Source organism: Methylobacterium sp. JK268, from assembly GCF_054052225.1.
On the sequence record NZ_JBSVZN010000039.1, the window covers coordinates 1 to 52,063 of the forward strand.

A 52,063-nucleotide genomic window follows, 5' to 3' on the forward strand; every position below is an offset into this window, starting at 1 on the left:
CGCGCCTCGATCTCCGCGAGGAGCCGCCCGGCGAGGCCGGCCGGCTGGCCGTTCTCAAGGCGGGTGACGGCGTCGCGGAACGCGGCGAGCGGCACGCCGTGCTGGAGCGCGATCGACAGGATCACCGCGATGTCCCGGGCGTCGTCGGTCATCGCGGACGCCAGCTTGTGGCAGTCCAAGAAGATCTCGACGATCGGCGTGCCCGGACGGGTCCGGCCGAGGCCGGCGGTGTAGCGGGTGCCGACCGGGTCGTGAGGGCCGCGCGAGAACACGAAGTCGAAGACGTCGTGGCCGCGCCGCTGGGGAAGCTGCTCGCGCGCCATCAGTGCAGCCCTCCCGCCACCGGCCGCTCATCCGCGCCGCGCCCGTCCTGCGCGCCCTCCAGCGCCTCCGACAGGCCATCGCGCAGGGCCCGGGCGCCGTCCGGCGTCAGCGGCAGGATGGCGATCGGCCGGCCGTCCGCGGACCAGAGCTGCAGGGTGAGGATCCCACAGCCGCAGGTGCAGCCGCGCAGGCGGTAGGCGGAGGCGATGGGGACGAGGTGGGACATCAGGCGGTCCTTCTCCGGGCGGCCGGCGCCGCGTGCGCCTTGTTGATCGCCGCGGCCGCGGCCTTGAGGCGGACGTCCGCCTGCGTCGGCCCGAACACGGTGGTGGCGGTGGTCCCGCGCTCGATCCGAGGGAGCCAGAGGCGGTCCGGCGGGCAGGCCTCGTCGACGCAGACGAAGACGCGAATGGTCATGGCCGCATCTCCATCGTCGCGGGCGGCGTCGGCATCGCCTGCATGAAGTCCAGTCGCGGAAACCAGCCTGTCGCGATCCAGATCTGATGCGGATGCGTGCCGCGCCTCACCATGCGGCGGATGCGGGTGTAGGCCTCATGCGCCGGTCGGTTGCGGCGGTACTCGTTGCACCACCGGCAGGCCGCGATCAGGTTCTCCGCGTCATCGGCGCCGCCCTGGCACCGGGGCGCGATGTGATCGCGCGTGGCCCGCCGGTACTGGATCGCCCTGCGCCGCTGCCGGACGTGCTTGGCCCCAAGGTCGACCATCGCCTCGGCGACCGAGCAGCCCGGCCGGAGCATCCGAAAGGTGCAGTAGGCGCAGCGCCAGTTCTGGGCCTCGGCGAGGGCGGTTGTCTGGAGCCGGATGAGAGCGAGGACCGACATGTCACCGCACCTCTGCCGGCCGCCCGGCGCCCTCGCCCGCCACCCGCAGCCCGATCGCCCGCAGGTGATGCAGCACCGTGGTGTGATCCCGCCCGATGGCGGCCCCGAGCTGATGCAGGCTCATGTCGGGGTGCGCCTCCACGAGCGCGGCGAGGACGGCGCGCCGCGCCTCGACGAGATCCGCCCCGCGTCCGCGGCCCCTGATGTCCTCGACGCTGACGCCGTGCTCGATCGCGACCCGCGACACGATCCGGCGCGGTGTCCGGGCGACCTGGTCGGGATCGAGCACCTGGTAGACGACGGCGTCGTCCTGCAGGCGGATGCCGGCCGGGCTCGCGTCGAACGCGGCTCTCGCCGTGCGGCGCTGGTGGGCATGGGCCGCCTCGATCTGGCGGCGGCAGGCCGCGCGGTAGCGCTCGGCCATCTCCTGGCGGGTGCGGGGTTCGGGCTGCATCGCGGCGCTCCTTAGAAGGGCATGCCGTCGTCCTCGTCCTCATCGGGACGAGGCAGGCTCAGGCGGGCGGGCGGCTCGTAGGGCTTGTTCGCCGCGAGCGCCGCGTCGCGCTCGCACGGGGAGAAGCTGAAGAGCGCGCTGGCGGCGTAGAAGTGCGTCTTCCAGCCGTGCCGCTCGGGATCGCCCTTAAGCGGGACGTCGACGCGCAGAAGCTTGGCGCCGAAGCGCTCCTCCTCGCGGACGCGCCCGGCGTGGCGGCGATGGCCCATCACCTCGACGACCATCCACTCCCAGCCGTCGGCGGTCTCCTCGGCCCGGGAGGCCGCCTCCATGGCGGCCAGCGCCTCACGGGCGGCGAGGTCGGATGGGCTTAACGCCCGGTCGGCCTCGGAAAGCTTGGCGCGCTCCTCGGGATCGGTCGCGCGGAAGATCGCGACGGACACGGCGTGCTGGCGGGGATCGGTCATCGCGCGCTCCCGTTGAAGAAGGTCTCGGCGGTCGCTTCGCGCACGGCGCGGCGCTGCGCGGTGCTCATGGCGCCGACTTGCTCGGGCGAGAGGTCTTTCGCGCCGACGAGCGCACCGGGCGGGCGCGGGATCTCGGCATCGTGCGGGCGCCAGAGATGCAGGCAGTGGGGATGGTTGTTGATGTGATCCGCCGCGGGCACGTGCAGCTGCATCGCCACCTCGTCGTCGCGGAAGAACAGATCCTTGATCCGGCTCATCTCCGGCCAGTTCGGGCACCGGTTCGGGAGCGAGACGCTGACGTGATCCCAGCCTTCGGCCGCGCTCGCGATCACGAGGAGGCTCGCGCCCGTCGGGCGATGCGGGACGCGGAACGTCCCGACGATGGCCAGCGCCTCGGGCGGGATCGCACCGAAGCCGGGGATCACGATGCGGTAGGCGTCGAGGAGGCGGAGATCGCGCATGTCAGGCGGCCTCCCGCCGACAGAGGCTCATCAGCTGCGCGATCTGTCCGTCGACCTCCTGCAGGAAGGTGCGGACGTCCGCCTCGAGGCCCGCGATCATGGCGTCATCGCGGGTGACCCGGGTCCGGAACAGCTGAAGGTCGGTCGGGACGCGTGGGTCGAACGAGACGAAGTCGCACCATGCCCGACCGGTGGTGGCCATCTGCCACTGTACCTGCGGCACGTACTCTTCGGGCACCGTGCCCGAGAGCCAGGTCGCGAGGTGCGTCTCGGTCTTCGGGCACTTGAACTCGACAAGGCCATCGTCATCGATCAGCCCGTCGGGGCTCGCGCCTGACATCGGGATCGTCGGGTGGTCGATGAACCCGACCTGCGCGACCGCGAGATCGAACAGGAATTCGAAGGCGGCGCGGGCGGCGGGCTCGTGATCCCGCCCCCACAGCATCTCGGCACTCACGTAGTGGTTGGCGATCTGCCCCGTGAGGCGCTCGGCGACGAGCTGGGCGAGATAGCGCCCCCGCTCGGCCTTCCACGCCCCCTTGGCCGTGCGGCCGACCACGTCCGCGACGCGCGAGGCCGTGACCCGCCCGAGGCGCGCCTCGAACCACTCCGGGCTGCCCTGAACCATCCCAGCCATCACCGACCCCCGCGTTTGGCTTCGAGGGCGCGCTTGGCCTCCTCGAAGCGGGTGGCCGGGATGTCGGCGAGGCTCGGCACACCGATGTGCTTGAGGAAGCGCGGGAGGTCCGCTCCGACCTCCTGGGCGAGGCCCTGCAGTGCGGCGTGCTGCTCCTCGGTGATGCGGGGCCCGAGTCCGGCGCTCTTCCCGTCGTCGTCCTCGCCGCGGCTCGTGAGGTTGAGCAGGGCCGCCGCGGTGTACCGCTTCCCGTAGGAGGTCGAGGAGCCGACCGCCTGGACTGCGTTCTTCGACCCCGAGGTGTCGACCGGCAGTTCGAGGGTCGTTTCCTCGCTGTGCCCATCCCGGTGCATCAGGATCGCGGTGACGGTGACGCGATCGGGGGTGCGGCCCGTCTTGAAGCTGATGCCGAAGCCGTGGCGCGCGAGCACCGGCTTGATCGCGTCGTTCACGTCCTCCCACAGGGCGTACTTCATGCCCTTGTCGCCCCGGCCGCGCTCGGGGATGACGGGAAGGTCCTGCTGCATGCCGGCGAAGGCGGACGCGAAGGCGGCACGCGCATTGCGGGCGATGACGCGCTCCTGCATGTCGAGGAGCTGCTGCATCTTCGCGACATCGAAGTTCGGATCGCGGGCGGCTCGCTCGATCAGGGAGAGAACGGCCGTTGTCTCGCCGGCGACGGCCGGCGCTTGGCTCTCGTCGCGCATAGCGACGGCGTTCGGGCTGCTGCTCACGTGGATCTCCGGACGGTGGGGCTACTCGGCGGCCGCGGGCAGCGGGTCGGCTGCGGCGGCCTCGGCGGTGCGGGGGCTCTCTCCGGGTCGCGGCTCGAACGCCTCGACCTGCTCCCGGGTGCGGATGCGCTGCAGCGTCGCGACGGGCTCGGTGCTCTCGCCAAGGGGCCATTCGACCCAGGCGCGGCCCTTCGAGAGGCCGAGCACGACGCCATAGGGCCGGATGGCCGGGCTGTCGGACGGGCGCGCCTCGATCGCCCGGACCTCGTCGCCGACCGCGATGACGGTCTCGACGAGGTCCGCCACGGCGCGCGTCAAGTGGACCGCCGCATCAGAGCCGACGATGCTCCCGAAGATCGCGTCGGGGTCGCGAGCGTCGACGAAGTCGAACTTTACGCGCACGAGGAGCACGTCCCCAGGCACCAGCGTCTGGTCGACAGGAATCGGCATCGATCAGTCCTCCTTGGATGGCGTGGGCTCGCCCCGCGTCTGCAGGCGGGCGATGCGGGTTTCGGTGACGAGGACGAGTTGCTGGGCGCTCGCGCTCTCGGCAGCCGCCGCATCGGTGGCGGCCTCCAAGCGCTCGGCGAGGTCGCGCAGCACGCGCTCGGCGGGGGTCTCGGGGGTGTCGGTCACGCGCGCCTCCGCAGCAGCGCCGCGAGGCGGTCGAGCAGGTGCCAGCCGAGCGTCGCGTCGGCGCCGGCTTCGGTGAGGCGGCGGGATTCGACCGCGAAGGCTGCGATCGGTAGGCCGAACAGCAGGATCGCCAGCAGGTAGAGGGCGAGATCGCCATCGAGGCGCATCATGCCCTCCCAGCGCGGCGGTCGCGCTCGGCGGCGAGCTCGACGACCCCGGGCGGGGTTCGGCGCGCCGGCGTGGGCCGCTCGATGCTCTTGAGGAGAGCGCGGTGTGCCGTGGCGAGTTCGAGCGAGAGGCCGTCGATGAGCGCGGCGGCGTCATCGGGCAGCGCGTAGGCGCGCAGGATCGCGAGCGTCGCGACGGCGCGGGCGAAGTCGGCGCCGTAGCCCTCGATCGCCATGCGCTGGATGTCGAGCGCGGCTTCGAGCTGGCCGACCCGGCAGGCGAGAGCCTCGGCCTCCTGAGCGAGCGTCGTCATCAGAGCACCCGCAGGATGGTGAGGAGCGAGCCGCCGAGGACGACGAGGAGCCCGGCCGTTCCGATGTGGCGGGCGGCGGTGGCGATGCGGCGATCGATGGCCGCGAGGGCGAGGGCGAGGCGCACGGGTCCGCTCCTCACCAGGCGGTCGCCACGCCGACGCACGCGGGCGTCAGGCGGGTGAAGGGGATGGCGTCGGCGCGGGCGGCTGCCTCCTCGTTCGCGCGCAGCTTCGCGTGCAGCGCGGTCGCGAGGTCGTCCTCGTCGTTCGGGGTGAGCGCGGGCGCCTCGGGGGCGAGCAGTTCGAGGCGGATCTCGTCGAGGCGGCGGCGGCCGGCGAACGCGCGCTCCCGGGCCTCGCGCAGCACCGCCTCGTCCGCGGCCCCGACATGAGACAGGCGGGTCGCGCCCGCGACGAGGCCGAGGATGACCTCGTCGAGGTGGGCCTCGGCGTCGTCGAGGGCCCGGCGCGCGTCCCGCAGGCGGGACGGGGCGAGGCGGCGGGTGAGGTCGATGCCAGAGGGGGCGGTGGACACGGCGGGCTCCATCGCGGGGAGGCGATGAGCCGAATATTCCCCTTGGTGGGGAACCGGTCAACCCCTTTTAGGGGAATATGCGCAAAAACTTCCCCTTATCGGGGAAATTGGGTGGTTATCCACTCACTACCTGGACGGGAATTAGCAGTCCAATCAACAACTTACATCGGAAGCATCGGGAGTTTTGCACAGGGTTTTCACGACAACGGCGCACGTTGACGACTCACTGAGCGAGAACAAACATAGAACACAGTCCTTGGGAGGCTTCATGCACCGGTTCACGCTTCACCTGCTCTGCGCCAATTGCACCCGCCGGTCGACCCAGGAGCTCGACGCATCAAACGAGCCGGATCCGCCGACCACCGTTGAAGAGTTGATCGAATGTGGCGCGCTGCACCGAGTGCAGTACGTCTGCAAGAAGTGTGATTGTCCGTGCGGCGAGTTAGTCGCTATTGACCCGATCCAAACAGAGGTCAATCAAGTGGCATATTGACAATCACTTGGCGAACAATGGCGAGCACCCTCACGGTGCCGCCATCGTCTGCAAACTGATCTCTCGCCACGCTAAACGGTTTGTGGCGGGCATTCGATGAGCGCGGCAGGAATTCAACCTCATCCGCGTGGATCTTGATCTCCTTGCAAGACCATTCTCGCAGAAGACCATTATCACGGACGCGTTCGACTACGACCTTCATACCAGAGCGGAGCGGCAGAAGACTGTCTACGTCCTCATAATCGATACAGACGAGCGTAGACCCATTCGGCATGGGGAAGGGCTTGGCCGAGTCCATGCTGTCGCCCTCGACGATGAACGCAACCTGTCGAGCATCTGGGAATTCCGGATCAGGCATCGCCGTAACCGGCTTATGCACGAAGTACCCGAAATCTTCAGCTTCGCGATAGACACCGGCCGCTACTAGACCGGCTACGCGAATCGTATGTGAGGGGACGTCCGTCTGTACGACGGTTGACACTTCGGCTTCGAGCTTTGTCTCAAGAATTTCAGACTGCGGAACCTCGAAAGCCTTCGCTGCTAAAGCGATCGTACGAGCTGTGAGGCCGCGCTCGCCCCGCTCCAGCTTGATGAACTGTCCGCGCGAAACGCCCATGCGCTTGGCCGCCTCGTCGTGCGTCCAGCCGCGTTCCAGTCGGAGTTGGCGAAGGCTCGTCCCCATAGCGGGGAAAGATGCGCAATCCAGACGCAGAAATCTTTCCCCTTGGAGGGGTTGACGAGCTTCCCCTTTAAGGGGCATGTTCCCCATCATGAAGCTCCTGGCCTACATGCGCGAGCAGAAGCTCGACGATACGGCGATCGCCGCGCACGTCGGCGGCGTCACCCGCCATGCCGTAAAGAAGTGGATGTACGGGGAGCGAATGCCGCGCCCCGAGCAGATCGCGTCAATTGAGAGACTGACCGACGGCAAAGTCACGCTGGCTGACTGGATCCAGCAAGCTGCCGAGCGCGCCCGGGGCGTTTCGCCCGCCGAGACCGCGCCCGAGGGAGCGGCGGCATGATACTGCGCCGTCCTCACAACTCAGTCTCGCATGACGAGAGCGGGCTTATCGTCGTCGTACCGCTCTCCCCTAATGACCAGTTCCGCGCCACATGTGTGACAGATCATGAATATGCGGCGTCCCGTAGCGCGCAGCTCTTGTTGAAGGAGCGATTTTCTTCCGCGATTGTAGCAATTTGCACAAAGGCTATGCGGAGGCTCGCCATTCTCCATGCCGGACTTAGTAACGTAAGCAAGAACGCCCGAAGCAAGGGCCTTCAGCTCGTAGCGTTGCTTCTCTGCTTCCCAGTTTTCAAGATCTACTATCTTCTTTTCCAGATCGCGTACACGATCAACCAATTCAAATTGCGCCGCCTGGGCCGCGAGTGCGCTCTGCTGGGCGGACATGATCTCAGCCGACAGTTCAATGGCCTTCTCTCGCACGAGCACGGCATCGCGCAAGCCAACCATCGTCTTCGTGAGATCAACCGTGGTCTTCAAAGAGGAGGCCAGGGCTGAAATGGCTGCCATATCAGGCATCAACTGCTCCTTGGATCATATCGCAGTGACCAAGGTAGCGGCCCCAGCCGGATTGCGCACCGTGCGCCGGCTGGGGTTCGCGCTCCTTCTGACGCTGGCTCCGGCCTCGCCTGCGTCGTCGGCTTGCCGGGGCGACCTCGTGCGTATCGCGAACCCCGTGAACGGCCCGGCGCGGGTGCTCCTCCGGGAGGGTCGCTGAGATGGCGCTCGGCTGGACGATCCTCGCGCTGTGGCTGGTGATCAACGCGGCGTTCCTGGTGATCGTCACGGACCGGATCGGCGTCTGCCCCGCGTCGCGCCGCGTCGGCGGCGGGCTCGCGGCCTGTTTCCTGGCGGCGGCCGTGTGTTGCTTCGTGGCGGGGCGGCTCGCATGACCGGCCTCGCCCTCACCGATCGCGCCGGCCCTGGTGGCCGCGCCCCGAAGCGTCGGACCCCGGCGGGTCCCGATGCGCGCTCTCCTGAGCGCTTCCTCCCTGGCCTTGCCCCCTCTCCCGATGCGGAGAGGGGGTCCTTCTGGGGCCGCCATTCCCGACGTGCCGCGAGCCGCGGCGCGTGCGCCGGTGCCCTTCCCCCCTGGCGCGACACAGCCATGGGCACGGGCGCATCTCATAGTGAGGTCGTCGCCATGAAGGCACGCAAGGCGGTCTCCCGCGAAACGGCTGACCTTATTGCCCAGCGATACAATGCCGGCGGAGATTTTCGTTCGATATCTAGAGATTTTAATCTCACTGTCAGTCACGTTTCTCAAATTCTGCATGACAGAGACGATGTAAACATACGCGTTGGCGGTATCATGCGACGCAATCTTCGTCTTCGTGAAGAAGCATCTCAGCGGATCGCAATCATCCAGGGATCGCATGCCGAAATTACCACGTCGTGTGGTCACGTTATCAAGGTTGATATTGAGGATCTGCCGATAGTCCAGAACTACGTTTGGTCGATCATAAAAAGCCCTCATACTGGAGCCCGTCCTTATGCTGCGGCTTATGTGGCTGCTAGCAAGCGGGTGAGAATGCATCGTCTTCTGCTGAGAGCCCTGCCCGGCGAACTCGTTGATCATCGGTCCAGAGACTCCCTCGATAATCGCCGCAACAATCTTCGGAAATGTACCGTCAGGCAAAACAATACAAATATGGTTGGCCCCCTTTCTCAGAGTGGATTTCGTGGCGTAGAGCGTAATGAATGGTCGAAAGCACGCCCATATCGCGCTCGCATAAGAGTGCACGGTAGGACGCTCTATCTTGGTGGATTTGCAAATCCGGATGAAGCAGCGCGTGCCTACGATCGCGCTGCACTTCACTACAACGGCGAATTCGCCGTCCTGAACTTTCCGGAGGCGGCCAAATGATGATCGCTCTCCACACCCAACATGCATCGCTGGCGCGAGTGGTTCGCGACGCGATGCATGGGGCGGCTGCCGGTTCGGATGTCCGGCAGCCGCTTTCCTCTCTGCGTGATCGCCAGCGTTCCCCAACGTCCGATCGCGCCTGCGTAGTCGTGCGTACCTCCGTCCACCTCCTGCACTCCGATCACTCCCACGGTTCGACAGTGTTGAACCACGGGAGCCTGATCGGATGCGGTCAAAGTCGAAGGTCAGTCGCGTGATGATCACGGCTGAACAGGCGCTGGAGCGCGCACGCTCGCCCCTTGCGGCGCTCGTGGCGGCCCGCGCGCAGGCGGTCGGCTCCCGCATGGAAGCCTATCGCCTCGTCGGAGCCCCGCTCGGGCGCTCCGCCACCTGGGTGCGCAAGGTGCTCGGCCGCGCCCCCGATGTGCAGGTCGGGCTCCACGACGCCCTCAACATCGCGAGCCTCTACGACCGGCTCTGCGCGCGCATCGAGGCCGCGGCCGACGCGGTCGAGGCGGACAACCAACGGCTCCGGGAGGAACTCGATGCGGCTCTTTCGAGGCCTGTTCCGGCTCGCGGCCGGGTGGCTGGCGAACCTGCGGCTGCGGCGGGTGCCTCCGCCTCATCCGGAGCCGCTCGACGGGCGACCGCCTGCCCGGTGGTGGTCCCGGCTGTGGGCGCGCGTGCTGACGCGCTGGGCCTGACCGACCTGCCGCTGTTCCGCGGCACCGACCTCCCGCCGCGATAGGCGGCCAACTCGAGGAGACGCTCATGTCCAATTCGGCTGCCTTGGGGCCGTCGACCCTCTCCGACCTCGTGAAGCGCGCAGAGGCGCTCGGGGTCAACGCCATGTCCGCGGCCTCGCGCCTGGAGAAGCTCGCCGAGAGCCTCGGGGGCGCCGTTCCGGCAGAGCAGCCCATTGGCGCGACACCCCCGCCCGATCTGCCCGTGGTCGACCTCCTCCACGGGCACGCGGGCTTCCTCGAAGACCTCCTGGCCCGCGTCACGGCGGCGGTCGCACGCCTCGAAGCGAGGATCGGCTGATGGTGGGGGGCGCGGCACGAGGGCCTGCCGGTTGCGGGTTACCAGGCGCAGAGCGCCGACAAGGTCGCGATCGTGAACGCGAACAAGGTGCTCGAAGAGCGGTGCATTCGCACGGCCGAGAGGATCCGCGACATGCCGGGCATGGACGGGCGCATGGCGGCGCTCGCGATCACGAACCTCCAGCAGGGCTTCATGTGGCTGAACCGTGCCGTGTTCCAGCCGGGGCGCGTGACGCTGGCTGAAGACGAGCTCGATGAAGGGAGCACTTCGTGATGTCGGGATCCGGATCGGGCGGCCGCCAAGCGGCCGTCGAGCAGGACGTGGTCGAGGCGTTCGCCCCGACGCACGTCTCGACGAAGGCGGTGCGCGCGTTGGAGATCGTCTCCACCGACGATCTCGCCCTCGGCTACCTCGACGCGCGGATGCCCGACGGCAGCGTGCGCCAGGTCGACGTGCCGCGGGACCTCGCGCGGCGCGGCACGCCGGTGCCGGGCGACCGGCTCATCCTCTACCGCGACGGCTACGTAAGCTGGTGCCCGCGCGCGGTGTTCGAGCGGGACTATCGGGACATCGCCTCCATGCCGGTCGTCGGCACGGCGATGGGCTTCGGCGAGGCACTCCGCTCGCTGAAGCGGGGCGAGCGGGTCTGCCGGACCGGGTGGAACGGGAAGGGGATGCACTTGGAGCTGCAGGTGCCCGACGCCGGCTCGAAGATGACCCTTCCGTACATCTTCATGTTCACCGTCACGGGCGACCGCGTGCCGTGGCTCGCCTCGCAGACGGACATGCTGGCCGACGACTGGATGCTCGTCCCACGCGCAGCGGCCGAGCCGCCGCGCGTGCCGCGCCTCCCTGCGCCCGAGGACGCCTTCGAACCGTCCGCCGCCTGAGGGAGCGCCCGCCGTGTCCCTCCTCGACTTCCTGCCCTGGCGCCGTCGGCCGCCCGTGCAGCGCTTCCTCCCTGCCGACCTCAGGACCAACCTCATGGCGCTCCAGGAAACCGTCGACACGCTCGCGGCCGACATCAAGCAGCTCGCCACTGTCGCCGTGCAGACCAACACCCTCGCCGTGCAGACCGCGGCCGCCGCGACCGCGCAAGGCAAGCTGCTGGAGGCGCATTCGGCCGTGCTCGCCGACCTCGCCAAGGCGCAGGGCGTCGACACCACGGCGGCCGATGCCGCGCTCAAGGAGGCGAGCAGCACGCTCGCGACGCTGACGCAGACCGCGACCACCACGGCCGCGGCAGTGGCTGCGGCCGCTCCCGCTGTTGCTGCGACGGTCGCCGTCGACCAGGCGCAGCAGACGGCGACGCAGACCGGGCAAGAGCCCGCGGCGGCTGATCCCGCACCTGCGGCCTGAGGGAGGCCTCGGAAACGAACCGCCCGGGCCTGTCGGCGGACAGGGGCCCGGGCGGAGAAATCGTCTCGATTTCCTGGAGGGCTCTATGAGAGCCACATCGCGCCGCTCCCGACAAGCCCCGTCCGGCTTCATCGCGCTCCACGCGCCGTTGCGCCCCGCCCGCGACGAGGTCGTGGTGCGCCTGCCCGTGCCGCCGTCCGTGAACGCTCTGCACGCCCACGGCGGGCGGGGCGGCCCGCGGCGCTCGGACGCGTACCGGCGCTGGATCGCGGCGGCCGGCTGGCGGCTGCAGGCGCAGCGGCCCGGCCGTGTCGAGGGACCCTACGCCATCCACCTCGCCCTGCCCGAGGCCTCGCGGTGCGACCTCGGCAATCTTGAGAAGGCGGTGTCCGACCTCCTCCAGGCGCACGGCGTCGTGACGAATGACCGGAAAGCGCGGGACATCCGCCTGACCTGGCAGGCCCAGGAACCGGAGGTGGTCGTCACCGTACGCGCCGTCGCCCTGCCGCTCCTCGATGTGCCGAGGGCGTCGTGACCGCGATGCGCCTCCATCCGCTCTCCCACGACGAGCAGGTCAGCTACATCGCGCTGTTCTCGCGGCGCGGCCACCTGCTCGTGCCGGCCGAGGGCCGCACGGGCTACCGCTTCGTGTGTGATGACCCGGACGCGGCCCAGCCCGGGCCCTGCAAACATCGGCGCCTCTCGCCGGCGGCGATCGACGAGGCGGCGCGGCGTGGTCTCGTGGAGTCGTGCACGGCGGTGATCGGCGAGGATCTCCTCGGGCCGCAGCCTGTGCCGGCATGGCGCGCGCGAGGGCGGATATGACCTGGCCGTTCGATCCGCTCCCGCCCCTGTCGTTCGACCTGCTGATGGTCGATCCTCCTTGGGCCTTTGCGCTTCGCTCCGCGAAGGGCGAGGCGAAGAGCGCGCAGGCGCAGTACGCCTGTATGTCGCTCGACGCGATCAAGGCGTTGCCGGTCGCGCACCTCGCCCGCCGGGATGCGCTGCTGTGGCTCTGGGCGACGCACCCGATGCTGCCCCAGGCGCTCGACGTCATGGCGGCCTGGGGTTTCTCCTTCACCACCTCCGGCGTGTGGGTGAAGACCACCTCCGGCGGCCGGCTCGCGTTCGGCACGGGCTACGTGCTGCGCTCGGCCTCGGAGCCCTTCCTGATCGGGAAGTTCGGCCGGCCGCGGACGGCGCGCGATGTCCGCACCGTCATTATGGCCCCGGCCCGGGAGCACAGCCGCAAGCCCGACGAGGCCTACGCCGCCGCTGAGGCGCTGGCGACCGGCGCGATGCGGCGCGCGGACCTGTTCTCGCGCGAGACCCGGGACGGCTGGACCAGCTGGGGCCACGAGGCCGGCCGGTTCGACGCGCCCGCTCTCCAGGCCGCGGAGTAGCGCCATGGCTCTCACCCGCGATGAATGGCTGGAGAAGGAGCGCCAGGCCGAGGCCGCGCAGCAGGTGCGCTTCGACGGGCTGACGCGGCTCGCGATCGATCTCAGCGCCGATGCCGACGAGGCGGAGGCCAATGCCGATGCGCTCGCCAAGCTGCCGGCGGGCGACCCGGGCCCGCAACGCGCCAAGGCCGAACGGATCCGCCGCGCCGTCGAGCTCGTGGAGTTCGTCGCCGGCCGCCTCGACCGCGTCCACCTCCTGCAGCAGCCGGTGCCCTACCGGGGTGCGCGGTTCGGACAGAAGCAGCGGGGCACCGCATGACGACCTGGTCGCCTCAGCAGGATCGGGCGCTGAAGGCCATTCGCGAGTGGCATCGGTCGTCCGACGACCCGGTGTTCTACCTCGGCGGCTACGCCGGGACCGGCAAGACGACGATCGCCAAGCAGGCCGCGGCCGACTGCACCTCCGGCGGCGCCGGCTTCGCGCTGTTCGCGGCCTTCACCGGCAAAGCGGCGCTCGTTCTGCGCTCGAAGGGCTGCGCGGGCGCACGGACCATCCACTCGCTCATCTACACGGCCTTCGAGGAGGAGGAGACCGACGCGGAGGGGAACGTCGTGCGGGTGGTCCACCGCTACGGCCTCAACAAGCTCTCAGAGGTCGCGGCGGCGAGCCTCGTCGTCATCGACGAGTGCTCCATGGTCGACGAGAAGATCGGCAAGGACCTGCTCTCGTTCGGCACGAAGCTCCTCGTGCTCGGCGACCCCGCGCAGCTGCCGCCGGTGCGCGGCGAGGGCTTCTTCACCCGCTTCGAGCCGACCTTCATGCTGACGGAGATCCACCGCCAGGCCCGGGACAACCCGATCATCCGCCTGTCCATGGACGTCCGCGAGGGGCGCCGCCTGGAGCGGGGCACCTACGGCGAGAGCCGCGTAGTGCGCGGGCTCGGCCAGCGCGCGGTGATGAGTGCCGACCAGGTGCTCGTTGGGCGCAACGGCACGCGGCGGACCGTCAACGCCAAGATCCGCCACCTCCATGGGCGCGACCCGGGCCGCCCGGAGGTCGGCGACCGGCTCGTCTGCCTGCGCAACGACCGCAAGAAGGCGCTTCTCAACGGCGGGCTCTGGACGGTCGCTGAGGTCCTCGAGGACGACGGCCAGGCGGTCCGCATGACGGTCGCGTCGTGTGACATCGAGGGCTTGATGGTCGATGTCCGGGTGGCGCACCCGTTCTTCACCGAGCGCGTCGAGGACATCCCCTGGGAGGTCCGCAAGGGCTCCGACGAGTTCACCTTCGGCTACGCGCTCACCGTCCACAAGGCGCAGGGCTCGCAGTGGGATGACGTGCTGCTGATCGACGAATCGGGCGCGTTCCGGCGCGACAGCGCGCGGCACCTCTACACCGGGATCACGCGGGCGGCCGAGCGCGTGACGGTGGTGCTGCCATGACGCTATACCCCTTCCAGATCCTGGAGGAGCAGCGGCGCGGCAGCTTCCCTCCGCAGGCCCACGTCGACTGGTTCGCGAGCCAGGGCGTCGCGGCCCTGGACCTGTTCATGACCTGGGACGGCTACGCGCACCCGGTGCGCATTGACCGGGTCGCGTTCCTGGGCAACGACCGCTTCGAGTTCGAGCGGCACCTCAGGCGCGAGCGCGACGGCGTGGTGACTGCCTACACGGTCACGGTGCGGGACGTGCGCGGCTACGTCGCCGACATCGCCGCCTTCCACCCTCGCTCGGGCCGGGTGGCGGTCTGGCGGGGCGCCTGCGCGATGCTGGGCGAGGAGGAGCTGTTCTGCGCGCGGATGCGCGACGCGCTGCGCGTCCACCTCGATCCCCTGGGCTGGCTGAAGGCGCAGCGCCAGGGCGTGGTGGTGGTGAATGACCGCCGCGCGCGGCCACTGCTCCTCGAGGCGGGACCGCTCCAATGCGCGAGCGTCGAGCACGGGCGCGCGCTCCTCGGGATGCTGTCGCGCACCCGTCTGCCGACCGTCCTCGCCGACGCGCCCGAGGAGGCGGCATGAACAAGAACGTCGTGCACGTCCTGCCCACCGGCAAGGTGAAGTCAGCCGACGGCGAGCCGCGCCCGCTCGGGTTCGACATCGACCGGATGAACCGGGAGTACGCGCTGATCCTGATCGGATCGACCTCGCTCGTGCTCCACCAGGATCCCGACGCGCCGGTCGAGCACCGCGTGCGCATCCTGACGATCAGCGCCTTCCAGGACTGGTTCTCGAACCGCTTCACCGAGATTCGCACCGCCGACGGCGAGGTGAAGATGGTCACCTGGGCGGTGGCGTGGCTGCGCAGCCCGCACCGGCGCCAGTACGCGGGCATCGAGTTCCACCCGAACCCGGACGGGGTGCCGGGCAACCGCGGCTACTTCAACACGTGGCAGGGCTTCGGGCGGACCCCAGCGCCGAAGCCGAACGCCTATGCCGTGTTCCGCGACCACCTGCTCACCAACGTCTGCGGGGGAGACCCCGCGCTCTTCGCCTGGGTGTTCGGGTTCTTCGCCCACATCTTCCAGCGCCCGCGCGAGCGCATCGGCGTCTCGCTGGTGTTCCGGGGCAAGATGGGGTCGGGCAAGACCAAGGTGGGCGAGGTCATCGGTTCACTGCTGGGCGCCCACTTCCTGCTCATCGACGATCCCCGCTACCTCGTCGGGCAGTTCAACGCGCACATGACCTCGCTCCTGCTGCTGCAGGCGGACGAGGCGGTGTGGGCGGGCGACGTCAAGGCGGCCGGTCGGCTGAAGAGCCTCGTCACCAGCAGCGTGCAGATGATCGAGGCGAAGCGGGTCGACCCAATCCCGATGAAGAACTTCGTGCGGCTGATCATGACCTCGAACGAGGACTGGGTCGTGCCGGCCGGCAAGGAGGAGCGGCGCTTCTGCGTCGTCGACGTCGGCGACCGCTGCATGCAGAACAGCACCTACTTCGCCGAGATGGACGCCGAGCTCGACGCCGGCGGGCGCGAGGCGCTGCTGCACGACCTCCTGACCTTCGACCTCTCCTCGGTCGAACTGCGCCACATCCCGAAGACGGGCGCGCTCCTCGAGCAGAAGATCCACTCGCTCGACCCGATCGACGGGTGGTGGCTCGACCGGCTCACGTCCGGATGCCTGCTCGACGACGATGGGGAGTGGCTGCCCGAGGTCGGCTGCACCGCCCTCTACCGCAGCTACGTGGCCGCGGCCGACCGGATTGGGGTGAAGCGCAAGAGCGATCCGAATGCGTTCGGGGTGCGGCTGCACAAGCTGGTGCCGGGCCTCGCGAAGAAGCGTCCCCGTGCTGTGCCGGCACGGTGGAGTGAGGACGACGGGGCGAAGCGGCCCTGGCTCTACGTGATGCCGCCGCTGTCGGAGTGTCGTGAGGCCTTCGAGACATCGGTCGGGCAGGTCGTCGCGTGGCCGGAGGAGGACGGATTCGGGTGAGTGGTCCAAACGAGCTTGGACCACGGCGCCTTGCTTGGACCGCGTAAGTCATTGAAAGTAAAGGGTGGTCCAAACGGTCCAAACGGTCCAAACGAAATCGGGCCTCGTGCGCGCGGGCGCGAGCGCGGAACGGTCGCCCAGGCCGCGCGATTTTCCAGCAATTCGAAAAACCGTTTGGACCGTTTGGACCGTTTGGACCACCCTTTATTTTCAAAGAGTTAGATGGTCCAAACAAAACAAATCAGTTTGGACCACTTGGACCACTGCCCCAAGGAGAGCACCATGAGCGATGACCCCAGCACCCCCGCCGCCGACCTTGTGGGCCTGACCGCCGACATCGTCTCGGCCTTCGTGGCGAAGAATGCGGTCCAGCCCGCGCAGCTGCCGGAGTTGATCGCGAGCACGCACGCCGCGCTCCAGGAGCTCAGCAGGCCCGCCGTACTGGAGCCCGAGAAGCCCGTGCCACCGGTGCCGATCAAGAAGACCGTGACCCCGGACGCGATCATCAGCCTGGAGGATGGCCGCCCCTACAAGTCGCTGAGACGGCACCTGAGCTCGCGCGGCCTCACCCCCGAGCAGTACCGGGCGAAGTGGGGTCTGCCGCCGGACTACCCGATGGTCGCGGAAACCTACGCCGCCCAGCGCAGCGAGCTCGCCAAGAACCTGGGGCTGGGCCGCAACTCCGCCGGGCGGCCTCGTGGCAAGCGTTCCGGCGCGACGGCGCACTGAAGGAGGGCATGAGCGCGCGTGAGCCTGCTGGAGGGTGAGGGAGCGGGGGGTGGGGGTGGTGAACCCCCGTCGCCCCAGGCGGTTGCGGCGGGCCCGGATCCGCCGCGCTGGACCGCGAGGGACATCGAGCGATGGGTCATCATCCCGTTCCGGCTCCTGCGCGAGACAGCCATCATGGCCGGGCCCGGGAACGCGCTTCACTCGGTCGATCGGAATCGGCCGAGCGCCTCCTTCGACATCCTCGCATTCGCGCGGACGGTGTTGAGCGATCGAGACGAGCTGCTCGCACTCCTCACTTACGCGCGGATCCGGGCGGCCGGAGGCGACGCGGAGACGTCGATCGCGGAGTGGTGCCGCGAGAAGGACTGGCAGCGGCGCACCTTCGACCGTCGATGGAAACGGGCTTGTGAGCGGATCGCGAAAGCGAAGGACGAGGCGGATCGCCGGTCACGCGACCGAACGGCCTAAGCCCTTCTGGCACGGTTGACAGTGTCCAAACCGGCACGTGATCGGATCGAGCACAACATAAGCACAAGGGACTAAGACCGTGGCCGTTTCGACCACCGCTGGGATCCGCAAGACACCGCCCCTGGTCCCCTACCGCGGTCGCTCCCGCCGCGACCCGAACGACGCTCGTGGCGATCGCTACGACCGCCGTGGCGCCTACCAGCACGGCGCCGGCGTCGGGCGCCCGGCACGGCTCGCCGCGGTCGCAACAGCCGTCGTCGCGATCGACGATCCCCTGGAGCCCGGCAAGCGGCTCCTCGCTACCGTCAACCGCCGGGTCGACATCCTGGAGGACGAGCGCTCCCACGACCGGATCACGGTGAGCCAGTACGAGACCGCCCGCCAGGTGCAGGCCGTGCTCGAGCGCGCGTCCGGCGCGCGGCTCGGCTCGGGCGGCTGGGACGTCGGCGGCTCCCGCGACCAGACCATCGCGCACGAGCTCGCGGTCATCTACGCGATCGAGGACGCCCGCCTCGTGCAGAAGCTGCTCGCCCGCGTCGAGCGGGCGGTCGGCACGGTCGGCGCGCGATTCCTGCGGGCGGTGCTCGCGGACCGGATGAGCTTCGGGGCCTACGCGCAGGCCCGGGGTAAGGGCGGCGAGCGGGGCACCGCGCAGGTCGCAGCGCATTTCCGGCTGCTGCTCGAAGGCCTCGACGAGGCGTTCGTGGCCCGCGGGGTCGCCTCGGACATCGAGCGCTGGTTCCGGACCCCCGACACCGGCGAGGAGACCGACGCCCGCGGCAGGGTGGTGCCGGCGGGCCATGGCGAGGCCTGGGGCGCGGATCAGGCCCGGTTCGCGGAGCAGATGAACGAGGAGGCGGCCGGCCTCGCTCTCCCCGCTCGGCGGGGCTGGGACCGGGTCGCGGCCACGCGGCGGCGCCTCGCCTCCGACCGTTGACCCGACGGGCGAAAGGCGCCACAAGACCACCGTCCCGAGACGCACGCCCGCAGCCTCCCCGGCTTCGCGGGCGTTTTGCTGTCCGGAGGGACCGTGCCATGATCCATCCCCGATGAGCGCCCACGCGATCGCCAGGCAGATCCGCGACGAGGTCCGGAGTTTCCGGAGCCGCGAGCGGTTCCGCGATCAGGCCGATTACCTGGATCGCAAGGACGCGCACTGCCGGCGCGTCGAGGTCCTCGTCGCCGACCTCGTCCGCGCGATCGGCACGCCCGCCGCGCTGTCGATGGTGCCGGGCGCGCGCACCTTCGGGCGCCGGTCGGTGCAGGTCGTGATGCGGGATCGGCCGCTCGCCAAACGGGCCTGACGAGAGAACTCGGAACAGCCATTCGGCCTTCTCGCTCCTGCTGCCTCCGCAAGAGCGCGGAGGTTGGATTTTTCCGAATTCTTGGACTTCGCTGTGTTCTTGGAAATACGAATTCGGTATGCTTCCAAAATCTTGGCCGAGTTCGGATGGATCCGACATGCAGGGCTCGAAGCGCGTCACCAAGATGATGCACCGTCGCCGGAAGGCGACTCCGAGTGGTCTTGTTGAGGATCGTCCCCGCGTTGTCGGGTATGTGCGTGTCTCGACAGAAGGTCAGTTCGCGGATGGCTTTGGCCTCGACGTTCAAGAGCGGGCTATCAGAGCTTTTGCTCTGAGCCAGGGCTACGACCTTGTGGAGATCGTCTCCGACTGCGTGTCCGGAGCGACGCCCCCAGGTGATCGGAAGGGGTTCTCGCGCATTCTCGAACTTGCGGCCGAGCGGGCGTTCGGCATCCTGCTGCTCTACAAGTTCGACCGCCTCGCGAGGAACGTCCTTCACGCCGTCACGAGCGTGCACGCGATGCGCGACCAGTTTGGTGTCGTGATCCGGAGCGTGACAGAGCCGATCGACACGGCGAGCCCCATGGGCGAGATGATCTTTACTGTCCTCGCCAGCATGGCGGCGCAGGAGCGACAGGTCATCACGGAGCGCACCTTCGGGGGCCGGAAGGAGAAAGCGACAAAGGGCGGTTTCGCGGGTGGCGCGGTGCCCTACGGCTACCAGCGTGACAAGGACGGCGGCCTCGCCGTGAATGAGGAGCAGGCGGAAATCGTGCGCCGCATGTTCCTGGAGCGGATCAGCGGGAAGACACTCGCCGCGGTCACGGATAGCCTCAACGTCGACGGCATTCCTTCCCCGACCGGGAAGCGGTGGAGCATCAGTTCGGTCGCCTACCTGCTCGATAATCCGAAGTATCGTGGCGCGGTCGAGTATCTTTTTACGTGGAATGGCGCGGACACCCACGTGCTGCGCGAAGGCCAGCACGACCCAATCCTGACCAGCGACTTTCTTCAGCAAGCGGCACGACTTAGGCCTTCGGCCGCTGCCAGCAAGCGCAAGCCTCGCGCGGCTTAACCGCTCTCCATCATCGCGGCGCGTTCTCGCTTCCGCCCCATCGGGCCGGGTCCGAGACGCACGTGCTCCAGCCGGGCACTCACGTCGCGATCATCGGCTGACCCGATCCCTCACAATCCGGATTCCTGATGCGGTCGATCCCCTTCGCGGTCGCCTTCGCGACCTCGCTGCTGCGCGCCAAGATGCAGCATCAGCCCCTGCCGCCGCCCGCGAAGAAGAAGCGCCGGCTGAACCTGGAATCGCAGCAGCGCCGCCGCCTCGTCGGCGCCAAGGGCATGCGCCCGTGAGGCGGCCCGGCCTCGCCTGCGCGATCGAGGCGCGCAAGGCCGAGATCGCCGCTCGCGCCCTCGACGTTATCCGCCTCCTGCTTGGCGATCACCCGCCCGGGCCGCCGATCGCGCGCTCGGGCTCCGACTTCCCTCCGATGCGCGTGGTGCGCCCGGCCCGAGAGCTGTCCCGTGGGTGCGTCCGCTGATGGGGTCCGGGCTCCTGCTGGTGGTGCTGGTCTGCGCCAAGGGGCTCGCGCCCGACGCCTGCACCCGCGAGACGGCGCTCGACGTCATGACCCAGCCCGTCCCCACGCCGTTCGCCTGCATGCTCGGCGGCCAGACGATGGCTGCGCGCGAGGGGCTGGACGCGGCCACCTACGCCAAGGTGCTGTGCGAGCGCCGCGACCGGCCGCCCCGCAGCCCTTCGACGGCGCGCTCTGGCTGATGCTCCAGCGCCAGCATTTCCAGGGCTGGCCCTGATGGACGAGCCGACCCTCGCCGAGGTGCTGCAGCTGCAGGCCTGCGCCGTGGAGATCTGGTGGCGAGCGTGGCTCGCGCTGCCGACGGCGCTCCTGCGCACACTCACGCCCGCCTGAGAACAGGGCCCGAACAATGGCGTTCCAACCTGGGCAGTCCGGCAATCCCGGCGGTCGACCGAAGGCGATTGCCCGCGTCCGCGACCTCGCACGCGAGCATACCGAGACGGCGATCGCCGTCCTGGTCGAGATCGCGACGGAGGGCGAGAGCGAGGCCGCGCGCGTGTCGGCCGCCTCCGCGATCCTCGATCGCGGCTACGGCAAGCCGACGCAGCCAGTCGACGGGGATGGCGAGGGCGGCCCCGTGTCGCTGACGGGCCTGCAGGTCGTGTTCGTGCGGCCCGATGGTGAAGGCTGAGTTCCCGGAGCGCCTCGCCTTCCTCTTCGAGCCCGCGCGCTACAAGATCGCCTACGGCGGGCGCGGCGGGGCCAAGAGCTGGGGCTTTGCGCGGGCGCTCCTGATCATCGGCGCGAGCCGGCCGCTCCGGGTGCTCTGCGCCCGCGAATTCCAGAACTCGATCGCCGAATCCGCGCACGCGCTTCTGGCGCAGCAGATCGACATGCTCGGCCTCTCCGGCCTCTACGAGGTCCAGGACAAGCGCATCCTCGGGGCGAACGGCACCGAATTCATCTTCAAGGGCCTCCGCCACAACATCGCATCCGTGAAGTCGACCGAGGGCGTCGATATCTGCTGGGTGGAAGAAGCCCGCACCGTCTCGAAAACCTCCTGGGACGTTCTGATCCCGACCATCCGCAAGCCCGGTTCCGAGATCTGGATCAGCTTCAACCCGGAGCTCGAAGAGGACGAGACCTACAAGCGGTTCGTGAAGGCCCCGCCGACGGGCGCGGTGGTGGTCAAGATCGGCTGGCGGGACAATCCGTGGTTTCCGGGTGTGCTGCGGCAAGAGGCGCTTGACCTCCAGGCCCGGGACCCGGCCGCCTACGCCACGGTCTGGGACGGCCACTGCAAGGTGGTGCTCGACGGCGCGATCTACGCCAACGAGATGCTCGCGGCGACGCGTGAGGGCCGGTTCACCAAGGTCCCGCACGTGCCGGGCGTGCCCGTGCACACGTTCTGGGACCTCGGGCGGGCGGACAAGACCTCCGTGTGGTTCGCGCAGCAGGTCGGCGACGAGTTCCACCTCATCGACTTCTACGAGGCCCGCGGCCACGTCTTCGGCCACTACCTCGCGGTGCTCGACGAGCGGCGCGAGGCGCAGGGCTACGCCTACGGGGAGCACTGGCTCCCGCATGATGCCCAGAACGAGCTGCTCGCGGCCCGCCGCACCATCGAGCAGCAGATGTGGGACGCCGGCCACCGGGTGCGCATCGTGCCACGCTGGTCGGTCGCCGGCGGCATCGAGGCGGCCCGCAAGCTCTTCCCGCGCTGCTGGTTCGACGAGGAGCGGTGCGCGGACGGCATCCAGGCGCTGCGGAACTACCGCTACGACGTCGATCCCGACACCGGGCAGTTCTCGAAGACCCCGCTGCACGACGCCTACAGCCACGCGGCGGACGCCTTCCGCTACTTCGCCATCGGGATCGCCGAGCCGGTGCCGAAGGCCAAGCCCGAGGCCGGGCCGAACGACCGCTACGCCAGGCGCCGCCGCGAGCGGAGCATGCCGACAGGATCAGGATGGGCCGCGTGAGCGACACCGACACCGACGACGCGCCGGACCCGTCCGAGCAGGCCGGCGCCGCCCGCGACGCGCTCTTCCTGCGCCTCAAGGCCTGGTACCGCACCGACCGCGCAGCGTCCGACGGCTGGCGCAAGGAGGCGCGGGTCGATTACGACTTCGCGGCCGGCCGGCAATGGGAGGACAACGACGTCGCGGTGCTGCGGGATCAGCAGCGGGAGCCGATCACCTTCAACCGGGTGCTGCCCGTCATCAAGGCGGTGGCGGGGTCGGAGGTCAACTCGCGCCAGGACATCCAATACCTGCCCCGCCAGGTCGGCGAGGCGGCCCTGAACGAGGCGCTGACGGAGGCGTCGCGCTACCTCGCCGACGAGGCCGAGGCCGAGGATGAGGAATCGGACGCCTTCGTGGATCTCGTGACCTGCGGCATGGGCTGGGTCGAGATGCGCCTCGATTACGAGGTCAACCCGGACGGCGCCTACGTCGAGGACCGGGTCGACCCGCTGGAAATGGTCTGGGATGCCAGCGCCGTGAAGCGCAACGTCGCGGACGCGCGCCGCCTCTTCCGGGCGCGGAGCATGGACATCGCCGAGGCGCAGGCGATGTTTCCCGATGTCGACCCGTCGGAGATCGATGCGGCCTGGGCGGACGACCGCGAGGGCGAGACGCACCATCAGATCCAGCCCGGCGAGCGTCGCGTCGACCGGGCGGAGACGAGCGACGGCGGCACCCGCAGGGTGACGATCGTCGAATGCCAGTGGTGGGAGCGGCAGCGGGTCATGGTGCTGGCCGATCCGGCCACCGGGCAGACGCACGAGGTTGATCCGGCGACCGCCGCCACCATGCAGGCGCGGGCCGAGGCGCTCGGCATGCCGATCGAGGCGTATGGGCGCATGAAGCGGGTCTACCGCCGCGCGTTCCTCGGCGCCGTGGTGCTGGAGGACGGGCCCGCCCCGGCTGGCGACCAATTCTCCTACGCCTGCATGACCGGCGACCGGGCGCCCCGGGATCAAGGCGGCTGGTACGGGGTCGTGCGCCCGATGCGCGATCCCCAGCGCTACGCCAACAAGTGGCTGTCGCAGACCATCGACATGCTCAACCGCCAGGCCAAGGGCGGGCTCCTGATGGAGAAGGGCGCGGTCGAGGACCAAGCCGCGTTCGAGTCGAGCTACGCGAAGCCCGGCGGCATCTCCTGGGTGGCGGACGGCACCCTGACCTCGGGCAAGATGAAGGAGAAGCCGCTCCCGCAGCTGCCGGCCGGGCACTACCAGCTGATGGAGTTCGCGATCATGTCGATTCGCGACTCCTCGGGGGTGAACCTCGAGCTGCTGGGCCAGAAGATGAACGACCAGGCCGGCGTGCTCGAAGCCCAGCGCAAGCAGGCCGCGATGACCATCCTCGCCACCCTGTTCGATGCGCTGCGGCGGGCCCGCAAGCACATCGGCAAGGTGCGGCTGTACTACATTCAGAACTTCCTGAGCGACGGGCGCCTCGTGCGGATCGTCGGCGACGGCGTGCAGCGGGTCATCCCGCTCCTGCGCGACGTCACGGCCGGCGAGTACGACGTCGTGATCGACGAGGCGCCCTCGTCCCCGAACCAGCAGCAGGTGGTGTGGGCGACGTTCGTGCAGGTGCTGCCGATCATCAAGGAGATGATCACGCCGCAGGTGCTGCTGGAAATCCTGCCCTATTCGCCCTTCCCCGACAGCTTCGTGGCCAAGATGCGCGACCTGCTCGCGAACCAGGGCCAGGACCCGCAGGCGCTCGCGCAGCAGCAGATCGCCATGAAGACCGCGCTCGCGAAGATCCAGGACCTGAACGCGGGCGCGAACCTCAAGAACGCCAAGGCCGCGCGCGAAGGCGGGATGGTCCACCACGACGCGACCGCCTCCGCCATGGATGCGCTCTCGACGCTGGTCGGCGCCGCGCGCCAGGCGCAGCCCCAGGCCGCTCCCGCGCCCGCGGCCTGACCCTCTCCGCCCGGCCGGCGCGTCAGTCCGGCCTTCGTCCCTTCACGTCACGAGGACACACCCATGACCGACACCGATCTGGTCTCGGCCGACGACTGGTCGGCCGAGGACGAAGCCGCGTTTGCCGCGATGGCGCAGGGCGAGGCCTCGGCGGCCGAGCCGCCCGCGGCGGAGGCCGGCGGCACGGCGCCCGCGCCCGAGGCCGCGACGACCGCCCCCGCGGCGCCCGCGCTGCCCGACGACCACGTCGTCGACCCGGATGCGGACAACGTCGACGACCAGGAGGTCAACAAGGGCAAGTTCGTCCGGCACGGCGCCTTTCACAAGGAGCGCGAGGCCCGCAAGGCGCTGCAGGCCGAGAACGCGCAGATGCGCGACCACCTCGCCCGGGCCGACGAGCGGCTGCGGCTGCTGACGGCGGCGATGCAAGGTCGGCCGGCCGGTACGGCCCCGGCGGCGCCCGAGGCCGCTCCCGCCGCGACGGTGCCGAACCCCGAGGAGGACATCTTCGGGTACGCCAAGCACCTGGAACAGCAGATCCAGGAACTCCGCAGCGGCCAGCAGAAGACCGCGGAGACCCTCCAGGCCGAGCGCCAGCACGAGACGACGGTCCGGAGCTACCAGGCCGATGCCGCCCGCTTCGCACAGAGCGAGCCGGCCTTCGGCGCCGCCTACCAGTTCCTCGTCGAAAACCGCGCGCAGGAGCTGGCGCTCAACGGCCTATCGCCGGCCGAGATCTCGAAGGCGATCCAGGCGGACGAGTTCGCCCTCGCGCAGTCCTGCCTCGCCGCGGGCGTGTCGCCCTCCGAGCGGCTGTTCCAGATGGCGCGCCTGCGCGGGTTCTCCCCGAAGGCGCCGGAGCCCGCGGCCGCGCCGCCCGCGGCCCCGGCCGAGACCGCCGCCGAGCGCCAGGCGCGCGTCGAGGCCGGCGCCCAGACCGCGGGCCGGAGCCTGTCGGCCGCGGGCGGCGCGCCGGCGGTCGAGATGACGCTCGATCGCCTGCTCGCGATGTCGGATGCCGACTTCGAGGCCTACTGCGCGAAGAACCCCAAGCGGGTCGATGTGCTCCTCGGGAAGGCGGCCTGACCATGCACCACCTCTCGCGCGCGGCCGGGCTCCTGCTCGGCCTCCTCCTCGCGTCGGGCGCGCAGGCCCGGGCGCCGATGGAGACGAACCAGCTGGTCGACGACAGCGGCACGCCGATCGGCACGACCGCGAACCCGCTCTTCACGGCATTCGGCAGCAGCGCCCTCACGGTGAATCAGGGCGCGCCGGGCCCGGCATGGCCGGTCCTCGTCGGGCAGTTCAACACCAGCCTCCCGACGCTCGCGAGCGGCGCGACGGGCTACCTCGCGGTCGACAACGCGGGCCGGCTCCTGCTCGCACCGGCCTCGTCCGTCGCGGTCTCGAACTTCCCGGCGACGCAGGCCGTGACCGGGACCGTGAACCTGGGGGCGGGCAGCGCGGCCATCGGCACCGTCGGGGTCACCTCGCTCCCGAGTCTCCCGGCCGGCGCGAACGCCATCGGGTCGGTCTCGGTCAGCAACCTCCCGGCGACGCAGGCGGTGTCCTGGTCGGGCCAGAGCGTCGGCCTGACCGGCGCCCTGCCGGCCGGCAGCAACACGATCGGATCGGTCAATGTCCTGGGCGGGAATACAACGGCCCTGAAGACGGACGGCAGCGCGACGGTGCAGCCCATCACCGCGACGGCGCTGCCCTTGCCGTCCGGTGCGGCGATCGCGGCCAAGCAGCCCGCGATCGGCACGGCGGGCGCCCCCTCTACGGACGTCCTGACCGTCCAGGGTGCCGCGTCCATGACGGCGCTCAAGGTGGACGGCTCCGGCGTGACGCAGCCCGTCAGCGGCACGGTCGGCGTCTCGAACTTCCCGGCAAGCCAAGCCGTCACCAACGCGGGTACGTTCGCGGTCCAGAACACGGCGGCGGTGGTCGGCGGCAACGCGGTGGCGGTCAAGGTCGACGGCTCGGCGACGACGCAGCCCATCACCGCCGCGTCCCTGCCGCTTCCGAGCGGTGCCGCGACCTCCTCCAATCAGGCGTCGGAGATTGCGGCCCTCGGAGCGACCTCGGACGCGGCCTATGCCGGGTCGGGCACCGCCTCGATCATCGCGGCGCTCAAGGGCGTCTACGCGGCGACGCTCGCGCCGCTCGCGGCCGGCAGCAACACCATCGGCTCGATCGCCAACATCTCGGGCACCGTCAGCCTGCCGACCAATGCGGCCACCCTCACCGCGCAGACGGCGGTGCAGAGCGCGCCCGGCACCTCGGCGTCCACCGCGCAGGGCGTCCAGGGCGTGACGGGCGGCGTGCCGGTGACCGTCGCCGCGGCGTCGGGCGTCACGCGCTCCCGCCTCTCCTGCACGCTCCCGGCCTACGCGTCGGGCGGCAACATCGTGTGCACCAACGAGGCCGGCAGCCAGACCACGACGGCGTGCGCGGCCAACACCGCCTGCCTCGTGAGCGCTGCGAACGCGGCCCGGAAGACGGCGGCGGCGACGGTGCGGACAGCGGGCGTGACCTGCGACCTCGGCTACACCTCGACCGTGGCGCCGGGCAACGCGTCCGGGATCGACGGGCCGGGCGCGACCACGGGCGCGCAGGGCGGATCCGTGACCGAGACGCCGGCCCACACCGGCACCTATTACGCCGCGTGCGGGGCCGCCGCGACGCTCGTCTTCGTGCAGGGGCAGTGACATGCGGCTGATCCGACTTTTCGCGCTCCTCGCCGCGTGGCCGGCCTGCGCGACGGCGCAGGAGCTGCGGTCTCCTCCCGGGCAGCCGTTCGGGCGCGTGCAGTCCTGGAGCCCGGCCGACGGGTCGGGCGCCGGCCTGACGCTGACCGTCCAGGATGCGACCTACGTCCGGCGCGGGCGGACCTGCACCGTCACGTTCGCGATCACCTACCCGGCCACGTCGGCGAGCAACGGCGCCGTTCTCAACAACCTCCCCTGCGCACCGGCCAGCGGAACATCAAGCCGCTTCGGTGGGGCCGCCAGCTATACCGACGCGGGCTTCGTGCCTTTTCTTCTCCTCTCCGGGTCGGCGGTGCAGATCTACAACATGAACGGTGGCGGCGTCTCCGTTTCCACTCTGAGCGGCAAGAGCGTCCGCGCCTCGCTGGTCTTCGAGACCGACTGATCCGGGCCTCGCCGCAGGTCGCACCCGCGGCGAGTTCGCCCTTGACCCGACGGGCGATCCGCGGGACATCACCAGCGTCCCGAGACGCACGCCCGGAGCCCCACGGCTGCCGGGCGTTTGCATGTCCGGCCACGCCGACGGCTTCGGGGTCGGCACCCATTGCACGATAGCTCAGGGCAGAGCGGCCGGCGGCGAGATGCCCTCTGGGGCCGGCCGGCGACATAGCGCGGATCCGGCTGACCACCGGGCGAGCGCAATCCCCCGGTTGGTCACCGGGTGGGTGACGGCGGCTCGAACCCGCCTCGTGCAGCCAGTTTCGACCGGATGCCGCGCAGACCGCGCCCTCATGGGCCGCCCGCGCGCGTCCGCGTCGCTCCGCCCGGTCCCCGTCACGGACCCGCTCGGCCACGTCACCGCCTTCGCCTGAGCCCCGTCAGCGGCTCCCGCCCACACCCGTCCCCACGGTCACCAGGGGGCTTGGGTTCCGTCCGCCGCGCGACGTGACGCCCGGCAAGAGACCCCTCCCCACATCCCCCTGAAGGACATTCCCATGTCTTCCACGACCTATGGGCTGAACGACGCCCTGGCGGTGAAGCTGTGGTCGCGCAAGCTCGCCGTCGAGGCCAACCGGGCGACCGACATCGCCCCGCTCTTCGGCGAGAGCGACGGCAGCGTGATCCAGATCAAGACCGAGACCCAGAAGGGCGCCGGCGACAAGGTCACGTTCGGCCTGCGCATGCAGCTGTCCGGCAACGGCTTCACCTCGTCCGACCGCGCCGAGGGCAACGGCGAGCAGCTGTCGACCAACTCCGACGCGGTCTCCATCGAGGAGCTCGGCAACGTCGTCGGCGTCCGCTCGAAGAACACGATCGACCAGCAGCGCGTGCCCTTCGACCTGCGCGAGCAGGCCAAGAGCGGGCTGTCCGACTGGTTCAAGCTGCGCACCTCGGTGACGTTCTTTAACCACGTCTGCGGCAACACCGCCGCCAACAACCCCGCGGTCGACGGCTCGGGCGGCGTGAAGTTCACGGGCAACAACGTCGTGACCGCCTCCACCCGGGTGATCCGGCCGAACGCCCGCGCCAACGACGGCGCGCTCGTCACCGGCGACATCTTCTCGCTCGACCTCCTCGACGCGGCCGTCGAGGTCGCCAAGACCGGCGGCAACGCCGGCGACGTGATGATGCGCCCGATCGAGATCGACGGGATGAAGGTGTGGCTCTGCTACCTGCATTCGACGCAGGTGACGCAGCTGCGCCGCAACACCGGGACGGGCCAGTGGCTCGATATCCAGAAGGCGGCGATGACCGGTGGTGAGGTCACCAAGAACCCGATCTTCACCGGCGCGCTCGGCATGTACAACAACGTCGTGCTGCGCGAGTCCCAGCAGGTCACCCGCGGCGTCTCGGCCGACGGCACCTCCTCGGTCGCCAACACCCGCCGCGCGGTGCTGATGGGCGCCCAGGCCGCGACCTGCGCCTTCGGGAAGGCCGGCGGCCCGACCACCTACCGGTGGAACGAGGAGATGTACGACCACAAGCGCGAGCTTGAGGTCTCGGCCTGGACGATCTGGGGTCTCAAGAAGACGACCTACAACGGGCGCGACTTCGCCTCGATCGTGATCCCGACCTTCGCGGCCAACGCCGCGTAGGCGATCCCGCTCTCCACCCGCTGAACCCGGCCGCAGCGCCTCCGCGGCGCCGCGGCCGCTCGCCCATGCCCTGATCCTCCGGAGGGTCCACCATGCCCACCAACACCGCTCCGACCAAGCCCCCGGTCCGGAGCCTGCCGACGCAGCAGGTCCACTACCTGCGCAAGACCGTGACCTTCGCCGACGCCAACCTCGGCACCGGCGTGCCCTTCAAGAACGCGATGCCGGTCGGCGCCATCATCACGGGCCTGCTCGTCGTCGTGGAGCAGGCCTTCAACGCCGGCACCACGAACGTGCTCACCGTCGGGTCCGCCCCGGGCGGCAGCGATCTCGCCACCGGCAGCGACACCGGGGCCGGCACGGTCGGCGCGAAGCAGCCGACCACGGCCTCCGCGCTCGGGCGGCTCACGGCCGACACGGTGCCGTACGTGACTTTCACGTCGACGGGCGCGGCGCCGACCGCGGGCGTCGCGGACATCGTCATCAGCTACGTGCCGCAGGGCTCCGAAGTCTGATGCGTCCCTCGCTGTGGCTGCACCTCGCGGCCACGGAACTCGACCTGGCGGCGGAGCCCTGCGCCCCGCCGCCCCCGCCCGCCCCGGAGCCCGTCCCCGATGCCGACCCCCCAGGGAGCCCCGACCCTCGGCGACCTCGTCGCGGAGATCGAGGACGACATCGCGCGGGCCGACCTCAACGCGCAGGTGCGCACCGCGATCGTCCGCGCCATCCGGCATCACCAGAGTGAGCGGTTCGGCTTCAACGAGCGGGTGCTGACCTTCCAGGCGGTCCAGGGCGTCGACACCTACGGCGCCGGCGATCTGCCCGACATCGCGACCCTGCTCGCCATCGACACGCTCGTCGTCGTGCAGAGCGATCAGGTCTGGGCCCTGCAGCGGCGCCCCGAGAGGGCGATCGAGAGCGTGCAGCAGGCCAATTTCCAGGGCTGGCCCTGCTTCTACTCCTACCTCGACCGGTCCATCCGGATCGACCCGGTGCCGGACGCCACCTACACGCTGCGCCTCACCGGCCACGTGCGGATCCCGCCTCCGGGTGCCGATGACGAGACGAGCCCGTGGGTGGACGAGGCCGGCACGCTGATCGCGGCCTGGGCCAAGCGTCACCTGGCGCTCAACGCGCTGCGCGACCCCCAGATGGCGGCGATGCAGCAGACCGCCGCCGCCGAGGCGCTCACCGAACTGCGGGGCCGCGCCAACCGCGCCGCCTCGTCCGGCGTGATCCGCGCCCACGACCTCTAGACCGCCCGGAGACCTGCCGTGTCGCTCCCTTCGATCACCGATTATTCCAGTCTCGTCACCAACCTGTCGGACTACCTGGCCCGCAACGACCTCGAAGACTATTACCCGACGTTCATCGAGCTCGCCGAGAAGCGCCTGAACTCGGCGCTCAAGGCGCTGGGCATGCAGAGCACGAACGCCCTGGCGCCGGGAGCGGACGGCAACTGCGCGCTGCCGACCGATTACGTCGAGTGGGTCTCCGTGGTGTGGACCCCGAGCAGCGGAGGGCGGTCGCTCGGCCTGCGCTACGCGGAGCCGAACGCGCCGGAGGTGACCAACCGATTCCGCCCGAACGGGCCGCCGCAGTTCTACACCATCGCGGGCGGCAAGCTGCAGCCGCAGCCGCCGCGGGCCGGTTCCTACGCCCTCACGTACTACCAGCGCATCCCGCCGCTGACCGCCGCGGCCACCACGAACTGGCTCATCGGCACCGCCCCGCAGGTCTACCTCTACGCGGTGCTGGCGGAGGCCTACGCGTTCCAGAAGGACGAGGAGAAGGCGTCGCTCTGGACCAAGGCCGCGGAGGAGCGCCTTGCGCAGTTCATGGCCGAGTCCTCCTCCGGCAAGGTCGGGCGGCGCGCCGAGCGTGACGCCGAACAGGCGGCCGAAATGGTGGCGGCCAAGGCCATCAGCTGAGGCGGCCCGTGGCGTCGGTCCCTCTGCCGGCCTACGCGCCCGACATCGCGTCGCTCGACGCGGCCTCGGCCGCGATCGCGCTCAACGTGGTGCCGCGCGCGGACGGCTACGGCCCGGTCCTGGGGCCGGCCCCGCTCTCGGCGCCGCTGCCCGACGACTGCCGCGGCTTCGTCGCGGTGGTGTCGCCGCGGTTCGGCACCTGGACGTATTTCGCGGGCACCCGGACGCGGCTCTACCGCTACAACACCACCACCACGGGCTGGGACGACGTCTCCGGCCGTAGCGGCGGCCTGCCCGACGGCGACGTCTGGCAGTTCGCGCTCTACGGCTCGCGGCTGGTGGCGCTGCACCTCGGGATCCCGCCCCAGGTGATGGACATCGACAAGGACCATGGCTTCCGGGACCTCGGGGGCGGCCCGCCGCGGGCGCGCACGGTCGGCATCGTCGGCGAGTTCCTGGTGCTGGCCGGGCTCTACGGCGCCCCGAACGCGATCCAGTGGAGCGACCTCGGAAACCCGGAATTCTGGACGCCGGGCCTGCGCACGGCGGGCCACACCGCGGACGGGCAGCAATTCCCCGACGGGGGCGCCGTGACCGGCTTCTCGGGTGGCGAGTTCGGCGTCGTGTTCCAGGAGCGGGCGATCCGGCGGCTCACCTTCTCGCCGGGGAGCCCGGAGGTCTTCGACACCTCGATCGTCGAGGAGGCCCGCGGCTGCGTCGCACCTTGGGCGCTGGTCAAGGTCGGGCCGCGCACCTTCTTCCTCGACCAGGACGGCTTCTACGAGTTCACGGGCGGCGTCTCGGCCCCGATCGGGGCAGAGCGGGTCAACCGCACCTTCCTGGCGGCGGTCGACCCGAACCGGAAATCCTCGACGCTCGCGGTGCGGGACGTTTATGGGCCACGGGTCTTCTTCCTGTACCGCACCGCTGGCGCGGATCGGGCCCGCAAGTCCCTCCTCGATGCGGCGCTCTGCTACGACTGGCAGCTTGACCGGTGGAGCGCGCTCGCGCTCCCGGTGCTCGCCGGCATGGCGACCGCGACGCCGCCCGCCTCGCTCGACGCGCTCACCGGCTCGATCGACGCCATGACGATCTCCTTCGACGATCCGTCGTATGCCGGCGGCATCCCGGCGCTCGGGTTCATGGGGTCCGACAACCGGCTGTCGCTGCTGACCGGCCCGCCCCTCGAAGCCACCGTCACCACCGCGGACACGATGCTGGCCCGCCCGAATCGCGCCTTCGCGCGCGGTGTCCGGCTTGATAGCGACGCCGAGGACTGGCGGGCCGCGGTGGCGACGCGCGAGACCCTTCAGCGCTCCGCCGCACCGGCCTGGAAGCCCGAGACCGCGCCGACGGTGGAGCGGTTCGCACCCTGCCGCGCGTCCGGGCGCTACCACCGCATCAAGGTGCGGATCCCGGCCGGCACGGACTGGACCTACGCCAAGGCGGTCGAGATCGACGCCACCGCGGAGGGGATGCGGTGATCCTGCCGGGCCTCGGCGAGACGAGCCTGCGCCGGATCGTCCAGGCGATCCGCGACATGGGCACGGGCGGCACCAACGCGCTCGCGAACGGCCCGGTCGACCTCGCGGCCGGCGACCGCACCGTGGTGGGGGACGCCCGCTGCGGCCCCGACAGCGTCCCGGTGGTGGTGCCGCTCGACGCCGCTGCGGCGGCGGCGCAGGTCTACGTCATGGCCACCGCGGCCGGCAGCTTCACGCTCGGCCATCTGCCCGGGGCGGGAGGGCGCCGGGTCACCTACGAGCTGCGGCGCCCCTGATGCGCCTCTCGGCGGTGGCGGCGCCCGACGTGCCGGGCGTGTGGCCGCGCGTCCGGCCCTGGCTCGCGGCGGCCTGTGCGCGGCCGGGCTGCGATCTCGCCCCGGCCGATCTCCTCTCCGCGATCCTGGCGCGGCGCGCACTCCTGGTGCTGATCGGTCCGGCCGAGGGCGAGCCGGTCGCGGCCGGGGTCAGCCAGGTCCGCGAGGCGCCCGACGGCGGGCGCACCGCCTGGGTGCTCGCGGTCGGCGGCGCCGGCGCGCGGGCGTGGCGGCACACGCTCGCCCTCCTCGAGGACGGCGCCCGAGCCAAGGGCTGCGCACGGCTCGAATTCGTCGGCCGCCCGGGCTGGCGGCGGCTCCTGCCGGACTACACCGCCGCGCCCTGCGAGGCGGGCACCCACTACAGCAAGGATCTGCTCTGATGGGCGGCGGCACCAAGACGGTCACCACCAACACGTCGCAGAAGACGGACCCCTGGGCTCCGGCACAGCCGGCGCTTCAGGGCATCCTGAGCGCGGCGACGAACGCCTACACCTCGGGGGCCGGCCAGGGGGTCTACACCGGCCAGCGCGTCGCGGGCCTCGGCGACACGACACAGGCCGGCCTCAGCGCGATGGCGTCGGGGGCGAGCCAGGGCACCGGCGTCGCGAACGGGGCGAACAGCTACGTCACCGGGCTCCTCGGCAGCGGCGGATCGACAGCCGGCACGCAGGGCGCGGCAAGCGCCTACCAGAGCATCGGCCGCGTCGACACCTCGCCGACCGCGGGGCTGCTCGGGCAGATCGCCGACCCCAACGGCACGGGTGCGCAGACCGCCGCGAAGCTCGCCTCGGGGGGCTATAACCTCGACACCGCGGGCGGCTACCAGGGCCTCCTTGGCGGGCTGTCGGGCCAGAGCCAGACGCAGAAGAGCCTCCAGGACGTCGCGGACGGGAAGTACCTCTCGGGCTCGAACCCCTACCTCGCCGACATCGTCCAGCGCTCCGGCGATCTCGCGGCCTCGAAGGTCGCGCAGTCGTTCGCGGCCTCGGGCCGGTACGGCTCGGGGATGTTCTCGAATGCGGCAGCCGACGCGGTCTCGGCGAACGCGAACAACCTCCTGTCCCAGGAATACGACGCGGAGCGCACCCGGCAGGCGCAGGCCGCGCAGGCGATCGACAGCGCGTCCAACACCCGCACGAGCCTCGCGCAGGGGCTGCTGGGCTCGATCGGCAGCACGGAAGCCCAGAACGCGGCGCTCGCCGCGCAGGGAGCGCAGCTGGGCCAGGCGCAGACCGGGCAGGCGCTCACGGCGGCGAGCCAGCTGGCCGGGCAGCAGGCCACGAACGCGGGCCTCGACGCCACCGCGGCCTCGGGCCTCGCCGGAATAGCCTCGGGCGACCGCGCGGCAGCGCTCGCCGGCGTCGGGGCGGGCTCGACCGTGCAGGGCCTCCTCACCAACCCGGGCCAGACGCTCACGCAGGTCGGCGGCATGCAGGACGCGGCGCGCCAGGACCAGATCAACGCCGACATGACGCAGTTCTCGCAGCAGAACAACGCGCCCTGGCAGGGCCTCGGGCTCTACTCCAGCGTCGTCGACCCGATCGCCGGCATGGGCTCGTCCTCGGTCGGCACCAGCGTGCAGCAGGTGCCGCAGCCGAGCCTGTTCCAGCAGGCGCTGGGCGGCCTGACCTCGGGCATCGGCCTGCTCGGCAAGACCGGGGCCTTCCCGAGCGCCGGCTCGGCCGGCGGCGCAGGTTGGCTCTCGGCATTGTTCGCCTGACGCCCGATGTCCTCCTCCCCCTTCGGCTGGCGCGGCCCGGCCCTCGACGAGTTCGGGCGGCCGCTCGATCCCGACGCGCCCGGCAACCCCGTGGCACAGGGGCCGGCGGCCGCCTCCGTGCTCGGCCAGACCTGGCCCGCCCGCCTCGCCCAGAGCGTGGCGTCGGCCGTGACGGCGCCATACCGCGCCTACACGGGCGACCTGCCGGTGTACGACCCGATGACGGGGCACACGACCGATCAGGCGATCGACGCGGCGAACGACATGGCGGGGCTCGCGATGACCGGAGGCCTCGGCGCGGGCGTGCGCAAAGAGGCGGGCGAGGCCGTTCTCGGTGCGGGGCCGATCCTGACGCACGCGGACGATCCGCTGGCGGCCCTCATGGCCGGGCTCGACACGGCGCCTACTCCGGCGATTGCCGCGGCGCCGGTCGGCCGAGGCGCGGCCGGTCGCCTCGATCCGGCGGCGCCGCAGTGGGATCTCTACCACGGCACCAGCGCGCCGGACTTCGCTCGCTTCGATCCGACCGTCCCCGGCGCGCGGGGCGGCGGCATGCCCAGCGAGCGCGGCACCTTGTTCTTCTCGCCTTCGCCCGACGAGGCCGGGGGCTACGCGTTCGGGGATGGCGCCCGCACGATCCGGGCGACGGTCGACCCGGGCCGCTCGGCCGTGTTCGACCTCCCCGCGCTCATGCGGGACGATCCGAGCTTCGTCGCGCAGGCCCGGGAGACCTTCCTGAGGGACAATGGCGGGAAGCGCCCGGCGGCCCTCGGCAAGATGTTCGATGACCACCTCGCCCGGGTGCAGCAGGCCCACGACGAGGCGGACCGGATCAACGCACAGATGGCCGCGCTCGGGGCTTCCCCGACCGCGCAGCCGAGCGTCGCCTTCGGGTATGGCGCGTCTGGCGCCGCGATCCAGCGGGCCCGCGAGCAGGGTCTCGACACGGCCATTCTGCGCGGCCTTGGGGAAAGCGCGGGCGGCGACCAGATCGCCGTCCTGACCCCGGGCCGGGTGCGCTCCTATTACGACCCGTCGCAACTCCTCTACGGGGCTGTCCCGGCGGCGGCCGGCCTCGCCGCGGCGGCAGGTTCGGGCGGTGATGCGAAAGCCGCCCCCGCCGCTCCCCAGCCCTTCGGGCTTCTCCCCTACTTCGCCGCGCGAGGCCGCTGACATGGTCGCAGGATTGGGCTTGCTGTCCCCGAGCTACGGCGGCCTCTCCGCGGAGGATCTGCTGCGGCGCCAGAAGGGCATGCCGCAGGCAATCCCGCTGCAGGACCCGGTGTCCGGGCTGCTCCAGGATCCGACCGCCTCGGGAGTCTCGCCGAGCGTGCTGGCGTTCGGCCAGCTGCCGGCGCCGCAGGCGGACGCGGCCCCCGCGCCGTCACCCGCGCCCGCACCGTCCCTGCCGTCGATGACCCGCGAACCGCCGCCGCTGTCGCTGCGCGTGCCGCCCGGGCCGACGGCGGCCGCGAGCCTGCCGGCACAGCCCGCGGGGGCGAAGCCCGCTCCCGGCGCTGACGATGAGGAGGATCGGGCGCCCGCGAGCGCGCCGCTGCCCCCTGCACGCCCGGCCGAGTTCGGCGGCGCGCCCGGCGCCCAGCCCACCGACATCCGCCCGCCAGTCGCAGGCGGCCCGGCCTCGCCCGCGGCGAGCGGTGGCGGCTGGAACGGCCTCCTCTCCGGCCTCGGGGCCAACAGCGACCTCCTCATCGGCATCGGCGCCGGCCTGATGAGCAAGCACGGGTTCGGTGCCGGGCTCGCGGCGGGTATTCAGAACGGAGTGACCCTGCAGAACACCAGCGCGGCGCAGGGCCTTGCTCGGGCCAAGCAGGCCGTCGAACTGACGAAGCTCGGTCAAGAGCAGAAGAATATCTCCGCCAATGCCAACTTTGTGAAGAACAAGATCCCGGGCGTTCCCGACGACGTTGCGTCCTCTCTCGGCGCGAATACGACGTTCATGAATGAACTGTTCAAGGGGCTGGTGCCGCCGCAGGAACTCTACAAGCAGTTCACGGATAAGGACGGGAACGTCTGGAGCCAGAACCAGCGCACCGGACAGGCGACGGTCGCGCTCAAGGCGGACGAAGACAAAACCCAGACCCCGCTCCTCACTCCGGAGGACCGCGCCGCGGCCGGCATCAGGCCCGACGACAAGCGTGCCGCGTGGAAGGACGCCAACGACAAGGTCACCTTCGAGCCGCAACCCCCTAGCACCACGATCAATATGCCGCCCGTCGAGAGAGCGGAGCAGGCCAAGATCGGAGAGTCCCGTGCCAGCGTCATCAACACCCACATCCAGAAGGGGGACGCCGCCGAGCAGCGCATTCAGACGCTCGACCAGATGCGCGCGGCTCTTGACGCGGCCGGCCCCAACCTGACCACGGGTCCGCTCGGAGAGGGAGTGCTGCGCGCAAAGCAGGCGCTCGGCGGAGCGCTCGGCACGACGCTGCCAGGCACGTCCGCGACCGAGATGTTCAACAACATGGGACCGATCCTGGCCGGCGAGGCGGCGCGCGCCATCACGGCACGACCTGCGCAGATCGAGTTCACGACAAACCTGAACGCCAAGCCCGGCCTGATGAACAGCCCAGAGGGCAACCGGGCGATGATGGATGTGATGCGTCAGCGCGCCGTCATCGACAAGGATCTGTCGGACATCGCGGCCCGGGCACCCGACACAGATACGTTCCTCAAACAGAGGGACACTTACCTTACGGAACACCAGATGATTAACCCCTTCACGGGGCAGCCCTTCGGCAGCGCGTCCGCACCACCTCCGCAGCCGAACGACCCGCTCGCCTCGGCGCGCGACGCCATCGCGCGCGGTGCCGACCGCAAGCAGGTGATCCAGCGACTGCTCCGGAACAAGATCGACCCTCGGGGGCTGTGACGTGGCGGATCTCACCTTCGATGACCTGATCCCGACCCCGAAGAAGGCGCCGGCGGTCTCCTTCGACGACTTGATCCCCGATCAAGCGGCGACCCGGGACGGTGCAACGGTTCAGCCGGCCAGGGTGACCGTGGTGGAGCCCAGCCGCACTTCCCCATCGCCCGGCGTCGAGGCGGCGTCGACTGGAGATGGTTCGGCCGCGGTCGGGCGCGGGATCGTCAACGGCGTGCCCGTCGTCGGCCCCTACCTGCTGGGCGGCCTCAACCGCGTGGCGGCCGGTGTCCGCGCGCTGAAGAATGACACACGGTTCTCCGACGAGCTCGCGAACGTCGAGCGCTTTGGGGAACGGACGGCAGCCGAGCACCCCGTCGCCTCGACCGCCGGCGAGCTCGGCGGCGGAGTGCTCGGCACGCTGCCCGCGGTGGCGGCGGCACCGGCAGCGTTCGGGATCGGAGCTGGTGGTCTCGCGGCCCGCTCGGCGGCGTCAGCGCTGACCGGCGCGGCGATCGGCGGTGCGGACGCGGCAGTGCGAAGCGATGGAGACCCTGGCGCGACAAAGACCAGCGCCGCTATCGGTGGCGCGCTCGGCGCGGTCTCTCCCGGAATCGGCAGCCTCGTCGGTCGAATGGTTGGCGCCCGCGCGGCCAACCGTAGCGGGCAGGCTCTCGTGCACGAGGCGCTCGACGGCGTGTCCGAGGAGGACCTCGCCGCGGCGCAGCGCCTGATGGAGCAGTCCCGCGCACTCCCAGAGAACGGCGTCGGTCTCACCCTCGACGAGGCGCTCGGCCGCGTCACGGACGGCCGCACGGGGCGCCTGTCGCAGGTCGCACGGGTGGTCGCCAACTCCGGCGGCGAGGGCGGCCGGATCATGAACGACTTCTATGCCGCGCGCCCCGGCGAGGTGGAGAGGGCCGGACGCGCAGCGTTCGACGCGATCACGCCACCCATCGAGGCGCCTTCGACGCTCGGGCCGGATGTCCAGGTCGCGGCCCGGTCGGGCGTCGCGGAGACGCCAGAGGGACAGGCGCTCGCGGCCGCGCAGGCGGCGGCCGGGCCCCGCACGACGCCGCTCCAGGCCGGCTCGATCGTGCAGCCCGAGTTGCGGGGCTTGGTCGACCGTCTGGAGCAGGCGCGCGACCGCCAAGCGGCCGTCGACTATTCGGCGGCCCGGGCTGCGCCCGACCGGGTCGGGATCGACCGCACGGTGAGCGTCGAGCGGCCGGGCGAGCCGATCGTCACGCCCTCCCAGGGCCCGCCCTCCTTCACGCCGGAGGCGCCGGCGCCCGCGGAGGCCTTCGCCGCGGCTGCGCCCGCGGCGCAGGGCCCCCAACCGGGCGAGACGCTGGCCCGCTACATCGCCCGCAACGGCGGCATCGCGCCGACCCCGGACCTGATCGCGGCCGGGCTGCACGAGTTCACGGTGCCCGGCGCCGGCCGGGTCGTGCGCGAGGGCGGCAAGCCGCTCGACGGCTTCTGGCGCCAGGATCTCCGGGATGCCGGGTACTACCGGCCGGATGCGGACGGCTACGCCACCTCCGACATCACGAACGACCTCATCCGCTCGCTGCAGAACGAGCAGCGCGGCGGCGCGCAGGTCGGGCGCCGCCCGGTGAACCAGCAGGCCGCTCCCCAGGCGCAGACGGCGGGCGCGGCCCGCGACGAGTTCGAGAACGCGCTGGGCCTCGCGCAGGCGCGGGCGGCGGCGGACCTGCAGTCGGTCGGGGTCGACCCAAACAGCCTGCATCCCGCCGTCCGGGACCGCGTCGTCGGCGCGCTGATGCGGGGCGAGCACCACAACGGCGCCGACGCGCTTGAGGCGGTGGTGCGCGGGATGCGCGAGCCGCCCGCTCCGACGATCACACCGACCACCGTGACGGAACAGGTCTCCGCACCGCGGTTCGGGCAGGTCAACCCGCAGCCCGCGCTCGACGCGCTGGATGCCCAGCTGCGCACCGCGAAGGGCGATGTCCGCTCCGCCCTCCAGGGCACGCGGCGGGACGCCTTCGAGGGCACGCCCGACCCGGCGAGCGGCGAGCGCGGACTCGACCTCACCGTCGAGGGGAACCTGCACTGGCGGGAACGCCTCGATCAGGCCCTCGCTCAGGCGGTGAGGGACGGCGACGGCACGAAGGTGCGCGATCTCCAGATCGTGCGCTCGGCCCTCGACGACCAGCTGAAGGCGGTACCGGAGGTCGCGACCGCGGACGCGAATTTCGCGGCGAACTCGCGCCCGCTCGAACCCTTCCGGGGCAACACCCCGCTCGGCCGAGTCGTCCAGCGCGACGACCTCACCGGGCGCACGGCGACCCCGGCCGAACAGGTGCCGGGCCTGCTGTCGAGCCCGAGCGCGGCCCGCGAGTTCGCGGCGATCGCCCCGCCCGCCGCGCGGGACGCGATGTCCCGGCGGCTCACGACGCAGATCCTCGACGGCGTGACTGACCCGCAGGGCATGGTCGATGCCGGCCGCTTGCGTGGGGCGATGCGCGAGCACGAGGATGTGCTCGGCGCCTTCCCGGATGCCGCACAGCGCCTCGGCGCGGTGGCGGCCGCCCGTGAGGGGCTCTCTCGGGTCGAGGCGACGCCGCTGGGTCGGCTCGCCACGCAGACGCAGACCGGTCGAGACGCGATCCGGGTTCTGTTCCCAACCAATCCCGACCCGCATTCGGCGCAGGAGGTGGCGCAGGCGGTCTCGGCGCTCGCTCGCCAGAACCCTCAGGTCGCGCGGCACCTCGTGCGCCAGCACGTCGAGAGCGTCTTCAACGAGGCAACCCAGAGCCTGAAGGGCGGCCCCGCGCAGTACGGCGGCGCAGGTTTCGCGTCCGCCGTGCGGGGCAACCCGCAGCAGGCTCAGAATCTCGAGGCGGCCGTGCGCGCGCTGCCGAACGGGGATGTGGCCTGGGGTGGTCTCGATAAGCTCCTGACCACCCTCGAAGCGACGGGCTACAGGCCACAGAAGGGCTCGGACACCTATTTCAATCGGGTGATCGGCGAGCGCCTGAAGGAGGGCCATGGCCCGATCGGCAAGGCCGTGACCGATGTTGCGACGGGCGCGGCGGCCGGCGCTAGCGTCGGCGGTCTGACCGGCGCGCTTGGTGGCGCCGTCGTCGGTGCTCGCCGGGCGGCAGGTGACCTGATGACCCGGGCGCGCATGCTCGGCAGCACGGAAGGGATCGCCCGCATCCTCACGGATCCGGCTGCCCTGCCGGATCTTCGAGCCCTCGCTCGCGCACCAGCCGGGAGCAAGAACGCTGAGCTCTTCGCGACGCGGCTCCTCACCCTCGCCAACGAGGGCACGTCAGCCCTGAGAGCGCCCCGCGCGGCGTCGGCGCGCTGAGTCGCGCAGGACGTAGACGAGGCCGGCGACCCACAGGGCGATCATTGCTCCGGTGACGACGGACCCGCCAAAGGTTGCGTCCAGCCAGCCGATCGTTCCCGGGACCGTCCGCCGAAGCACCAATGCGATCGCCTCCATGATCGCGAGGAACAGCACGAGCGCGAGAATGCGGCGTGGCCAGGACATGATTGTACTCTATCCCGTCGCTAGCTGTGGACCAAAATCGCAGAGAAGTGCCACCGACTGATTGCATTCTGATCGACGTTCATTTCTGGCACCTCCGCTCCTCAAATTCTCCAACCGAGTAAGTTTATTAAAATCAGAACTATTATAAGTACTGTCAAACAGTAAATCACCCTGTTTAGGTTTTTAATTCTATTCAGAAGGGAGATCGAGTTGCAGAGTGCATGTGCTGCATCTTGTCTTGCATGCGCCAATAATATGTCCCGGGTGTTTTGATCTAAATTGTATGCGTCTCTTTGTTTCCCAGCGAGTCCGAGATCGCCGTTGAGCGTGTCACGGGCGACAGCATAGTTGTCCCAGCTATCTCCCTTCATACCAAGGGAGCGCTGCGCTTTTATGGCAAACATCAAAGCGTCATCTCTGGCATTTTCGCCGCTATTCCGCGAGCCAGGCGGCCTGTCCCAAGATCCTAGGATTTTGTCAGCATCACTCATAGCGTTCTCACGTCGGACGGAAGCCTACCAATTATTTGTGAATTTTGGAAACGCACCGAACATCACCAATAGCGCTCCGCAGAACGTCATGAAGCCGGCAGCGATGGTGACCCGGACGACGAAGCGGCCCGCCTCGATCTCGGGAATCGCGAGCTGCGCGGCGAAGTAGACAAGCGCACAGCCAACGACGATGCATGCGATACGGCGGGGCCAGGACATGGCTGGACCGTATCAGCGCAGAGGCGCGCGTGTGTGGTAGCACGGTACCGCCCGGCTGCACGCCTGCAACAACTTCGTGTTTGCTCTTTGTTTTCGCAAATCATTGCTCGCCTGCAAGCTCTTCGATGATTTGCGCGGTCACCCGGCTCATAGCTTTGCTAAAATCACCAGCCTCTTCTGTTAGTTCACACACTTGACGGCCAAAGGGTTTAGTTTCAAAGTCATAAATCGTCTTCCCGCAAACAACCGCGCCTAGCACATTTGCCCCCGCTTCTTCTAGGACCTCCTTAACAGCGAGCATATTTCCACCGCGCGTCAGAAGGTCGTCGATCAGAACAACATTTTTCCCTGCAACATCTTCAATCAACTCAATCTCTGGTTTGAGGGCGGCCTTGCGACGCTCTCCTCCCTCGCTTGCTTTGGTCAGCTGACGCCTCCATCTGAGGACATCCCTCACGCTGTTTTTGTATTCCGTCGCTCTTGTGGCCTCGGTCACCATTTCGAGAGAACGAGACGATTTAGCGTTCAGGGTTGCATCCTTCGATGGGATTGGAACTAAAATAACGCCGTCCCCCCATCCCTCTTCTTTTATCCTCTTTTCAATAAATTTTCCAAATCCATCCCTAGCTTGAGCGAAGTTGTCTTTGCCGATATATCGTTTGGAGCCATCGTGCGTTATTACATAAAATCTCCTCTTGAACGATCCCATTTTGACCGCCCAGACGTAGAAGTTCGCGTTCCAGTAATCTTCCGGTCGTTTAGCAATTTGCCTATGCGCTAAGTCAGAGTAGTATCCACAGATAAAGTGGACTTTCATCTTTTAGATCCTGGAGAGAATGTCATTCGAGCTGGTGAGGACAACGGTCCGCTCATCTTTCAGAAAGCGGGCTGGCCATGTCACAGCAGTGTCGTCCAGCACAGAACGCAGGATGAAGAGCCATCGCCCTTGCTTCAGGCATTCTGCGGCTTGGTGCAGGGTGCCGGAAGTGTCGGAAGCCTCCACGATCACAGTGGCGTCGCTCAAGAGCGCCATCACGCGGTTTCGTTTCGGGAAGTTCGATTTGTAGACCGCTTCCCCTTCAGCGAAGGGAGATACAAGCAGGTGATGTTGGGCGATGTCGGCCTGCATGGCTGAGTTCTCGTTGGGGTAGGCCTTCTGGAGTGGCGTACCAATTACGGCTGCGGTCTTACCGCCCACCTTGATTGCGCTCGATAGGGCCGCTGTATCAACACCGCGCGCAAGTCCGCTTACCACCAGGATACCGGCCTCGGAGAGTTCTCGGGCAAGGCGTGACGCCCTCCGCCAGCCCTCTTCCGACACATCTCGGGTGCCAACGATCGAAACTGCCTTGCGACTCAGGAGCGACACGTCGCCAGCGCAGTGGATGAAAGCGTCTCGTGTCCCGTACGATCGCAGCAGATCAAACTGCTTGTCGTTTACGACAGTCCGTCCTGTCGAGCGGATCAAGTCCTGCAACTCATATCGCTGCGGCTCAACCGGCAGCCGGTAGCGAACACGGCCGGGGCTGGACCGTCCACCGCCATCCGCTCTACTCGCCTCAATCACCCGACAACCACCCCGCGTCGTTTCACTCTTCAACGAGCCCAGAATACATCGCGCTCCCGCCAAGGCACGGCTGTGGAAGCTTTTGCACACGTTTTGGACTCGTACCCTACCAGCAGTCCGGCACCGCATTGCGGTATCACCGTACCGCTTGCACCCGACGGGCGATCCGCCGTAAACCACCACCGTCCCGCGCCGTGCGCGCGGGCTCGCCAAGGCCGCTCCTCGTGGGCGGCCTTGCGCGTTTCAGGAGCCACGATGGCCCCCTCCGATCTCCGCTCCGCCCTTGTCACCGCGGCGGGCCAGCTCGGCGTCTCGCCGCTCGATCTCGGGACGGTAGTCTCCTACGAGACCGGCGGCACCTTCGACCCCTGGCAGCGCGGCCCGACCACGAAGTGGGGCACGCATCGCGGGTTGATCCAGTTCGGCGAGCCGCAGGCCCAGAAGTACGGTGCCTTCGAGGGCCAGAGCGCGGCCGACCAGCTGACCGGTCCCGTCGTCTCCTACCTGCGGGACGCCGGCGTGCAGCCCGGGATGGGGCTCCTCGACCTCTACTCGGCGGTGAATGCGGGCCGGGTCGGGCGCTACGACGCCAGCGACGCCGCGGCCGGCGGCGCGCCGGGCACCGTGCGCGACAAGGTCGAAATGCAGATGGATGGCCACCGCGCCAAGGCGGCGGCGATCCTCGGCGATGGGGCCGCCCCATCCACCGCATCGGGCACGGGATCCGCCGCGCCGTCCGCGCCGCCTGCCCCCTTCGGGCTCGCGCCGCCCTCCCCCTCACCGGGGGACGGCGGCGCGTCCGCGCCCGCCTCGCCCCAGCCCGACGACTCGGCCGATTTCACGCGCCTCGTCGCCCAGCTGACCGGCCCGTCCAGCCAGGCGGGCGCGAGCCAGGCCGCGCCGCTGCCGGCCGCCCCTGCCGCGCCGCCCCTGCGCGCCCAGCCGTTCGACGCGGCTCGCTTCTTCGCGCTGCTGCCGCGGCGCTGACCCGCCCTCTCCTGCTGCCGGCTGCGGCCTGGGTGCGCGAGCGCCCCGGGGCGGCTCGGCGCGCCCGGATCCTCGCCGATGCCGAACCCCTACCTCTGGTCGACCGACCCGGGCTCGAACGACCTCATCGACGGCGATTGCCCGTTCCCGGAGGGAATGCCGCCGCCCCAGGTCAACAACTCGGCGCGGGCGGTCATGGCGGCGATCGCCATGATGCGGCTCGATCAGGCCGGCGACCTGACCGCCCACCTGTCCGGCTCGACGTACTCCCTGCCGCTGCACGGGCCGGACCCGGATCCCGGCAAGCCCTTCTGGTTCGCGTGCTTTCTCGACGCACCGTCACCGGGGCCGGTGGCGCTGCAGATCGGGAACATCGCGCCGAAACCCCTGCTCCGGCCGGCAAATTGGGATTGCGCCCCGCAGACCCTCGTCTCGGGGGAACTCTATTACATCCACTGGCTGCCGAGCCTGGGTTGCTACCGGCTGCTGGCTCCGGACGTCGGGAGCCCCGGTGTGATCCGCATGCAGGGCGGAACGGATTATTCGCGGGGCTGGGTGCCGTGCGATGGGCGCACGCTCTCGCGCACCAGCTACTCGGCGCTCTTCCTGGCGATCGGTACCGCGTTCGGGGCCGGCGACGGCTCGACCACCTTCGCGGTGCCCGACCTCCGCGGACGGGCGCCGTTCGGGGTGGACTACACGGGCACGCGGCTGACCGGCGCGGGCGGCGTCGGCGGCAGCCTCGGCAACGCGGGCGGCGCGGAAACCGCGACGATCGATATCAACCACATGCCGAGCCACTCGCACGGCGTCGAGATGGCCCCGGCGGGCGCGCTCGCGGGCGGCACGACCGGCAACGCCGGAGGCCACGATCACGGCGGCACCACCGGCACCACGGGCTCTCACACCCACACCGGCACGACGGACGGGGGCGGCAGCCACACCCACTCCGGCACGACGGACAACCAAGGCAATCACACCCACCCGGTGCAGTTCAAGCAGCAGGCGGTGTACGCGCTCGGACAATCGGGGGCGGCTGTCACGGACATCGGGGCCGACCGGTCCCCGAATACATTCGACAATACAGACGCCGCGGGCTCGCACACGCACAACCTGAACATCGGCGGGGTGGGCAACCACACCCACACCATCACGACCGACGCGGCCGGGGCGCACGCGCACACCATCGCGGCCGTGGGCGACCACAGCCACAGCTACCCGGGCGTCCCCAACCACACCCACGCCACGACGATCGATGCGACCGGAGGCGGCCAGGCGCTGCCGCTGATGCCGCCCGCGCTCATCGTCAATTTCGCGATCCGGGCCTGAGAGCCCGGCCGCCCCCGTCCAACCGAACCGGGAGCCCCCGATGGGAGCCTTAGAGTGGTCGCCGTCGCCCGATCGGAACGCGACGGCTGACCCGACCCTTGCCGCTGCGGACGGCACGTCCGCCCGCGAACTGCCGTCGAGCCTGCGCGGCGTCATGGCGGGCGTCGCCGCGCTCGCGGCGGACCGGGGCGGCGGCCTCACGACGGCTGGCACCGGCAACGCCTACACGGTCGCCACGGCCACGGGCATCCGGAGGCTGCGCGACGGCATCGCGCTCCTCCTCAAGATCGACCACGCCAACACGGATGCGCCGTTCCTGGAGGTCGACGGCACGGGGCCGCGGCCCTGGCTCGATCGCGCGGGCAATCCCCTGCGGTCCGGGACGCTGCAGCCGCGCCTCTACCTCTGGTGCGTCTGGTCGTCCGACTTCGGCGGCTGGGTCTCGGACATCGCCTCCGGCCTGACGGTCGGCCTGTTCGACACCGCGATGCGGGCGTGGTGGCTGTCGCTGCCGACCGACCCGAGGGGGATCGGACCCAACGCACCGTGGCGGAACAACGGTACGGTGGCGTGGACCGGCGTCGACAACCCCGCCTTCACGATCGACAGCCCCGAGGGACGGCGCCTGACGCTGACCCTCATCAAGGAAGCGCTGCCGACCGCGCCGGATGGTCTGAACCCCGGCGATCCCTGGCTCAACGGCGACACCATCGCCTTCGTCCCCGTGTCCTGAGGAATCCCCGATGCGCTCCCGCGTGTTCGCGGCGCTGCTCGCGCTGCTTTCCCTCGCTGTCCTCACGGCGCCGGCCGCGGCGTTCACGGCGCAGAACGCGACCAAGTATCCGAGCCCGGATCTCTACCGGCCGAACGTGGACGACGTCATCGTCCAGGGCGGGATCTTCTCGGGCTTCAGCCTGCGCAACATCCTGGCGGCGCTGCGCCCGCAGGTGGACAACGTCGCGGCGCTGAAGACCTCGCCGACGTGGTTCAACAGCATCCGCCGCAACGGCTTCGCCGCGCCCGGTGACGGCGGGGCGATGGACTACACGTGGTCGGCGGCGAACTGCACCGCGCCCGATGACGGCGCGCAGGTGCAGCCCACGGGCCGCATCGGGTGCTGGATCGCCGACCCGGCCGGGTCGGAGGTCGACATCCGCATCTGGGGGGCGCGGCCCGCCGCGCCGGTCTACGATGGGGCGAGCTTCGCGGCCGATGTGGCCGATCACGGCGGCGCGAACGCCGTGGTCAACGACCGGGCGCTCGCTTCGGCGTTCGCTTGGGCGTGCAAGACGCACATCCCGCTGTATCTGCCCTATCCGGGCTCGCTGCAGTACCACATCAGCACGCCTGTCGTGATCGGCAATGGTAGCCGCACGTCATATTCAACGTGCAACAACGTATCTCTCAAGATCAAGGGAGCCTACACGGAATCAACGCCCGGCACGTCGCCACCGCTTGGGCTGCCGTTTTCCTACATTGGGCCGGCGACCAATCAGGCGGCCTTTACGCTGCAGGGGCCGGCGGCAGTTCTCAACATGGAAGGTGTCGGCGTCGACTGCCATCAGCGCTGCGCCTACGGCTTCAACGTGGTCAATGTGTTGAACAACGACTGGAAGAGGATCGTTGTTCAAGGTCACACCAGGGCCGGCCTCCGGATCGTCGGCACGCAATTCAACACGTGGGGCGGGTCCTCGGAAGGGTCGCGCTACCGGGACATGTGGCTGGTCGTGCCGGGTCCGGGCGGCGGCGGCATGGAAATCGGCGACAGCGCCTGTGTCTCGCAGGTCGTCGTCAACGGCGTTGTCACCAATCCAGATGTCGCATGCAATCAGACCTCCGTCATTGCTGATAAATTCGAGAACGTTACGATCAATTGGGATAGCCAGACCGACGGGGTGTGTGGAATTCGGTTCGGGGTGGCGCAGCAGCTGACTTTCGAGCGTATGCGGATCACCTATGATCCCGTCCGCGGTGGTAACAAAGGCAACCCCATCTGCATCTCCCCGCCGCCTGGAGACTTTGGTTTCCCGACGGACATTAAATTCGATGGGATGCAGTTTCAAGGAGTGGTCGATCCCGGTCCGGCCAATTGGGTGCCCTACAGTGGGGGCATTCGGTTTGAAGGGTACAATACTGCGCAGTCTCCGTTTCCGTATTCGACAACGTATGGTCTGTATACCGGAACCGATACGTCTCGGAACGAGTATCCTGGGCCGGCATCCTGGACGCCGGTCGACGCGAGCGGCGCGGGCCTCGCCCTCAACGTCGCGAACGCGAACTACATCAAGCGCGGCAAGACGTGCACGGTCACCTTCGCGCTCACCTATCCGACGACCGCGAACGCCGCCTGGCCGGTGATCGGGGGCATCCCGGCCGCCTGCACGCCGCTGTCCAGCCCGAACGCGCAGTACGGCGGGCCCGCCGTCTACTCGGACGCGGGGTTCCTGCCGAACATCCTTGCCTCGAATACCGGGGGGCAGCTGCAGATCTACAACGCCCTGACGGGCGGGGGCATCCGGAACGCGGACCTGAGCGGCAAGCAGATCCGCGGCAGCATCACCTTCCCGACCAACTGACCCCACCCTGGAGATCTGCATGGCACCGCCGCTCGATCGCGCGGCCTTCTTCGCGCGCGTCCGCACCGCTCCGTTCCCGGGGCATCTCACCGCCCCGCAGGTGGCCGGGCTCACCGCCCTCCTCGACGCCGCACCGGCCGGGACCTCGGCCGAGGACCAGGCCTACGTGCTGGCGACCGCCTTCCACGAGACAGCGGCGACGCTGCAGCCAGTCGAGGAGATCGGCCGGGGCCGGGGCAAGCACTACGGCCTGACCGACCCCTCGACGGGCAAGGTCTATTACGGCCGCGGCTACGTGCAACTGACCTGGAAGGCGAACTACCTCAAGGCGCAGACCGCGTTGGGTCAGCCCTTCGTGGCGCAGCCGGAACTCGCCCTGCGGCCGGACCTCGCGGCGGCGATCTGTTACCGCGGGATGACCGAGGGCTGGTTCACGGGCAAGCGGCTCGTGAACTACTTCGGGCCCGGCAAGGCGGATCCGGTCGGCGCCCGCCGGATCATCAACGGCACCGACAAGGCCGAGATCATCGCCGGCCACTACCGAGGCTTCCTCGCCGCGCTCCAGGCGGGCGGATTCGGGCGGGCCGCGGTCGCGCCGCCCGATCCGGAACCGCCCCGTCCCGCCCTGCAGCCGACGAAGCCCGCCCCCTCCGGCGGGCTTCTTCGTTCCGGGGCGCAAGCCGCCGGATCGGCCACCCGCAGCCTGCTCGCCGGCACCTGGCGCGCCTTCCATGACGCGCTCTCCCGAAAGGCCTGACTCGATGCTCGATCGCCTCAAGGGGTGGCGGACGCTCGCCATCTTCTCCCCGATTCTCGCGCTGTCGCTGCTGGAGCAGCTGCAGGCGATCGATCTCACGCCGCTGTTCGCCGCGATGGGGATCGCCGAGCCGAGCCGCGCCGCGATTCTCACCGGCATGAGCGTGCTGGCGGTGGTGCTGCGGGTTCTCACCAGCACGCCGGTCGCGGGCTCGGCGCCGCGGGCTCCCGGGGGGCAGCCCTGATGGAGTGGGCGATCGCGCTCGTCGGCCGGCTCGCAGGCTTCGTCGGTTCGGGCCTCATCAAGACGCTCGGCAACTCGGTCATCGACCCGCTCGTCAAGACACTCCAGAACGGTCAGAACGCGCAGCGCGACGTCGCGGTGCAGACGCTCCAGGCCGAGGCCTCCGCGAACGCGGCGAAGGCGGCGATCGCGCCCGCCTTCAAGGGGCTCGTCTACGGCATCGGCATCCCACCGGCCGTGCACTTCGGGGCGATGTGCCTCACGAAGACCTTCGCGCTGGGGTGGCCCTGCGAGCCGCTGCCCGCGGAGTATGTCGGGGTCGAGTGCACGATCCTGACCGCGTTCTTCGTGTCCTCGCCGCTCACCACCCTCGCCCGCGCCGGCGCCGCCCGGCTGCTCAAGGCCTGAGCCTCCCCGCGCGCCCGGGGCACCGGCCGCGCCGCGCACCTCGAGACCGCCATGACCCCCAGCGTCCCCCACGTCGATGCCCGCCTCTCGGCACTTGAGACCCGCGTCGAGGGGATCGCGGGATCCCTCACCAACGTCGCCACCACGCTGACCGCGCTCGGCGAGAAGCTCGACCGAGGCAAGCAGACGCCGTGGGGCGTGATCTGGTCGGCGCTCGGCGTCGCGATGACGGTGCTAACGGTCGTCGGGGGCCTCGCCTACTGGCCGATCAAGGAGGGGCAGGCGGACCTGCGCGCGTCGATCCTGCTGATGCAGGAACGGAGCGACCGGCGGGTCGAGGCGCTCGCCGCGGGTGTCGTGCCGCGGGCGGAGCATCAGGAGCATTGGCGCCGGCAGGAGCGGGATTTCGGCTTCCTGCGCGAGCGGGTCGCGCGGGTCGAGGAGCAGATCGAGAAGCGGCTTGACCGGCTGGAGGCGCCGCGGTTCAGGCCCTGACCCACCGCCTCATCCACCAGCCATCCACAGGCGCCCCGGGCCTCGGCTCGGGGCGCTTTTCTGCGTCTGGGCGCCTCTCTCAGCGCACAGCTCACTCGGCGGCGGGTCCGGTGAGCCGCATCGCCTCCTCGCCCGAGAGCCCGAGGGCGAGGAGCAGGCGCAGGAACGCCGCGACCGTGCCGGGCACCGCCGTCTCGCCGCCCTCCCACCGCTGTACGCGGCGGACATCGACGCGCAGCAGCCGCGCGGTCCCGCTCGGCGTGAGGCCGAGGGCCGCGCGCGCCATCCGGAATTCCCGATCTGTCACGCGTCCTCCGGATCCGGCGTCCACCCATCGGGCCACGGCACGTCGCGCCCGACCACGACGGGCAGCGTCGCCGGAGCGTCGGCCGGCCCCGCGCTCCAGCCGGTCTCTTCGCGGAGACGGGCGTAGAGCGAGAGCATGTCCGTCATCACGCCGACATCGCGGGAGCCACAGGCCGAGCAGCGCAGGCGCAGCGCGATGTCCGGAAAGGGCAGGTCGGCCGGGAAACGATCGGTGCTGATAACGGCACCGTGCCCGCAATCCGGCGCGGTACAGTGCACGGCGGCAGTGCGGTCGCCCTCGGCCCGGAGTTGTCCGATCGTCGGCGGCCGGATCTCGCGGCCCTCAGCGTCATAGGCGCGGCGGGGGTTGCGGCGGCGCATCAGCCGCCGGCGAGCATCTCCGAGAAGTCGTCCGGCACTTCGCCGAACCGCCCAAGGATCACGACACCTTCGAGCTCGCCCGTCTCGTTGTCGGCCGTGATCTGGAGCGCGGCCGCGCCCGGTTTACGGGTTGCGATCGCCTCGGCGCGCTTCAAGGCGCCGTTGCCGGTTGGGGCGACGTCCCGGGCACCTGGCACCAGCCGCTTGCGCTTCACCTCGAAGGTCTGGATCAGGAAGGTGGTCGCGCTCGCCATGGTCGCCTCCGGGCTGCTCCTGCTCGGAGCCCGTGTGTTCTGATTTCGTTCTAGCACCGGCTCAGGCGGGAGTCTTGCGGCGAGGGGCCGCGAAACGGTGGGACCCCAGGGGCAAAAACTATAATGATTCCGTGGGCAAATCGCAGGTCCCACTTCCTGATAACTTATTGATTTATCGGGATTTTCGCAGTCCCCTTGGGAGCGCCACCTATCCTTTCAAGCCCCTGAGTCTCCTTGAGTATCCTGCCGGTTCGCGGATCGGCGGGTGAAGGCTTGCCACCACCTGCTCGCGCATCACCTCCCGGGCCAGCCGGACTTGGTGGGCCGCCCGCGTGCAGCACTCGACCTCACTCAGGGTCCTGTGGCCGGTCACCGCCATGATCGCGTTGGCCGTGCAACCCGCCTCGGCGAGGCGCCGTGCCGCAGCCTCGCGAAGGCCGTGCAGCACGCACCGTTCCGGCAGATCAGCCTTCCGGATCGCATCCCCCATCCCCTTGCCTTAGCCGGCCACCGGGAACGGCTTGCCGTAATCGGTGAGCCGGATCGCCACCCCGGCTCGCTTCGTGCCGGCGAGGATGGCGGAGGGGTCCGGGTGCGCGGCGATCGCGCGCTTGGTCGCGGTCTTCTGCTGGACGACGCGAGGCGGATCGCCGTCGTAGTCGCCCCAGGTCATGCGGTGCACGTTCGACCGCCGCCGGCCCGTGAAGAGGTGGAGCGCGAAGGCGAACCGCGGTTTCGAGCCTACGGACCAGACGGCCTCGAGCTGCGCGATCTCCGCTTCGGTCCAGGTGTGGATCTCCTCCGACGCGAACGCCGTCGCCCGGGGGTCGGATCGACCTCAATCATCCCGTCTCGATGCCGAAGCCGATCACCGTCCTGAGGCGCTTGAGCAGAACCGTCGCGGCGCCGGGCGGGTCCGCCATGCGGGCGTACGGCATCTCGGGCCAGCCCTGCGGCACGCTGTTCGGCCGGCCGGTGATCCCGGTGGAGCACGCCGAGGCGCTCGGCACCGAGGGCGACATCTGCCTCGTCGACTTCAGCCAGCACCTGCTCGCCCACGTGGACGGCTTGCAGGCGGCGTCCTCGATGCAAGTCGCCTTCCTGTCCGACGAATGAGCTTCCGCATCACCTGCCGGGTGGACGGCGAGCCGATCTGGAACGCGCCGCTCACCCCTACGTGG

The 52,063-nt window shown here is 69.9% G+C and carries 73 protein-coding genes; 48 read left to right on the forward strand and 25 right to left on the reverse strand.

The window, feature by feature from the left end:
* From ACW9J6_RS29655 to ACW9J6_RS29730, 16 genes are all read right to left on the reverse strand, one after another.
* Positions 1-323 (reverse strand): hypothetical protein (locus ACW9J6_RS29655; RefSeq protein WP_457119946.1); only part of this gene is annotated, 323 nt, incomplete at its 3' end.
* On the reverse strand, positions 323-550 hold the full coding sequence (locus ACW9J6_RS29660; RefSeq protein WP_457119947.1) for a hypothetical protein: 228 nt from the start codon (positions 548-550) through the stop codon (positions 323-325). The genes ACW9J6_RS29655 and ACW9J6_RS29660, both read right to left, overlap by 1 nt.
* Entirely contained in the window at positions 550-741 is a 192-nt protein-coding gene (locus ACW9J6_RS29665) for a hypothetical protein (protein ID WP_457119948.1), read from the reverse strand. The genes ACW9J6_RS29660 and ACW9J6_RS29665 overlap by 1 nt, the downstream gene beginning before the upstream one ends.
* On the reverse strand, positions 738-1,166 hold the full coding sequence (locus ACW9J6_RS29670; RefSeq protein ID WP_457119949.1) for an HNH endonuclease: 429 nt from the start codon (positions 1,164-1,166) through the stop codon (positions 738-740). Before ACW9J6_RS29670 ends, ACW9J6_RS29665 begins: the two co-directional genes overlap by 4 nt.
* Before the next feature lies 1 nt (position 1,167).
* A complete protein-coding gene (locus ACW9J6_RS29675; protein ID WP_457119950.1) occupies positions 1,168-1,620 on the reverse strand; it encodes a helix-turn-helix domain-containing protein in 453 nt (150 codons plus the stop codon).
* A gap of 11 nt (positions 1,621-1,631) precedes the next feature.
* Positions 1,632-2,087, reverse strand: coding sequence for a hypothetical protein (locus tag ACW9J6_RS29680; RefSeq protein WP_457119951.1), 456 nt, complete (start codon positions 2,085-2,087; stop codon positions 1,632-1,634).
* Entirely contained in the window at positions 2,084-2,548 is a 465-nt protein-coding gene (locus tag ACW9J6_RS29685) for a DUF7694 domain-containing protein (protein WP_457119952.1), read from the reverse strand. The genes ACW9J6_RS29680 and ACW9J6_RS29685 overlap by 4 nt, the downstream gene beginning before the upstream one ends.
* Before the next feature lies 1 nt (position 2,549).
* Positions 2,550-3,185, reverse strand: coding sequence for a lambda exonuclease family protein (locus tag ACW9J6_RS29690; protein ID WP_457119953.1), 636 nt, complete (start codon positions 3,183-3,185; stop codon positions 2,550-2,552).
* Positions 3,185-3,919, reverse strand: coding sequence for an ERF family protein (locus ACW9J6_RS29695; RefSeq protein WP_457119954.1), 735 nt, complete (start codon positions 3,917-3,919; stop codon positions 3,185-3,187). Before ACW9J6_RS29695 ends, ACW9J6_RS29690 begins: the two co-directional genes overlap by 1 nt.
* A gap of 21 nt (positions 3,920-3,940) precedes the next feature.
* On the reverse strand, positions 3,941-4,369 hold the full coding sequence (locus ACW9J6_RS29700) for a hypothetical protein (RefSeq protein WP_457119955.1): 429 nt from the start codon (positions 4,367-4,369) through the stop codon (positions 3,941-3,943).
* 3 nt (positions 4,370-4,372) lie between these two features.
* Positions 4,373-4,555, reverse strand: coding sequence for a hypothetical protein (locus ACW9J6_RS29705; RefSeq protein ID WP_457119956.1), 183 nt, complete (start codon positions 4,553-4,555; stop codon positions 4,373-4,375).
* The gene (locus tag ACW9J6_RS29710; RefSeq protein WP_457119957.1) at positions 4,552-4,725 is read right to left on the reverse strand and encodes a hypothetical protein; all 174 of its coding nucleotides are present in this window, start codon (positions 4,723-4,725) and stop codon (positions 4,552-4,554) included. Before ACW9J6_RS29710 ends, ACW9J6_RS29705 begins: the two co-directional genes overlap by 4 nt.
* A complete protein-coding gene (locus tag ACW9J6_RS29715) occupies positions 4,722-5,036 on the reverse strand; it encodes a hypothetical protein (protein WP_457119958.1) in 315 nt (104 codons plus the stop codon). Before ACW9J6_RS29715 ends, ACW9J6_RS29710 begins: the two co-directional genes overlap by 4 nt.
* Positions 5,036-5,161 carry a hypothetical protein gene (locus ACW9J6_RS29720; protein ID WP_457119959.1) on the reverse strand — a complete coding sequence of 42 codons (126 nt, stop codon included), beginning with the start codon at positions 5,159-5,161 and terminating at the stop codon, positions 5,036-5,038. The genes ACW9J6_RS29715 and ACW9J6_RS29720 overlap by 1 nt, the downstream gene beginning before the upstream one ends.
* Before the next feature lie 11 nt (positions 5,162-5,172).
* Complete coding sequence (locus tag ACW9J6_RS29725) at positions 5,173-5,571, reverse strand: hypothetical protein (protein ID WP_457119960.1); 399 nt, start codon at positions 5,569-5,571, stop codon at positions 5,173-5,175.
* A gap of 473 nt (positions 5,572-6,044) precedes the next feature.
* Entirely contained in the window at positions 6,045-6,836 is a 792-nt protein-coding gene (locus ACW9J6_RS29730; RefSeq protein ID WP_457119961.1) for a helix-turn-helix domain-containing protein, read from the reverse strand.
* On the opposite strand from ACW9J6_RS29730, the gene ACW9J6_RS29735 reads away from it, so the two are divergent.
* Positions 6,835-7,086 (forward strand): hypothetical protein, encoded by a 252-nt coding sequence (locus ACW9J6_RS29735; RefSeq protein WP_457119962.1) that lies wholly within the window; start codon positions 6,835-6,837, stop codon positions 7,084-7,086. The genes ACW9J6_RS29730 and ACW9J6_RS29735 overlap by 2 nt on opposite strands.
* 20 nt (positions 7,087-7,106) lie before the next feature.
* Here the strand turns inward: ACW9J6_RS29735 and ACW9J6_RS29740 are convergent, their stop codons facing one another.
* Positions 7,107-7,604, reverse strand: a complete 498-nt coding sequence (locus ACW9J6_RS29740; protein WP_457119963.1) for a hypothetical protein — start codon at positions 7,602-7,604, stop codon at positions 7,107-7,109.
* Between the two features lie 200 nt (positions 7,605-7,804).
* On the opposite strand from ACW9J6_RS29740, the gene ACW9J6_RS29745 reads away from it, so the two are divergent.
* From ACW9J6_RS29745 to ACW9J6_RS29930, 38 genes are all read left to right on the forward strand, one after another.
* Entirely contained in the window at positions 7,805-7,978 is a 174-nt protein-coding gene (locus tag ACW9J6_RS29745) for a hypothetical protein (protein ID WP_457119964.1), read from the forward strand.
* A 251-nt stretch (positions 7,979-8,229) separates the two neighbouring features.
* Complete coding sequence (locus tag ACW9J6_RS29750) at positions 8,230-8,952, forward strand: AP2/ERF family transcription factor (RefSeq protein WP_457119965.1); 723 nt, start codon at positions 8,230-8,232, stop codon at positions 8,950-8,952.
* A 256-nt stretch (positions 8,953-9,208) separates the two neighbouring features.
* Complete coding sequence (locus ACW9J6_RS29755) at positions 9,209-9,700, forward strand: hypothetical protein (RefSeq protein ID WP_457119966.1); 492 nt, start codon at positions 9,209-9,211, stop codon at positions 9,698-9,700.
* 23 nt (positions 9,701-9,723) lie between these two features.
* Positions 9,724-9,996, forward strand: a complete 273-nt coding sequence (locus ACW9J6_RS29760) for a hypothetical protein (protein WP_457119967.1) — start codon at positions 9,724-9,726, stop codon at positions 9,994-9,996.
* Between the two features lie 24 nt (positions 9,997-10,020).
* Entirely contained in the window at positions 10,021-10,269 is a 249-nt protein-coding gene (locus tag ACW9J6_RS29765) for an Acb2/Tad1 domain-containing protein (RefSeq protein WP_457120051.1), read from the forward strand.
* Positions 10,269-10,886 (forward strand): DUF2829 domain-containing protein, encoded by a 618-nt coding sequence (locus ACW9J6_RS29770; RefSeq protein WP_457119968.1) that lies wholly within the window; start codon positions 10,269-10,271, stop codon positions 10,884-10,886. Before ACW9J6_RS29765 ends, ACW9J6_RS29770 begins: the two co-directional genes overlap by 1 nt.
* Before the next feature lie 13 nt (positions 10,887-10,899).
* On the forward strand, positions 10,900-11,355 hold the full coding sequence (locus ACW9J6_RS29775) for a hypothetical protein (protein WP_457119969.1): 456 nt from the start codon (positions 10,900-10,902) through the stop codon (positions 11,353-11,355).
* Between the two features lie 85 nt (positions 11,356-11,440).
* Entirely contained in the window at positions 11,441-11,890 is a 450-nt protein-coding gene (locus ACW9J6_RS29780) for a RusA family crossover junction endodeoxyribonuclease (RefSeq protein ID WP_457119970.1), read from the forward strand.
* A complete protein-coding gene (locus ACW9J6_RS29785) occupies positions 11,887-12,180 on the forward strand; it encodes a hypothetical protein (protein ID WP_457119971.1) in 294 nt (97 codons plus the stop codon). Before ACW9J6_RS29780 ends, ACW9J6_RS29785 begins: the two co-directional genes overlap by 4 nt.
* Positions 12,177-12,758, forward strand: coding sequence for an MT-A70 family methyltransferase (locus tag ACW9J6_RS29790; RefSeq protein ID WP_457119972.1), 582 nt, complete (start codon positions 12,177-12,179; stop codon positions 12,756-12,758). Before ACW9J6_RS29785 ends, ACW9J6_RS29790 begins: the two co-directional genes overlap by 4 nt.
* A gap of 4 nt (positions 12,759-12,762) precedes the next feature.
* Entirely contained in the window at positions 12,763-13,077 is a 315-nt protein-coding gene (locus tag ACW9J6_RS29795) for a hypothetical protein (RefSeq protein WP_457119973.1), read from the forward strand.
* On the forward strand, positions 13,074-14,201 hold the full coding sequence (locus ACW9J6_RS29800; protein WP_457119974.1) for an ATP-dependent DNA helicase: 1,128 nt from the start codon (positions 13,074-13,076) through the stop codon (positions 14,199-14,201). Before ACW9J6_RS29795 ends, ACW9J6_RS29800 begins: the two co-directional genes overlap by 4 nt.
* Positions 14,198-14,776 (forward strand): hypothetical protein, encoded by a 579-nt coding sequence (locus ACW9J6_RS29805; protein WP_457119975.1) that lies wholly within the window; start codon positions 14,198-14,200, stop codon positions 14,774-14,776. The genes ACW9J6_RS29800 and ACW9J6_RS29805 overlap by 4 nt, the downstream gene beginning before the upstream one ends.
* The gene (locus ACW9J6_RS29810) at positions 14,773-16,188 is read left to right on the forward strand and encodes a primase-helicase family protein (protein ID WP_457119976.1); all 1,416 of its coding nucleotides are present in this window, start codon (positions 14,773-14,775) and stop codon (positions 16,186-16,188) included. The genes ACW9J6_RS29805 and ACW9J6_RS29810 overlap by 4 nt, the downstream gene beginning before the upstream one ends.
* Before the next feature lie 282 nt (positions 16,189-16,470).
* A complete protein-coding gene (locus tag ACW9J6_RS29815; protein ID WP_457119977.1) occupies positions 16,471-16,917 on the forward strand; it encodes a MucR family transcriptional regulator in 447 nt (148 codons plus the stop codon).
* An 18-nt stretch (positions 16,918-16,935) separates the two neighbouring features.
* Positions 16,936-17,385, forward strand: a complete 450-nt coding sequence (locus tag ACW9J6_RS29820) for a hypothetical protein (RefSeq protein ID WP_457119978.1) — start codon at positions 16,936-16,938, stop codon at positions 17,383-17,385.
* 79 nt (positions 17,386-17,464) lie between these two features.
* Positions 17,465-18,322, forward strand: a complete 858-nt coding sequence (locus ACW9J6_RS29825) for a hypothetical protein (RefSeq protein ID WP_457119979.1) — start codon at positions 17,465-17,467, stop codon at positions 18,320-18,322.
* A 112-nt stretch (positions 18,323-18,434) separates the two neighbouring features.
* The gene (locus ACW9J6_RS29830) at positions 18,435-18,689 is read left to right on the forward strand and encodes a hypothetical protein (protein ID WP_457119980.1); all 255 of its coding nucleotides are present in this window, start codon (positions 18,435-18,437) and stop codon (positions 18,687-18,689) included.
* 157 nt (positions 18,690-18,846) lie between these two features.
* Entirely contained in the window at positions 18,847-19,764 is a 918-nt protein-coding gene (locus ACW9J6_RS29835) for a recombinase family protein (protein ID WP_457119981.1), read from the forward strand.
* 128 nt (positions 19,765-19,892) lie between these two features.
* A complete protein-coding gene (locus ACW9J6_RS29840; protein ID WP_457119982.1) occupies positions 19,893-20,051 on the forward strand; it encodes a hypothetical protein in 159 nt (52 codons plus the stop codon).
* 187 nt (positions 20,052-20,238) lie between these two features.
* Positions 20,239-20,478 carry a hypothetical protein gene (locus ACW9J6_RS29845; protein WP_457119983.1) on the forward strand — a complete coding sequence of 80 codons (240 nt, stop codon included), beginning with the start codon at positions 20,239-20,241 and terminating at the stop codon, positions 20,476-20,478.
* Positions 20,479-20,645: 167 nt separating this feature from the next.
* Positions 20,646-20,927: a DUF5681 domain-containing protein gene (locus ACW9J6_RS29850; protein WP_457119984.1), complete on the forward strand. Its 282-nt coding sequence runs from the start codon at positions 20,646-20,648 to the stop codon at positions 20,925-20,927.
* Entirely contained in the window at positions 20,914-22,218 is a 1,305-nt protein-coding gene (locus ACW9J6_RS29855) for a PBSX family phage terminase large subunit (protein ID WP_457119985.1), read from the forward strand. Before ACW9J6_RS29850 ends, ACW9J6_RS29855 begins: the two co-directional genes overlap by 14 nt.
* Positions 22,206-24,176 (forward strand): portal protein, encoded by a 1,971-nt coding sequence (locus tag ACW9J6_RS29860; RefSeq protein ID WP_457119986.1) that lies wholly within the window; start codon positions 22,206-22,208, stop codon positions 24,174-24,176. Before ACW9J6_RS29855 ends, ACW9J6_RS29860 begins: the two co-directional genes overlap by 13 nt.
* A gap of 63 nt (positions 24,177-24,239) precedes the next feature.
* Complete coding sequence (locus tag ACW9J6_RS29865) at positions 24,240-25,262, forward strand: hypothetical protein (RefSeq protein ID WP_457119987.1); 1,023 nt, start codon at positions 24,240-24,242, stop codon at positions 25,260-25,262.
* A gap of 2 nt (positions 25,263-25,264) precedes the next feature.
* A complete protein-coding gene (locus tag ACW9J6_RS29870) occupies positions 25,265-26,887 on the forward strand; it encodes a hypothetical protein (protein ID WP_457119988.1) in 1,623 nt (540 codons plus the stop codon).
* Position 26,888: 1 nt separating this feature from the next.
* Positions 26,889-27,332, forward strand: a complete 444-nt coding sequence (locus tag ACW9J6_RS29875) for a hypothetical protein (protein ID WP_457119989.1) — start codon at positions 26,889-26,891, stop codon at positions 27,330-27,332.
* 550 nt (positions 27,333-27,882) lie between these two features.
* Positions 27,883-28,983, forward strand: coding sequence for a N4-gp56 family major capsid protein (locus ACW9J6_RS29880; protein ID WP_457119990.1), 1,101 nt, complete (start codon positions 27,883-27,885; stop codon positions 28,981-28,983).
* Positions 28,984-29,075: 92 nt separating this feature from the next.
* Positions 29,076-29,498: a hypothetical protein gene (locus ACW9J6_RS29885; protein ID WP_457119991.1), complete on the forward strand. Its 423-nt coding sequence runs from the start codon at positions 29,076-29,078 to the stop codon at positions 29,496-29,498.
* A 99-nt stretch (positions 29,499-29,597) separates the two neighbouring features.
* Entirely contained in the window at positions 29,598-30,239 is a 642-nt protein-coding gene (locus tag ACW9J6_RS29890) for a phage adaptor protein (protein ID WP_457119992.1), read from the forward strand.
* An 18-nt stretch (positions 30,240-30,257) separates the two neighbouring features.
* Positions 30,258-30,914, forward strand: a complete 657-nt coding sequence (locus tag ACW9J6_RS29895) for a phage adaptor protein (protein ID WP_457119993.1) — start codon at positions 30,258-30,260, stop codon at positions 30,912-30,914.
* Positions 30,915-30,922: 8 nt separating this feature from the next.
* The gene (locus ACW9J6_RS29900; protein ID WP_457119994.1) at positions 30,923-32,398 is read left to right on the forward strand and encodes a hypothetical protein; all 1,476 of its coding nucleotides are present in this window, start codon (positions 30,923-30,925) and stop codon (positions 32,396-32,398) included.
* On the forward strand, positions 32,395-32,694 hold the full coding sequence (locus ACW9J6_RS29905) for a hypothetical protein (RefSeq protein ID WP_457119995.1): 300 nt from the start codon (positions 32,395-32,397) through the stop codon (positions 32,692-32,694). The genes ACW9J6_RS29900 and ACW9J6_RS29905 overlap by 4 nt, the downstream gene beginning before the upstream one ends.
* Complete coding sequence (locus ACW9J6_RS29910; RefSeq protein ID WP_457119996.1) at positions 32,694-33,116, forward strand: hypothetical protein; 423 nt, start codon at positions 32,694-32,696, stop codon at positions 33,114-33,116. Before ACW9J6_RS29905 ends, ACW9J6_RS29910 begins: the two co-directional genes overlap by 1 nt.
* Positions 33,116-34,456, forward strand: coding sequence for a hypothetical protein (locus ACW9J6_RS29915; protein ID WP_457119997.1), 1,341 nt, complete (start codon positions 33,116-33,118; stop codon positions 34,454-34,456). The genes ACW9J6_RS29910 and ACW9J6_RS29915 overlap by 1 nt, the downstream gene beginning before the upstream one ends.
* Positions 34,457-34,462: 6 nt before the next feature.
* Complete coding sequence (locus ACW9J6_RS29920) at positions 34,463-35,629, forward strand: hypothetical protein (RefSeq protein WP_457119998.1); 1,167 nt, start codon at positions 34,463-34,465, stop codon at positions 35,627-35,629.
* Between the two features lie 19 nt (positions 35,630-35,648).
* Positions 35,649-37,349 carry a hypothetical protein gene (locus ACW9J6_RS29925; protein WP_457119999.1) on the forward strand — a complete coding sequence of 567 codons (1,701 nt, stop codon included), beginning with the start codon at positions 35,649-35,651 and terminating at the stop codon, positions 37,347-37,349.
* Position 37,350: 1 nt separating this feature from the next.
* Positions 37,351-40,683 carry a hypothetical protein gene (locus ACW9J6_RS29930; RefSeq protein ID WP_457120000.1) on the forward strand — a complete coding sequence of 1,111 codons (3,333 nt, stop codon included), beginning with the start codon at positions 37,351-37,353 and terminating at the stop codon, positions 40,681-40,683.
* On the opposite strand, the gene ACW9J6_RS29935 is transcribed toward ACW9J6_RS29930, so the two are convergent.
* The 4 genes from ACW9J6_RS29935 to ACW9J6_RS29950 form a co-directional block, all read right to left on the reverse strand.
* Positions 40,645-40,869, reverse strand: coding sequence for a hypothetical protein (locus tag ACW9J6_RS29935; RefSeq protein WP_457120001.1), 225 nt, complete (start codon positions 40,867-40,869; stop codon positions 40,645-40,647). The genes ACW9J6_RS29930 and ACW9J6_RS29935 overlap by 39 nt on opposite strands.
* Before the next feature lie 515 nt (positions 40,870-41,384).
* Entirely contained in the window at positions 41,385-41,579 is a 195-nt protein-coding gene (locus tag ACW9J6_RS29940) for a hypothetical protein (protein WP_457120002.1), read from the reverse strand.
* A 100-nt stretch (positions 41,580-41,679) separates the two neighbouring features.
* A complete protein-coding gene (locus ACW9J6_RS29945) occupies positions 41,680-42,396 on the reverse strand; it encodes a phosphoribosyltransferase family protein (RefSeq protein WP_457120003.1) in 717 nt (238 codons plus the stop codon).
* A gap of 3 nt (positions 42,397-42,399) precedes the next feature.
* Complete coding sequence (locus tag ACW9J6_RS29950; RefSeq protein WP_457120052.1) at positions 42,400-43,275, reverse strand: DNA-processing protein DprA; 876 nt, start codon at positions 43,273-43,275, stop codon at positions 42,400-42,402.
* Positions 43,276-43,401: 126 nt separating this feature from the next.
* Between ACW9J6_RS29950 and ACW9J6_RS29955 the strand changes: the two genes are divergently transcribed.
* From ACW9J6_RS29955 to ACW9J6_RS29990, 8 genes are all read left to right on the forward strand, one after another.
* Positions 43,402-44,133 carry a hypothetical protein gene (locus tag ACW9J6_RS29955; protein ID WP_457120004.1) on the forward strand — a complete coding sequence of 244 codons (732 nt, stop codon included), beginning with the start codon at positions 43,402-43,404 and terminating at the stop codon, positions 44,131-44,133.
* A 78-nt stretch (positions 44,134-44,211) separates the two neighbouring features.
* Complete coding sequence (locus ACW9J6_RS29960; RefSeq protein ID WP_457120005.1) at positions 44,212-45,462, forward strand: phage tail protein; 1,251 nt, start codon at positions 44,212-44,214, stop codon at positions 45,460-45,462.
* Between the two features lie 40 nt (positions 45,463-45,502).
* The gene (locus ACW9J6_RS29965; RefSeq protein WP_457120006.1) at positions 45,503-46,195 is read left to right on the forward strand and encodes a hypothetical protein; all 693 of its coding nucleotides are present in this window, start codon (positions 45,503-45,505) and stop codon (positions 46,193-46,195) included.
* A 10-nt stretch (positions 46,196-46,205) separates the two neighbouring features.
* Positions 46,206-48,038: a hypothetical protein gene (locus tag ACW9J6_RS29970; RefSeq protein WP_457120007.1), complete on the forward strand. Its 1,833-nt coding sequence runs from the start codon at positions 46,206-46,208 to the stop codon at positions 48,036-48,038.
* 19 nt (positions 48,039-48,057) lie between these two features.
* Positions 48,058-48,795 carry a glycoside hydrolase family 19 protein gene (locus tag ACW9J6_RS29975; protein ID WP_457120008.1) on the forward strand — a complete coding sequence of 246 codons (738 nt, stop codon included), beginning with the start codon at positions 48,058-48,060 and terminating at the stop codon, positions 48,793-48,795.
* A gap of 4 nt (positions 48,796-48,799) precedes the next feature.
* Positions 48,800-49,039, forward strand: coding sequence for a hypothetical protein (locus ACW9J6_RS29980; RefSeq protein ID WP_457120009.1), 240 nt, complete (start codon positions 48,800-48,802; stop codon positions 49,037-49,039).
* Positions 49,039-49,446 carry a hypothetical protein gene (locus tag ACW9J6_RS29985; protein ID WP_457120010.1) on the forward strand — a complete coding sequence of 136 codons (408 nt, stop codon included), beginning with the start codon at positions 49,039-49,041 and terminating at the stop codon, positions 49,444-49,446. Before ACW9J6_RS29980 ends, ACW9J6_RS29985 begins: the two co-directional genes overlap by 1 nt.
* A 51-nt stretch (positions 49,447-49,497) precedes the next feature.
* The gene (locus ACW9J6_RS29990; RefSeq protein WP_457120011.1) at positions 49,498-49,941 is read left to right on the forward strand and encodes a hypothetical protein; all 444 of its coding nucleotides are present in this window, start codon (positions 49,498-49,500) and stop codon (positions 49,939-49,941) included.
* A gap of 91 nt (positions 49,942-50,032) precedes the next feature.
* On the opposite strand, the gene ACW9J6_RS29995 is transcribed toward ACW9J6_RS29990, so the two are convergent.
* From ACW9J6_RS29995 to ACW9J6_RS30010, 4 genes are all read right to left on the reverse strand, one after another.
* Positions 50,033-50,248, reverse strand: coding sequence for a helix-turn-helix domain-containing protein (locus ACW9J6_RS29995; RefSeq protein ID WP_457120012.1), 216 nt, complete (start codon positions 50,246-50,248; stop codon positions 50,033-50,035).
* Positions 50,245-50,628, reverse strand: a complete 384-nt coding sequence (locus ACW9J6_RS30000; RefSeq protein WP_457120013.1) for a hypothetical protein — start codon at positions 50,626-50,628, stop codon at positions 50,245-50,247. Before ACW9J6_RS30000 ends, ACW9J6_RS29995 begins: the two co-directional genes overlap by 4 nt.
* Positions 50,628-50,882 carry a hypothetical protein gene (locus ACW9J6_RS30005; protein ID WP_457120014.1) on the reverse strand — a complete coding sequence of 85 codons (255 nt, stop codon included), beginning with the start codon at positions 50,880-50,882 and terminating at the stop codon, positions 50,628-50,630. Before ACW9J6_RS30005 ends, ACW9J6_RS30000 begins: the two co-directional genes overlap by 1 nt.
* A gap of 499 nt (positions 50,883-51,381) precedes the next feature.
* On the reverse strand, positions 51,382-51,555 hold the full coding sequence (locus ACW9J6_RS30010) for a hypothetical protein (RefSeq protein WP_457120015.1): 174 nt from the start codon (positions 51,553-51,555) through the stop codon (positions 51,382-51,384).
* 212 nt (positions 51,556-51,767) lie between these two features.
* Between ACW9J6_RS30010 and ACW9J6_RS30015 the strand changes: the two genes are divergently transcribed.
* Positions 51,768-51,998, forward strand: a complete 231-nt coding sequence (locus ACW9J6_RS30015; RefSeq protein ID WP_457120016.1) for a hypothetical protein — start codon at positions 51,768-51,770, stop codon at positions 51,996-51,998.
* Positions 51,999-52,063 lie beyond the last annotated feature (65 nt).

Excerpts from the sequence above, each read along its gene's own strand:
- ACW9J6_RS29875 (WP_457119989.1), top strand. The coding sequence starts at position 26,889 with ATGCGGCTGATCCGACTTTTCGCGCTCCTCGCCGCGTGGCCGGCCTGC.
- ACW9J6_RS29745 (WP_457119964.1), top strand. The coding sequence starts at position 7,805 with ATGGCGCTCGGCTGGACGATCCTCGCGCTGTGGCTGGTGATCAACGCG.
- ACW9J6_RS29665 (WP_457119948.1), bottom strand. The coding sequence starts at position 741 with ATGACCATTCGCGTCTTCGTCTGCGTCGACGAGGCCTGCCCGCCGGAC.
- ACW9J6_RS29870 (WP_457119988.1), top strand. The coding sequence starts at position 25,265 with ATGCACCACCTCTCGCGCGCGGCCGGGCTCCTGCTCGGCCTCCTCCTC.
- ACW9J6_RS29920 (WP_457119998.1), top strand. The coding sequence starts at position 34,463 with ATGTCCTCCTCCCCCTTCGGCTGGCGCGGCCCGGCCCTCGACGAGTTC.
- ACW9J6_RS29850 (WP_457119984.1), top strand. The coding sequence starts at position 20,646 with ATGGCGTTCCAACCTGGGCAGTCCGGCAATCCCGGCGGTCGACCGAAG.
- ACW9J6_RS29935 (WP_457120001.1), bottom strand. The coding sequence starts at position 40,869 with ATGTCCTGGCCACGCCGCATTCTCGCGCTCGTGCTGTTCCTCGCGATC.
- ACW9J6_RS29815 (WP_457119977.1), top strand. The coding sequence starts at position 16,471 with ATGAGCGATGACCCCAGCACCCCCGCCGCCGACCTTGTGGGCCTGACC.
- ACW9J6_RS29675 (WP_457119950.1), bottom strand. The coding sequence starts at position 1,620 with ATGCAGCCCGAACCCCGCACCCGCCAGGAGATGGCCGAGCGCTACCGC.
- ACW9J6_RS29830 (WP_457119980.1), top strand. The coding sequence starts at position 18,435 with ATGAGCGCCCACGCGATCGCCAGGCAGATCCGCGACGAGGTCCGGAGT.
- ACW9J6_RS29685 (WP_457119952.1), bottom strand. The coding sequence starts at position 2,548 with ATGCGCGATCTCCGCCTCCTCGACGCCTACCGCATCGTGATCCCCGGC.
- ACW9J6_RS29845 (WP_457119983.1), top strand. The coding sequence starts at position 20,239 with ATGGGGTCCGGGCTCCTGCTGGTGGTGCTGGTCTGCGCCAAGGGGCTC.
- ACW9J6_RS29670 (WP_457119949.1), bottom strand. The coding sequence starts at position 1,166 with ATGTCGGTCCTCGCTCTCATCCGGCTCCAGACAACCGCCCTCGCCGAG.
- ACW9J6_RS29950 (WP_457120052.1), bottom strand. The coding sequence starts at position 43,275 with ATGCGGTGCCGGACTGCTGGTAGGGTACGAGTCCAAAACGTGTGCAAA.
- ACW9J6_RS29800 (WP_457119974.1), top strand. The coding sequence starts at position 13,074 with ATGACGACCTGGTCGCCTCAGCAGGATCGGGCGCTGAAGGCCATTCGC.
- ACW9J6_RS29740 (WP_457119963.1), bottom strand. The coding sequence starts at position 7,604 with ATGCCTGATATGGCAGCCATTTCAGCCCTGGCCTCCTCTTTGAAGACC.
- ACW9J6_RS29945 (WP_457120003.1), bottom strand. The coding sequence starts at position 42,396 with ATGAAAGTCCACTTTATCTGTGGATACTACTCTGACTTAGCGCATAGG.
- ACW9J6_RS29965 (WP_457120006.1), top strand. The coding sequence starts at position 45,503 with ATGGGAGCCTTAGAGTGGTCGCCGTCGCCCGATCGGAACGCGACGGCT.
- ACW9J6_RS29790 (WP_457119972.1), top strand. The coding sequence starts at position 12,177 with ATGACCTGGCCGTTCGATCCGCTCCCGCCCCTGTCGTTCGACCTGCTG.
- ACW9J6_RS29990 (WP_457120011.1), top strand. The coding sequence starts at position 49,498 with ATGACCCCCAGCGTCCCCCACGTCGATGCCCGCCTCTCGGCACTTGAG.
- ACW9J6_RS29980 (WP_457120009.1), top strand. The coding sequence starts at position 48,800 with ATGCTCGATCGCCTCAAGGGGTGGCGGACGCTCGCCATCTTCTCCCCG.
- ACW9J6_RS29840 (WP_457119982.1), top strand. The coding sequence starts at position 19,893 with ATGCGGTCGATCCCCTTCGCGGTCGCCTTCGCGACCTCGCTGCTGCGC.
- ACW9J6_RS29805 (WP_457119975.1), top strand. The coding sequence starts at position 14,198 with ATGACGCTATACCCCTTCCAGATCCTGGAGGAGCAGCGGCGCGGCAGC.
- ACW9J6_RS29970 (WP_457120007.1), top strand. The coding sequence starts at position 46,206 with ATGCGCTCCCGCGTGTTCGCGGCGCTGCTCGCGCTGCTTTCCCTCGCT.
- ACW9J6_RS29985 (WP_457120010.1), top strand. The coding sequence starts at position 49,039 with ATGGAGTGGGCGATCGCGCTCGTCGGCCGGCTCGCAGGCTTCGTCGGT.
- ACW9J6_RS29910 (WP_457119996.1), top strand. The coding sequence starts at position 32,694 with ATGCGCCTCTCGGCGGTGGCGGCGCCCGACGTGCCGGGCGTGTGGCCG.
- ACW9J6_RS29860 (WP_457119986.1), top strand. The coding sequence starts at position 22,206 with ATGGGCCGCGTGAGCGACACCGACACCGACGACGCGCCGGACCCGTCC.
- ACW9J6_RS30005 (WP_457120014.1), bottom strand. The coding sequence starts at position 50,882 with ATGGCGAGCGCGACCACCTTCCTGATCCAGACCTTCGAGGTGAAGCGC.
- ACW9J6_RS30010 (WP_457120015.1), bottom strand. The coding sequence starts at position 51,555 with ATGACCTGGGGCGACTACGACGGCGATCCGCCTCGCGTCGTCCAGCAG.
- ACW9J6_RS29730 (WP_457119961.1), bottom strand. The coding sequence starts at position 6,836 with ATGATGGGGAACATGCCCCTTAAAGGGGAAGCTCGTCAACCCCTCCAA.
- ACW9J6_RS29915 (WP_457119997.1), top strand. The coding sequence starts at position 33,116 with ATGGGCGGCGGCACCAAGACGGTCACCACCAACACGTCGCAGAAGACG.
- ACW9J6_RS29755 (WP_457119966.1), top strand. The coding sequence starts at position 9,209 with ATGATCACGGCTGAACAGGCGCTGGAGCGCGCACGCTCGCCCCTTGCG.
- ACW9J6_RS29880 (WP_457119990.1), top strand. The coding sequence starts at position 27,883 with ATGTCTTCCACGACCTATGGGCTGAACGACGCCCTGGCGGTGAAGCTG.
- ACW9J6_RS29835 (WP_457119981.1), top strand. The coding sequence starts at position 18,847 with ATGCAGGGCTCGAAGCGCGTCACCAAGATGATGCACCGTCGCCGGAAG.
- ACW9J6_RS29760 (WP_457119967.1), top strand. The coding sequence starts at position 9,724 with ATGTCCAATTCGGCTGCCTTGGGGCCGTCGACCCTCTCCGACCTCGTG.
- ACW9J6_RS29735 (WP_457119962.1), top strand. The coding sequence starts at position 6,835 with ATGAAGCTCCTGGCCTACATGCGCGAGCAGAAGCTCGACGATACGGCG.
- ACW9J6_RS29885 (WP_457119991.1), top strand. The coding sequence starts at position 29,076 with ATGCCCACCAACACCGCTCCGACCAAGCCCCCGGTCCGGAGCCTGCCG.
- ACW9J6_RS29955 (WP_457120004.1), top strand. The coding sequence starts at position 43,402 with ATGGCCCCCTCCGATCTCCGCTCCGCCCTTGTCACCGCGGCGGGCCAG.
- ACW9J6_RS29710 (WP_457119957.1), bottom strand. The coding sequence starts at position 4,725 with ATGATGCGCCTCGATGGCGATCTCGCCCTCTACCTGCTGGCGATCCTG.
- ACW9J6_RS29780 (WP_457119970.1), top strand. The coding sequence starts at position 11,441 with ATGAGAGCCACATCGCGCCGCTCCCGACAAGCCCCGTCCGGCTTCATC.
- ACW9J6_RS29715 (WP_457119958.1), bottom strand. The coding sequence starts at position 5,036 with ATGACGACGCTCGCTCAGGAGGCCGAGGCTCTCGCCTGCCGGGTCGGC.
- ACW9J6_RS29890 (WP_457119992.1), top strand. The coding sequence starts at position 29,598 with ATGCCGACCCCCCAGGGAGCCCCGACCCTCGGCGACCTCGTCGCGGAG.
- ACW9J6_RS29750 (WP_457119965.1), top strand. The coding sequence starts at position 8,230 with ATGAAGGCACGCAAGGCGGTCTCCCGCGAAACGGCTGACCTTATTGCC.
- ACW9J6_RS30000 (WP_457120013.1), bottom strand. The coding sequence starts at position 50,628 with ATGCGCCGCCGCAACCCCCGCCGCGCCTATGACGCTGAGGGCCGCGAG.
- ACW9J6_RS29940 (WP_457120002.1), bottom strand. The coding sequence starts at position 41,579 with ATGTCCTGGCCCCGCCGTATCGCATGCATCGTCGTTGGCTGTGCGCTT.
- ACW9J6_RS29700 (WP_457119955.1), bottom strand. The coding sequence starts at position 4,369 with ATGCCGATTCCTGTCGACCAGACGCTGGTGCCTGGGGACGTGCTCCTC.
- ACW9J6_RS29770 (WP_457119968.1), top strand. The coding sequence starts at position 10,269 with ATGTCGGGATCCGGATCGGGCGGCCGCCAAGCGGCCGTCGAGCAGGAC.
- ACW9J6_RS29690 (WP_457119953.1), bottom strand. The coding sequence starts at position 3,185 with ATGGCTGGGATGGTTCAGGGCAGCCCGGAGTGGTTCGAGGCGCGCCTC.
- ACW9J6_RS29810 (WP_457119976.1), top strand. The coding sequence starts at position 14,773 with ATGAACAAGAACGTCGTGCACGTCCTGCCCACCGGCAAGGTGAAGTCA.
- ACW9J6_RS29865 (WP_457119987.1), top strand. The coding sequence starts at position 24,240 with ATGACCGACACCGATCTGGTCTCGGCCGACGACTGGTCGGCCGAGGAC.
- ACW9J6_RS29660 (WP_457119947.1), bottom strand. The coding sequence starts at position 550 with ATGTCCCACCTCGTCCCCATCGCCTCCGCCTACCGCCTGCGCGGCTGC.
- ACW9J6_RS29960 (WP_457120005.1), top strand. The coding sequence starts at position 44,212 with ATGCCGAACCCCTACCTCTGGTCGACCGACCCGGGCTCGAACGACCTC.
- ACW9J6_RS29855 (WP_457119985.1), top strand. The coding sequence starts at position 20,914 with ATGGTGAAGGCTGAGTTCCCGGAGCGCCTCGCCTTCCTCTTCGAGCCC.
- ACW9J6_RS29680 (WP_457119951.1), bottom strand. The coding sequence starts at position 2,087 with ATGACCGATCCCCGCCAGCACGCCGTGTCCGTCGCGATCTTCCGCGCG.
- ACW9J6_RS29975 (WP_457120008.1), top strand. The coding sequence starts at position 48,058 with ATGGCACCGCCGCTCGATCGCGCGGCCTTCTTCGCGCGCGTCCGCACC.
- ACW9J6_RS29795 (WP_457119973.1), top strand. The coding sequence starts at position 12,763 with ATGGCTCTCACCCGCGATGAATGGCTGGAGAAGGAGCGCCAGGCCGAG.